This window comes from Bacteroides caecigallinarum (assembly GCF_016901995.1).
GTDB classification, from domain to species: Bacteria; Bacteroidota; Bacteroidia; order Bacteroidales; family Bacteroidaceae; genus Phocaeicola; species Phocaeicola cellulolyticus.
This window is the reverse complement of sequence record NZ_JACJLE010000025.1, coordinates 1-53,782: the sequence shown is the minus strand read 5'-3', so window position 1 is coordinate 53,782 and position 53,782 is coordinate 1. Positions and strand designations below refer to the sequence as shown.

The window sequence follows — 53,782 nt, the reverse complement described above, 5'->3', positions numbered from 1 at the left end:
CAATATACTTTTCTTGATATAGAATTTATTGAGGCAGTAGATGGAAGTTTATTGACTAAAAAGGAATTATTGTTTAATCAGGATAAAGCTTTTCGTATATATGGAAGAACTCTGTCTGATGGTGAGATAGGATGTACGTTAAGTCATCAATTATGTTATCGCAAAATAAAGGATAATAATGACGAATATGCATTAATTCTTGAAGACGATTTGTTCATATCAGATCCAAAAGCTATTAATGTATTAGAGGATATAGAGAAAATATGTAATACATCAAAACCAGAGATTATACTTTTATCTGGCGATTATTGGTGGACAAGAAAGTCAAAAATAGACAATGTTTATTCAATCGCATCTGTATTTGACGCTTCATGTACACATTCTTATATTATTAACAAAAGAGCTGCTATTGCGCTGATTGTCGATGTACCTTATTTTATAGCAGATGATTGGCTCTTATTTAAAAGAAGAATAGTTTTAAAGGCTTTGCATCCGCATTTGATTGATCAAAATAGAGATGATTTTAAAACAGAAGTACATGCATCAAATATTGGGATTGTAAGAAGGAAATTATCTTTTAAACGGAATCTTTATTATTACATTATTGCTATAATTAAGAGATTGTTAAATATAATCCATCATTTCGAGTATAAGAACTTTAAAAATGGAAGACTTTAAAATTAATATAAGTATGATTACAGTGGTAATGGCTGTATATAATTCATCAGGAACATTGGTGAGAGCTATAGAGTCTGTAATAAATCAATCATATGAAGATTGGTTGATGATATGTGTAGATGACGGTTCTACGGATAATTCATTGGAAATACTGAAAAGTTATGCTCAAAACGATCAAAGAATTACAGTCTTGTCACAAAAGAATGGTGGACCTGCTGCAGCCAGAGCTGCAGCTTACCAAATAGTAAAGACTCCATATGTGACATTTTTAGATTCAGACGATTTATTTAGTTCGGATCTTTTGTCCAGTCTGATGGATTGTGCAAATAGAACGGATGCTGATACAATTATACCTAATGTGTTGTGTGAACAGCCAGATGGTTCTTTTATGAACTGGAATATTGCTTACGGTATATCTGAAGGTACAGAAACAACAGGTGAAGAATGCTTCAGTAAAACATTCATACAGCCAACCATTCACGGATATAATATGTGGAAGACAGACCTGATAAAGCGGTTTGCTTTAAATAAAAACGCTACATACAATAATATGAATGCGGATGAATACATACAAAGATTATTATTGTTAAACAGCAGTAAAGTAGCTTTTTCTGGCGGAACGTATTACTACAAATGTAATATGCAGAGTATTACTAAGGGGTTTACTATACGTCAATTGGGTTATCTGGAAACTTGCCTTAAATTTATTGATCTTATTGAAGAATATCATTTGACAGAGCCTGTCTCATCTATAATAAAGGAATACTATTTCAGACATATTATACATTTACAGATTCGACTATATAAAGATGGAAATTCTCTGTCAAAAAAAGATTATGAGACTATGAGGTCAACTATAAAAGAAGCTTATTTTCAAGCAATGGCCTATAAAGGTGATTTTCATTTTAAAGAAAAGAGATATCCTTTATTTTATAAAGCAACATCAACAAGTGGATACTTATTATTCTGTTTAACTTGTTATCTGTTTGCAAAATATAAAAAATGCAATGGCTAAAGTTTCAGTAATTATCCCTATTTACAAAGTTGAAAACTTTATTGTTCGCTGTGCAAAATCACTATTGCAACAGTCTTTGAACGAGGTGGAATACATATTCGTGGATGATGCTACTCCAGACAGGAGTATAGAACTGTTGGAAGAAGTAATAGGGCAGTATCCTGAACGCAAAGGGCAGGTCAGGCTGTTGAAGCATCAGACAAACAAAGGACTTCCGGCTGCACGGAATACAGGGTTGTCCGTCGCTAAGGGAGAATATATCTTCCATTGTGACAGTGATGATTTTGTAGAACCGAAAATGCTTGAACGGTTATATCTCAAAGCTAAGTCTGATGAAGCGGATATAGTCTGGTGTGACTGGTGGCTTTCTTTTGAACGGAATGAACGGTATATGAAGCAGCCTGGATATGCTACACCAATGGAAGCCTTGAAAGGACTATTGGAAGGTACTATGAAGTTCAATGTATGGAATAAGCTTGTCAAAAGAACCCTTTATGCAGATTATAATATACAGTTTCCATCCGGTTATGGTATGGGAGAAGATATGACAATGATCCGCCTTTTTGCGAGAGCCGGAAAGGTTTCTTATTTGGCTGAAGCCTTTTATCATTATGTGCAACTGAACACTGGAGCTTTCTGTAAGACTGAAAATAAACAGCATCTCATTGATTTAAGACATAATGTATCATTGGTGGAGGATGACTTGTGGAGTCTTTATGGAAAAAAAATAGAAACAGAACTGGCTTTTTTTAAGCTGAATGTAAAATTTCCTTTTTTAATAACAGATAATCCAGCCAAGTACAAATTATGGGAAGCATGGTTTCCTGAAGCAAATAAATTCATACTTAAAAACAAAAACATTTCCTTGAGAAGCCGACTGCTGCAATTGGCTGCCTGGAAAAAACAATACTGGCTTGTAAAACTGTACTATATCTGCATACACCGTCTGGTATATGGAGTAATTTACCGATAATAATTTATGTTGGCAATACGAATAGTCGGAATAACATTTGCAGTTATTCTGACCAGCTTTTTTTTCTTTCCTTTTGAGTTTACAATTTTTCCTGGAGTAAATACAAAAATGGCATTAGCCGGTATCGGTCTACTAATTTTAGGATATCGACTTGCCAGTCTTCGAACAGGCTTAATTGATAAACAGTTTTTCTTACTTTCACTATGGGCAGGAATTGTTTCAATTATAGGATGTCTCTCTATAACATTTAATAATACCCCTGATACGGCATATGCAAGCTATATCATATCTATGTGGGTATGGCTAAGTGCTGCATATACAGTAACTACTTACATCAAAATGGTTCATAGTAATATTTCAACTATGTTATTGTTACGTTATTTAATAGTTGTCTGTGTATGTCAGTGTATTTTAGCATTGCTTATTGATTCTTATTCGAATATAAAACAAATTATAGACCAATATATTCAGCAGGGTCAAGACTTTTTGAATAAGACTAATGTGGACCGGCTTTATGGAATAGGTGCCTCATTGGATGTTGCAGGTTCAAGATTTGCAGCAGTACTTGTGATGATTGCTTTTTCTGTTACTGAAATGTGTAATACAGATGAAAGGAGATATGTACCTCTTCTTTTAGTAGCATTTTTCCTGATAGCTGTTATTGGGAATATGATAGCAAGGACGACAACAGTAGGATTAATCCTGGCTCTTGCTTATTTGGTGTATGTATCAGGGTTTCATACTCTTAAAATAGATAAAAACTATAGTGTGTTATGGAATTGGTTTATTGGAATTTTGTTGGCTACTATAGCAATTTCTGTCTTTTGCTATTATTTTGTACCTGGTACTGAAGAAAAATTACGTTTTGCTTTTGAAGGATTCTTTAGTTTGGCAGAAAAAGGTAAATGGGAAGTTGGATCTAATGTACGTTTAAAAGAAATGTATGTTATTCCACAAAATTTGAAAACATGGTTAATAGGTGATGGTTATTTTTCTAATCCTAACGATGTGGATCCGTATTATACTGGAAAAATAATAGATACTTTTTATATGGGTACAGATATTGGTTATTTGCGATTTATTTTCTATTTCGGCTTGGGCGGACTGTTTGCAATGTGTATGGTTATTTATAAAGCAGGCAGTTTCTGTATGAATAATATTTCTCATTATAAGGTTATGTTTGTCTTATTGCTATTGGTGAACTATATTGTTTGGCTTAAAGTCTCTACGGATATATTCCTTGTTTTTGCATTGTTTCTTATGGTTAGCCGTAGCGAAGAGGAAGACAAACAATTACAGCACAAAATATGAAAATCGTTTATTGTATAGCAGGTACCTGTCATTCCGGAGGAATGGAAAGGGTATTGGCAAACAAGGCAAACTATTTGGCCGTAAGAGGATATGAGATTGTCATTGTAACTACCGACCAGCACGGAAGGCAGCCTTTCTTCCCTTTGAACGAGCAGATCCGGTGTATTGACCTGGATATAAATTATGAAGACAATAACGGGAAGTCTTTTATGAATAAACTGATGCATTATCCTGTTAAACAGTTGTTGCACAGGAAAAGGCTTGAATCAGTTCTTATGAGGGAAAAACCTGACGTTACGGTCTGTATGTTCAATAATGATGCATCGTTTATAACCGGTATAAAGGATGGAAGCGCAAAACTGTTGGAGATACATTTCTCTAAATTCAAACGTTTGCAGTACGGACGCAAAGGACTGTGGAGAATAGCCGACAAATGGAGAAGCAAACAAGATGAAAATATTGTCAGAAGATTCGACAGGTTTGTGGTCCTTACTGAGGAGGATAAGAGATATTGGGGTGAACTGAATAATATAGAAGTAATACCTAACGCAATCACATACATACCATCTGAGAAATCAAATCTTGAGAATAAAAAGGTGGTAGCAGTAGGAAGATATAGCTTTCAGAAGGGATTTGACAGGCTGATAGAAGCCTGGAGAATAGTGGTAAAAGATTTTCCGGATTGGAAACTTGATATCGTGGGGGATGGAGAAGAATATGAAAAGCTTAAAAAGCTGATATCAGGATATGGACTGGATAATTCGGTAGCACTGATAAAAACGAAAAATAATATAGGAGATGTGTATAGAAACGCATCTGTATATGCAATGACATCACGCTATGAGGGCTTGCCGATGGTATTGCTGGAAGCCCAGTCATATGGTCTGCCTATTGTGTCTTTTGACTGTAAATGCGGTCCAAAAGATATTATAGATGAGGGGGAAAACGGTTTTATCGTGGATGATGGGAACATCACACTATTTGCAGGAAGGATGGCTGAACTTATGATGGACATGTCGTTAAGAAAAAGAATGGGAGAAAAAGCCGGGATATCAATCCTTAAATATGATGAAACGACTGTCATGGGTAAATGGATTCAAACATTCAAATCAATATCATATAGATGAAAACTATTGTGGTTTCAGCAGTGAACCTGCGTAAGGGAGGCACACTGACTATTTTGAGAAACTGTCTGGAGTATCTTTCGCAGCTGGCTCAAAACGGAGAATATAAGGTTGTGGCACTGGTGCATAACAAGAATCTGGCGATGTATCCCGGAATAACATATATCGAAATGCCCTGGACTGTGAAAAGCTGGTTCTGCCGTATATGGTGTGAGTATATAACAATGTATAAAATTTCGAAGCAACTTTCTCCCGTTTATTTATGGCTGTCCTTGCATGACACAACGCCTAATGTAAAGGCTGAGAGACGTGTTGTTTATTGTCATAATTCATTTCCTTTTTATCCATGGAAATGGCGTGAACTATTCATGAATTACCGTATCGTATGTTTTGCCTGGTTCACAGAATATATTTACAGAATAAATATTCACAAGAATTATAAGATTGTTGTTCAGCAGGATTGGATGAAAAGAGAATTCATCAAACTTTTCAATCTTCATAAAGACAAAATTATTGTAGCACTTCCGGAGAATAGAACGGATACTGTGGAGATGAGAAATAACCGTAAGTCTTCCGAACCCATTTATACATTTATATATCCATCATATGGTGACATAAACAAGAACTTTGAACTGTTGTGTGAGGCGGCAGCTATGCTGGAAAATGAAATAGGAGAAGATAAGTTTAAGGTTTATATGACAATATCCGGTACAGAGAATAAATACACAAGATGGCTGTATAGGAAATGGGGGCATGTAAATTCTTTAGTTTTTACAGGATTCTTGGACCGTGTGAAACTTTATGAATTATATGGTAATGCCGATTGTCTGATATTTCCTTCGAAAGTTGAAACATGGGGATTGCCTATAAGTGAGTTTGCACAGTTTGAAAAGGCAATGCTGTTGGCAGATTTGCCATACGCGCATGAAACGGCAGCCGGAAGTGCAAAAACTTCATTCTTCGATATCCATGATGCAAATATTCTTAAGGGGAAAATGAAGAAACTGATTGATAACGACAATTCTTTTCTTGAACCGATATCAAAGTACGAACCAGAGGCTCCAGTAAGTCATACATGGGAAGAACTATTCAAGATGTTATTAGGATGAAACCGTATCTTTCTTCGATAGACATTTCTACACTTTCAACGAAAGAAAGGATATTGTTGCAGAAACGTCATGCCTTGCATAGGAAATATGAGGAGGCTGTAAATTTATATATAGACACCGACATGACACAAAAGGCTATAGCTGAAAAATGTAAGGTGTCTTTAGCCGGACTTGGAAACTATCTGCGGCGATATTGGAGAGAGCAGGTTCTAATCAGACATCAGATTTCTGTTGATGATGTTGAACCGGACAAAGTCAAAATAATTGCTGCAGGAACGCAAAGTATAAAAGCTCATGCTAAATATAAGGAAGCTATTGCTGCGTGCGACTCATTAACTTATATTGACTTTAATATCTCCCAAATAGCCAGAAAGTTCGGATTGAATGGTACTGCATTGGCCAACTATATGCGTATTTACTATCCGGACACGTTGATCTTGAGAGAAAAGGTAAGACATAAATTAGGTATTAATGATAATGTTCATCATGGCGTACGGCCGGAATGTGCATTACAGTATGCAGAAGCTGTAGAAATGTACCGTGAATCGAACATGACAATACCTGAAATAGCAGAGTTGTGTAAGGTCTCTGAAAGAGGTTTTAGCCAACATATGCGATTTTATCATAAGGATGTGTTAAAGCAAAAAAAAGAGGAACGCCAAAAGGCACAACAGAAAAAAAGCAAAAATGTAGGAGATTTGATGGGGAACGGACGAATTTGCAGACCGACCTCTGAATCTGAAGAAAAATATAAAAAGGCATTATCATTGTACAAGGACACATCATTGACAATGAAAGAGATTGTTTCACAAACAGGTGTGTCGGCAGAAGCTTTCCGTTTTTATGTTCATAAATGGCATAAAGATCTTGTTTATGAAAGACTGGGTATCAGCGGAGAGATAGATGAAAATACTGACTTGCGCAAAGCAAGAAAAAAGATGAAAACCGTGGCTGCCAAATATGAAAAGGCTATAGAGAGTTTAAGACTCAATCCGCGTCCGGTTACGAAAGTTGCAGAGGAATATGGATTCAATGCTGATGTTTTCCGTAATTATCTACATAAGCATGAGCCTGATCTTGCAAAACAGCAGGGAAAGAGAATGACTGAAGATGGAAAGTATATATCATTACGGTCTGAAGAAAAATACGCAAAGGCAATAGAACTGTACAACACAACTACTGAAAGTCTTAAATCTATAGCAAAAAGACTTAACATCAAATATAACAGCTTGGGAGGATTTGTACGACGTAACCGCCCTGATGTAATAATAAATCATAACAATTTACTCAAGGATTCTGAATAAAGTTATTTATTATTCTTCACAAACATATAACTAATGAAAGAAATTGAGGGTAAAATACTTCAACTTGGAAAATTCTATCCGATTGGCGGAGGAGTGGAAAAGGTGATGTACGATCTTATGACTGGTATTTCAGAAAGAGGAATATACTGTGATATGATGTGTGCCTCTGCTGATAGAAATTCAATGACTGTCAAGATAAACGAGTATGCAAATCTGATATGTACACGTACATGGACAAAGAAGGCTGCTACGATGATATCGCCGGAAATGATCTGGAAGCTGAGGAAAATCTGCAGAAATTATGATATAATACATGTACATCATCCCGACCCGATGGCTTGTATGGCGCTGTTTTGTTCAGGGTATGAAGGAAGAGTGATTTTGCACTGGCACAGTGATATACAAAAACAGAAGACTTTACTTAAACTCTACGAGCCTTTGCAGAATTGGCTGATAAGACGTGCTGACTGTATTGTCGGTACTACTCCTGTATATCTTGAAAAGTCTCCTTTCCTGAAAGATGTACAGGAGAAAACGGTCTGTTTGCCTATCGGAGTGGAACCTGTGTACAAAGATTGTGAAAAAGAAGAGATTATAAGAAAAAGGTATGGTGGAAAAAAAATTGTATTCTCTTTGGGAAGGCTTGTGCATTATAAAGGATTCCGCTATCTGATTGAGGCTGCCAAATATTTGGGAAACGATTATGTTGTTCTTATAGGTGGAACTGGGCCATTAAAGAATGAATTGCAGGAACAGATATTCAATGAAAAACTTGCTGGTAAGGTGGAGCTATTGGGAAGAGTGTCTGAAGATGATTTGCCAGGATATTATGCTGCTTGCAGTGTGTTCTGTATGAGTAGCGTGCAGAAAACAGAAGCTTTCGGGATTGTACAGATAGAAGCCATGTCGTGCGGAAAGCCTGTGGTGGCCACAAGAATTCCGGATTCGGGAGTGTCATGGGTCAATGCGGATGAGGAGTCCGGAATTAATGTAATGCCGGAAGATGCTAAAGGATTGGCTGATGCCATAATGAAAATTACATCCAATGATGAGGTTTATACCAAATATTCAGAAAAGTCTCTAAAGAGATTCAAAACTTTGTTTACCAAAGAACTTATGATTGAGAAGTGTTTAAAAATTTATAGATATGAGTGAAAACAGTGTTAAGATTTTAAATTGTTCGAAGACTGTTAATATGGTCGGAAGTATAAGTCGGAAAAGTAAAGATGCTTTGTCTTTTCCCGGACGTATTCTGAAGAGGGTGTTCGATTTTGTAGCGAGCTTGATTGGGATTATCGTATTTTCTCCTTTTTTTGTCATTATCTATTTCTATATAAAAAATGAAGATGGAGGGCCTGCAATTTTCAAACAGGAGCGTATCGGGTATAAGGGAAAGGCCTTTATGCTGTATAAATTCAGGTCGATGACTATGGCTGCAGAAGCTGATGGAAAACCTGTTCTGTGCAGAAAGGAAGATGACAGGTTGACAGGTGTGGGTAAGTTCCTGCGTGAACATCATCTGGATGAATTACCCCAGTTATGGAATGTATTGAAAGGGGATATGAGCTTCGTAGGACCTCGGCCTGAAAGAAAGTATTTTGTGGATCAGATAATGGCAGTGAATCCTGATTACAAACTGCTGTATAGCTTGCGCCCGGGATTGTTCTCGCCGGCAACTCTTTATAACGGATATACTGACACGATGGAAAAAATGTTGAGGAGACTGAATATGGATTTGGCCTATATGGAGAATCATACTTTATGGCTGGATATTAAAATAATATTTCTAACTGTCTATTATATCCTGTCGGGTAAAAAGTTTTGATTTTATTTACGGTAAGTATTGAATATGAAACCAAAAGAGAATCTGATATTAAGAAAAATAGGGAAGCAGTATATGATAGTAGATACAAATGACGGAAGGACAGACTTGTCTGACGTGTATTGTATGAATGAAACTGCTGCCATGATCTGGAAGAGAATGTGTGAAAATGATTATTCTGTACAAGAGCTTGCAGAATGGTTGTGTAGAGAGTATGATGTAGATATGGATTTGGCCTTAAAGGATGTCAAGGCGCAGATAGATGAATGGATAGAATACGGACTGATGATTGATGATGAACGTAAGTGACTCGGATAGGGTGACAGAGACCTTTTTTATTCTTTTAAGGGCAGGACTATGGGGAAAAGAACCCAATCTTAATAGTTTCCCGCTAACGGTTGATGAATGGCAGGTAGTGTTCACCACAGCCAGGCAACAGACTGTTACGGGGCTGGTATATCAGGGAGTATGCCTGCTGCCTGATAAATTTCTTCCTCCGCAAGGTATATTGCTGAAATGGGTGGCTGCGGTTGATGCCATTGAGAGGCTGAATGTGAGGATGAACAAATCTCTGGGTGAGCTTTATGGATTGTTTCTTCGAAACGGACTTGAACCTGTATTACAGAAAGGGCAGGGAATTGCTTCACTTTATGATAATCCCCTAATTAGGGAATGTGGTGACATAGATCTTTATTTCACTTGTAAATCAGATATAAGAAAAGCACTTGAAATAGTTCGTGGGTATGGATGTAATGTTTCGGCAATGTCGGACGGAAGTTATAATTTTCTTTTTCAAAATATAGAAGTTGAAATACATCCGTTTCTTGTTGACATAAGTAATCCTTTCAGAAAAGAATATATATACAGAACGGAAAAACGTTTAGGGTTCGTAAAGATTGATATGAAAGGTTGTGATACGGAAATTTCTGTTCCTTCTCCTTTTGTAAATCTTATATTACTTAATACACATATATTGAAACATGCATTGGGATGGGGCATTGGAGTCAGGCAATTATGCGATATGGCTATGGCCTGTTACAGTCTTCATGACAGATACGGAAAGGAGGATATGAAGAATTGTTGTATCAAGTTGGGTATAAGAAAATGGACGCGTCTACTCAATGCTTTTATGGCAGACTATCTTGGAATGGATGAGAAATATATGCTATTTAATGAGAGGGAAAAGGATGCCGGGCGATTGGAACATATAGTAATGAAAGGTGGAAATTTCGGAATTAACCGTGAAGGGAGGAAGCGTGAGGGCAAATCTGATTTTAAATCGAAAATAGATACAGCTCGTTCATTTATCAGTAATATGAACATTGCGTTGAGATATGCCCCTACAGAAGGCTTCTGGACTTTTTACGGTCTTGTTAAAGGACAATTGTGATAATGAGAGAATATTTGTTTGATATAGCCGGTTTCGTTTTCGAAGTCATTGTTTCAGATAATATTGATATAGAAAAACTGCTTCCTTCATTCGGACCATTCCGATACGATAATTTCGATACTGTGAAACCTTTTTTCAGATTCTGTGTCAACTGTGGAGGTGTTATGGACGCCTTTGATGAAAGGTATGTGTTTGTGGATGAGTCTGTCAATGACATGGGAAGAGTCAGGCTTTATTCCTCTGACGATAAGTATTGTATAAAAATCAGTTTCATGGATGACGATATGGAACATATCGCATTTGCCGATAAGTGTTTCCATAAGATTTATGCATCTGTAAATATGGCTGACAAATATGCCGGTGAAGTGATTAGTTCATTGCTACGCATGATATTTTCACAGGCTATAATTCCTTATGGAGGGATTTCGGTACATGCATCTTCAGTGCTTCTTGACGGGAAATCATATCTTTTTATGGGAAAAAGCGGAACAGGGAAGAGTACGCATTCAGCTTTGTGGATAAAGGCTTTCGAAGGATGTAGTCTTATTAATGACGACAATCCTGTGATATTCATAAAGAACGGTGTGATAATGGCAAGTGGAACTCCTTGGAGTGGCAAAACTCCTTGTTACCGTAATGTTGTTGTTCCGGTTGGCGGTATAGCCAGACTAAGACAAGCTGTGGTAAACAGATTTACAGTATGTAACGGTTTTGAATCGTTTGTGAATATACTTCCAGGATGTTCTGTTATAAAAAAGGATGCAGGTCTGCAAAATGAGATGCATGATACATTGGCAAGTGTTTGCGAATCGGTAAATATTGGTGTAATGGAATGTCTGCCTGATATTGATGCTGCTTTTATTTGTAGGCAAGAATTGGAAAAATCAAATATACGTATAAATGAGTAAAAATGTTTTGTTTTTGAGCTTTATGGCCTTATGGCTGTTCTCTTCGTGTGCTTCGCGCAAGAATTTTGTATATCTGAATGATATGCAGATGGGAGAGAAGTATCTTATTGATACGAAATACGAGGCAGAAGTCCATTGTGATGATCGTCTAAGTATTTTGGTAAGTTGTAAAAATCCTGAATTGGCTATACCTTTCAACATACAGGGAGGTAATTTCAGGGTAAATGCTGATGGAAGTATCAGTCCGGAGGCAGGAGCTGTGAAAGAGAAAGGCTACCGTGTGGATGCATTGGGAGATATTGACTTTCCTATATTGGGTAAGTTGCATGTTGAAGGATTGAAAATAAGTGAGGTGAAAAGACTTATTGAGACACGCATTAAACAGGGAGAGTATATAAAAGATCCTCTGGTGGCTGTAGAGTTCCTGAACTTTAAATATACTGTACTTGGAGCAGTCGGTAGAAACGGAACATTTACTGTAAATGGTGACCGTATCACTCTGCTTGAGGCTATAGCCAATGCGGGAGACCTGACTTCGAAGGCAAGAATTGACAGAGTTAAGGTGATACGTGAAGTGGGAAATGAAAAACAGATGTTTATACATGACCTGAGAAGTACGGACATATTCCAGTCACCGTGTTTCTATCTTCAGCAGAACGATATAGTATATGTGGAACCGAGATACAGAAAGAAGGATGCTGAAGACAGGGGATGGCAAATAACAACTGTGCTGATTTCACTTGCCAGTCTGGTGACTTCTATTTTGTGGGTGCTTAAATAAAATCGTAGGTTAAAATAATATGCAAAATAATAATCAATCAAGAAGTGAGCAAAATATAAATCTGCTTGATCTGCTCATTTATTTGGCTTCAAAGTGGAAATGGTATCTATTGTCAGTTCTGATATTCGGCGGAATGGCCTGGTATAAGTATGCCACTACACCGTATGTCTATTTCGGCTCGGCAACTGTCATAATAAAAGACCCTTCGAATAAGACATCGACTACAGGACTGGACCGTTTTGACAATTTCATAAACAAAGTGAATGTGGCAAACGAGATGCTTCAGTTCAACTCAAAAAGATTGATACGTGAAGTAGTAAGCAGGACACATGCCGATGTTAGTTATAAAATGAAGGACGGCCTTAGAAATGTGGAACTTTATACGAAATCGCCTGTCGCAGTCAGTTTTGCTGATATGTTGCCTGAACAGTATGTGGCATTTACAGTAACATTGCTGAATAAAGATTCGGTGGAGATTACAGATTTTTCGATGGCTGAAAATGGTGAACGTCAGGTTGTGGAACTGAATGATACAATTTCGCTAAATGAAGGAAAAGTTGTGGTAGTTCCTACCAATTATATGACAGAATCATGGATTGGTGTGCCGGTAAAAGTCAGTAAGATGCCTTTGGATGCAGTTGTATCAGTTTACAGAAACAGTATTGCGGTAAAACAGGAAGAAGAGGAATCTTCTATCCTTACTCTTGCACTTAAGGATAATTCCTCGGAACGTGCAGAGGATATACTGAATATGCTGGTAAACGTATATAATGAGGAAACGATAAGGGATAAGAATCAGGTGGCTGTTAATACAGCTAACTTCATTAATGAACGTCTTATAATTATCGGTCAGGAACTTGGTGATGTGGAGTCCGATTTGGAATCGTTCAAACGTGAGAACCAGACACTGGATATTTCTTCATCGGCAAGTATGTATCTTGGAGAGTCGCAGAAATATAATTCTTCAGCATTAGAACTTGAAACTCAGCTACGATTGGCGCAATATATTAAGGAATATCTTACTGATCCGAAAAAGGAAGCCGATCTGATACCGTCAAATACCGGAATCAGCGATATGAACATCGAAAATCAGATAGGTATGTATAATGCAGCCAAGTTGAAACGAGACAGACTGATTTCTGACAGTAGTGACAAGAACCCTGTGGTGGAAGAACTGAATTCATCGCTGCGCGCAATGAAACAGAGTATTATCCGTGCGGTAGATAATATGATAGTAAGTATCAACGTGAAGCGTAATGATGCACAGAACCGTGAGATGAGGGTACAGGAACGCTTGTCTGCTATGCCTACAAAAGAAAGACAGATGCTTTCAATAGAGCGTCAGCAGAAAATAAAGGAGTCTCTTTATCTGTTCCTGCTAAACAAACGTGAGGAAAATGCGTTATCGCAGGCTATGGCCGATAATAATGCCAGGGTTATAGACAGTGCAGAGGCTACAAAATATCCGATATCGCCAAACAGAAACAAGATTCTTGCACTTGGTATATTGTTGGGATTGGCTTTACCAACCGTAGCATTCCTTGTAATAATGTTTATGGATACACGCATTCATAGCCGTAAGGATATACTGGGTGCTGTGAGTGTGCCTTTCCTTGGCGAGATTCCTCTTGACAAAAACTATAAATCATCACGTAAAGGTGTTGCCAATGCATACGGATATGGTGATAATGTAGTGACTGAGGCATTCAGGATTTTGCGAACAAATATGTCTTTTATGGCTAAGAAAGACAAACCGTTGCAGGTTATTACATTTACTTCGTTCAATTCCGGTGCTGGTAAATCCTTTGTAGCAAAGAATCTGGCTGACAGTCTGGCTTATACTAAAAAGAAAGTGATACTGATAGACCTTGATATACGAAAAGGATCGCTCAGCCACAGAATGCATAAGCATGGGGTAGGTATGACAAACTATCTGGCAGACGAAACCATAGCATTGGATGACATTATACACGATTGCGGTAAAGATTATGATTTCATAAATGCCGGAACTTCAGCACCTAATCCTGCCGAACTTCTTATGGACAGCCGTCTGGATAGTATGATGGAGGAGTTGCGTAAGCGTTATGACTACATAGTAGTGGATAATGTCCCGCTAGGTCTAGTTGCGGATGCCACTATTGCCAACCGTATAGCAGATATTACAATTTTCGTAGTCCGTGCCGGACGACTTGACAAACGTCAGTTGCCGGATATAGAGAAGCTGTATCAGGAGAAAGTCCTTAACAACATGGCTTTGATTCTTAATGGTGCAGACCTGGAACATCGTGGTTACGGATATGGAAGTTATGGCTACGGTTATGGATATGGTTATGGAAGTAATAATAAATGAGAGTATAATTTAAAGATTAAAAATATGGAAAAATGAAAGGATAACTTAAAAAATGAGATTACTAACGGAAAAACTAATTGTTAACTAATAATTGAAAGCGAGGTATAATATGAAGAAAAAACTTTATGAGACTCCACGGACACAACATGTGGAGGTGGAACTGGAAGAAGGAGTTATGACAGGTGGCTCTGTGTTCTTGGATAAAGAAGATTCCAAAGGCCTGAAAATAGAAGATCATCGAGTGGATGAAACTTTTGATTTTTCAAAAAACGATTGGGATTAAATATATGGGATGTTTAATAAAAAATGAATGAATATGAAATATATTAATTTTATAACAGGCGGAGTATTATTTGCATTGTTATTAGCAGGTTGTTCTGACGAATTTGAAAAAGAACCGATTGTATTGCCAGTAAGCGGTGACGAGATTGAGTTTGGAGCAGCTCCAGGCGGTTTCACAGATGTAAACCCTGAAAGCAGGACTATCTATGATGTTCCGGCAGGTTCAACTTTTGACAACTATACTTTATTGAATATCAAATGGCAATATGGTAAAGATACTGTGCGCGTGTATTGCCCGGAAGCAGCCGAAGGATTCAGAACTGCCGACTATACAGTACAAGAAGCAACAGATGCCTCTTCCGGTACTTCTACAGGATATCTCGTGAAAAACGGTGAAACCGGTGTGCGTTGGGGAGATACAGGACAACCGCATAATTTTTATGCTTTCTATTCGTTGGGCAAGATTGATGAAGGACTTCAGAACGGTACTACAGTGACTGCTACCATTCCTACAGGACAGGAGGGAGGTAAATTGTTGACTTATAATAATGATGGAAACGAAGATCCTAATGGTACATTTAAGATTATCACTCCGGATATGAGCTTCTGTATGATGGCAGGAAAAGGAACGTGGAATCCAGAGGACGATAATCCAGAGGACGATAAGAATGTTGCTTTGACATTTACTCCAATTGTGACGGTGCTTGATGTGCTTATTAATGGACCGGAAGATGTGAAATCCATGAATATTGTTTCCGTTTCTGTAAGAAGCAAATCCGGTAAGAATATCGTGGGTACATTCTCGTATAATTTGGCTGACAACACTTATAATTTTGATGCAACTGACAATAGTCAGACTGCCGCTTCCATTGCAACTGTTCAGACCATAATTGATAATAATCCTGTTTCACTCAAGAAGAATGAACAATTGAATGTTAAATTCTTCTTATTGCCGAGAGACATTAGCAATGGAGATTTGGTGGTTTCTGTACTGACAGAAGGTGGAGTAGTATATAGTAAAACTATATCAGGAAGCAGTACTACTTCTGGGGGTGATGGCGTATTAGGAGCCGGCCTTATCACCCGTATCAAGACTCCGAAACTAGGCGGACAACAGCCAAACAACTGGATGAGCCAGATTCCTGATAATGTACTTTTCTCGCAGTTGTCTCTGCCAGGTAGCAAGCACGCTTTTTCATATAATACAGCTGAAAGTTTTGATCCTAACACTGGTATTTCTCATTATTACCAGGCATTGCCACCATTGGAAATACGTTCGGGTGAAACTGGAACTTTTAAAACCACTCAGTTTGATGAAGGTGTTCGTGTTTTTGATGTGCATCTGAATCTTACAAGTGATAGTCGATACGCTACTCCAATTGTATATGCCGGTGGTGCTAATCTTGATCCAGAATATACATTATCTGAAGTGTTGACTGCATTGAATGAAAAGATACATCCGAATTCAAAACCGGTGACCGAATGTGCTGTGGTCTTCCTGAATTTCGTGAATGGAAAATCTGTTGGAGGTACAGATGATGTTTCTACTTGGTTGTCTGCCGTGATGAATGCACTGGATCGTTGGAATCAAAGTAATTCTCATATACTGACTACTTTTGACGCCAATACTACTATGTTGGACATGAGAGGTCAAATTGCAATTATTATAAATCTTGAGAACAGTGATAATCTACCATCGGGTACTGCTCCTGTGAATTATATTACCGGACTCTCAACCAGTGTGCAGAATACCGGACTTGTTTCTGCAACCTATAGTAGCGGTGCACCAGTACGTATCCAGAACCTGCAGCAGTGCAATAACCCGAATTTTGAGAGTACTGAAGCTGGAAACTTTGGATACCGCGAAGAAGAAGGCATCGGACTTGTTCCTTATTTCATAACAAAGGCGAATTATGATGACCCATCAGTAAGCTGTAATTTGATAGAAACAAAGAAAACTCTGATGAAGCAGATTAACAGTCTGATTGCTTCTAACGCCGGAAATCTGTATATCAATGATTTGTCTGGTTTCTGTGTGACTGCGAATTATTTAAGCACAGGATATGTTACTTATCGTAGAAACGAGAGAGGAGATTGGAATGTATTATGGAATTATGGTGATGATATAAACCTTTATGATTATGCTAAACTTCCAACAGATGGAGATTTTTATAGCTCTTCAGCACCAAGCAATCCTAGCGGAGGCGATGTATGGTATCAAATTCCTCATGTCAACTATTCAGACCTCGGTAACGGCGGTAACACTTGTCTGTTCGCCCAAATATTCAACGCAAAGGCTGTTGATGAATATTCATCGCTTGTAGGCAGCTTGCGCCAGCCGCTGGGTATCATTTTGATGAATTTTGCGGGTGTTGCCACTGTTAAGGAATATGCGGTACAAGGTATTCGTCTTCCGGGATTGATTATGATGAATAACTTCATGTTCCCTCTAAAAACAGGTACAACAACCACAAGGTCATCTTCTGATACCACATATTCCAAAGAAGGAAACGTATGGGATTAATCCATGAGAAGAATGAATAAGATAAAGAAACTTTTATTTCCGGCAGCCGCAATGCTTTTCTTCTGCGGCTGCACGGAAGAATTTATATCCGATACTGAGGTGGTAGGCAATACCACCATTGTTGGGCGTATGGCTGAAAGACCTCATACCCGTACCTGCATTGGGGCTGACGGAACTTCGGATGTGAGCATATACTGGATGCCTGCCGACAGTATCGGTGTATATGGAGCAACCGCAAAAAATGTGTTGTTTGTCAATCAAAATACTACAGCTTCGGCTGAAGGACATTTTGCAGGTTATCTTACTTCTACAACTCCGCTGTATGCCTATTATCCGTATAACAAGGAGAATGCAGGAGCAGACTATACTTCACTGAAAGGAAATCTGCCTTTGGTTCAGCATTTTGATATGTCAACAGGCAGATTGCATGGTGACTACAAGGTGGGCGTTCCGCAAAGTACTCAGTCTGAAGACGGTGCGTATGTATTTGATTTCGAACATCTGTTCTCATTGTTAGAATTCGACATCAATGCTACGGGTACAGCTCTGGAAGGCGATCGTCTGGAACGTATTACACTGACTTTGCCCGATGGCCGTCAGGCAGGAGGAGACTTCACGTTTGACGCTTCTACGAAGAACGTCGTATGGGGTGCTGCTCCGGCAAATGCCAATGTAATTGATATGGTATGGACTGACAAGCCGGCACTGATGAACGGTAGCCAATATAAGGGTTATATCACATGTGCTCCTGTTATCCGTTCTGGTGATGAAATCAAGGTGACCATTATTTCAGAGAAATACGAAGCTACCTTTACTCGTACTGCAAAAATTGATTTTGCAGCCAATGCCTGCTATACTTTGCCATTGACGCTTGCGAATTACACTGAAATTACCGATGGTTCAGGCTTGACACCACGTCCCGGAATAAGTTCGTTTAAGTTTGAAGTGGCAAACAATACCGGCAAGATATTGGGTACCAGACTCGTGGCATGCGAGCTGACTAACGGTGTGACAACTACAACTTCTCCCGTGACAGAAGAATCTTTGACTATAGGTGAGGATAACACCATAACCGGTTGTATCCCATATCTGTATGACTTTAATCTTGTACCGACTTTTGATGTGGCAGAAGGGGTTAAGGTAACAGTGAACGGAGTGGAACAGAAGAGCGGTGTGACAGCGCAGAACTTCAGCAAACCGGTGATCTATACCGTGACTTCCGGTACAGAGAGCCGTGACTATATTGTTACGGTTACTAATACAGGACTGCCTGTAGTAGTGGTGAACCAGTCGGCGTCAATAGCTGGCGGTACTTGGAAGACATGGGCTGAAACCGGATTGCAGATTCGTAGTAAGGACAGCGACTGGCCCGAAGATGACTATATTTCGGTATATAATGCCGATGGTACAGTGAGTGTGGACAATAAGGCTTGCGGACTCCGCTTGCGTGGAAACTCCAGTCAGAGTTATCCGAAAAAGCCGTTTGCCATCAAGATGGTGAAAAAGGCTGCCATGCTGGATATGCCTGAACATAAACGCTGGGTATTGCTGGCTAACTGGATGGACCGTACGATGCTTCGTAACCGCGTAGTGTTTGAGATGGCTCATCAACTGGAAAAAAAGAATGGTGGACAGCTGGCATGGAATCCGCATGGAAAAAATGTGGAATTGATTTATAACGGTATCCATGTGGGTAATTATCTGCTGGCTGAACAAATCAAGATAGACGGTGACAGACTGAATATCAACGATGCTTACGAAGATGTAATTGAGGATAATCCGGCTGCAGTTCCTGCGGATTGCGGTTACCTTTTGGAGTTTGACGACTATTATGACGAGAACTGCCGATTCTTGAGTTCCAAACTGCATCTGCCTTGCATGCTCAAGGATGATGTGCCCTGGGAAAATGGTTCCGCTTTCCGTTCTTATGTAGAAGATAAGGTAAACGGAGTAGATAAGGCTCTGAAACCAGGCTTGTTAGAAGGTGATGCTGATTATTCTGCAGCTGCTGCAATTCTGGATATTCCATCTCTTATTGACTGGTGGTTTGTGCATGAACTGGCTATGAATGGAGAATACCGTCATCCGAAAAGTGTATATATGTATATTGACGGAAAGGATGGTAAACTTTGTGCCGGTCCGGTATGGGATTTTGATTATCAGACTTTCCCGAATCCTGACGGTATTAATTCAATAAGCCGTGAGTTCGGTGGAAATTATGCATCGTTAAGCTATGACGCATCTTCTATGAGCAAATGGCTTTGCAGCAACTATTCGTTTGATAATAGCTGGAATCCTTCTACACCTAACTATGGCGACAAACCATATATGTGGTATCCGTTGCTGTTGCAGCATGAGGAATTCAAGGCAGCGGTAAAGGCGCAATGGCTTGTATCCTATCCGAAACTGCAGCAGGTTGTGGCATCAATCCGTATGTTTGCGGAAGAAAATCGTGTGTCTGATTCATACAATTATGCCATGTGGCCGCTGCTTGACGGCAGACGTACCGCAGAGTTGTCGCCTTACGTCATAGACTTCAGTGGAGACGAGAATATGACATGGGATGAGACCATAGATGCTATGATTAAGTTTTATCAGAATCGTTTGGAAACGATGAACTCATTGATAACTAATGGTAGTTTATGATTTTATTTTATAAAAATAAATATAAAACAATGATAAAGAAAACAATTTTTACCGCAGCCATGGTCTTGGCCGGCGGATGTGCTTTTGCTCAGACAGAGCAAAGCAATAGCGATTTCACTGAAACAGTGGAATACAGTACAGACAAATACAAAGTAGAGACTAACCGTTTTTGGAGTAACTGGTTTATCAGTGCCGGAGCAGGTGGTCAGGTTTACTTCGGTGACCATGACCGTCAGCGCAAGTTCGGCGAACGTATATCTCCTGCACTTGATATAGCGGTAGGAAAATGGTTTACCCCTGGTATTGGTGTACGCCTTATGTATTCAGGTCTTTCTGCAAAGGGTGCCACTCAGAACGGCGCATATCAGAGTGGCGGTCAGATAAGTGGAAAGCCATGGCACGGATACTGGCTGAACGAACAGAAATTCAAGTTCTTCAACTTCCATATGGACGCTATGTTCAACCTTATGAACATTATAGGCGGTTATAAGGAAAAACGTATTTATAGCCTGAGTCCGTATGCAGGTGTGGGTATAGCAAGGGTTACATCTAAACCTAAGAATGCTGAAATTACTGGTCATCTGGGACTTATGAACTCTTTCAGACTTTGTGAGGCTGTTGATCTTAACCTTGACCTGCGCGCTACATTCATCAACGATATGTTCGACGGTGAAGTAGGCGGACGTGGCGGTGAACCTATGCTTACTGCTGCTCTCGGACTTACATATAAGTTCAAACAGCGCGGATGGGACAGAAGCAAGACTATCGTACGCAGCAACGACGGCGCTCTGAAACGTATGAGTGACCAGATAGATGCTCTGAATGCAGAGAACGCACGTCTGCAGCGTGAACTTGCTGATGCAAAGAACAGACCTACAGAAGTTGTGAAGAAATTCACATCAGGCAATCTGTTGATTTTCCGTATAGGCGAAGCTAAACTGTCGAAGGAAGCTCGTGTAAACCTTCAGTTCTTTGCTGAGGCTATTAAGGCAGGCGATCCAGATGCGGTATATACAATTACAGGTTATGCTGATGCCGGAACTGGTAGCAAGAAGACTAACGAACGATTGAGTAAGAAACGTGCTGAGGCTGTTCGTGACTGTCTGGTTAACGAATTCGGTGTTTCAGAATCGCAGCTTGAAATTGACTACAAGGGTGGTGTGGACAATATGTTCTATGATGATCCTCGCTTGAGTCGTGCTGTAATTACTCGTAGCAAGTAAATACAACTTTTTTATCTGATAAATCCAGTCCCTCTGTGCAAGTGATTGTGCAGGGGGATTTTTATGTGCGTATATTTCACTTTGTACTTCTCTCTGTTTGCACTATCTTTAGATAAGATAGGCTTCACCTTGGAATTAAAAGTTGAAAACTTTGTTTTCACTTTGTACTTCTCTCGGTTTGCACTATCTTTGTGACATTCGCATGCACTGCATTTTTAATTATTAATTTTTAATTATTAATTGATTTACATGAAATACCCCATAGGAATACAGAGCTTTGACCGTATTATAAATGACGGATTTGTTTATGTAGATAAGACTGATTTGGTTTACAGTCTGGTGACGGAAGGCTCAATTTACTTCCTTAGCCGCCCTCGCCGTTTCGGCAAGAGTCTTCTTGTGTCAACACTTAAAAACTATTTTCTCGGTAGAAAGGAACTTTTCAGGGGGTTGAAAATTGATGCGCTGGAAAAGGACTGGAATGTGTATCCTGTGTTTCATATGGATTTCAATGGAGGTGAATATACACGTAAAGGTGCATTGAGAAGTGCTATTCTAAGTTATATTACTGCCTGGGAAAGATTGTATGGAATAGAAGGTGGTGACGAAGAACTTAACCTTGGCTTCAGATTCAAGAAGATAATCGAGACTGCTTATAATAAAAGCGGAATGCGTGCGGTGGTACTTATTGACGAATATGACAAGCCTATACTTGATGTTCTGGACTATGACAAGGATTTGGAGGAAGAACACCGCAATATCCTGAAAGGATTCTATTCCACATTCAAAGGGGCTGATGAGTATCTACAGTTTGTATTTCTTACAGGTGTAACAAAATTTTCGCAAGTCAGTGTGTTCAGCGGTTTCAACCAGCCTAAGGATATAAGCATGCACGCTAAGTATGAGACGCTTTGCGGTATATCGCAGGAGGAATTGGAAAGTTATTTCAAGAAGCCTGTAGGGCAGATGGCGGAAGTTTACGGATGTTCTTTAGATGAAATGATGAATAAGTTGAAGGCGCAGTATGACGGTTATCATTTCAGCGACAGAATGACGGATGTGTATAATCCTTTCAGCTTGCTTAATGCGTTTGATTCCGGGAGAATTTATGATTATTGGTTCAAGAGCGGTACTCCGACATATCTGGTTCGCCTGTTGTCGCATTCAAACGAAAATATGAACGAGATAACAGGCAAGTTCTATTCTCCTGAGGAATTTATTGATTACAAGGCGTGTGTGGAACAACCACTGCCTATGATATATCAGAGCGGCTATCTAACTATAAAGGAATTTGATTTGAGGCGTAATAAGTTTTTGTTGGATTACCCTAACTGTGAGGTGAAAAAGGGATTCCTGTCAGTAATAGCTTCAAGTTATTTCAATACAAGAGAGAGTGTGAATTCATGGATTGACAATGCGGTAGATCAGTTGAATGAAGGCAGGATAGACGACTTTCTTACAGGTATGACTTCTTTCCTTGCAAGTATCCCATACACAATGCGCCGTAAAGAGAACGAGCGTGAGAAGGAAAGATATTTCCACTATACTTTCTATTTGATACTGCGACTTATCAGTGTCTATACTGTCTATACGGAGAAGGTACAGAGTTACGGTCGTGTGGACTGCATAGTGGAAACATCGGATTATGTTTTTATCTTTGAATTCAAACTTGACGGTACTGCAGAGGAGGCGGTTCGACAGATAGAAGAAAAAGGTTATGCTTGTGAATATGAATCTGACAGCCGCAAACTATATAAGGTAGGAGCCGTATTCTCGTCTGAAACGGGAACGATAGAGGAATGGATGGTTGGATGACTGTGAGTTTTGTAGTTTTTGTCTATATTTGCAGCCTGAAAATTATATCGAATTATCTATAATATCATAAGATGACTAATTATCTGGATGAACTGAATGAAAGCCAGCGTGCCGCTGTGCTTTATAACGACGGACCTTCGCTGGTAATAGCCGGGGCTGGCTCCGGAAAGACGAGGGTGCTTACATATAAGATAGCTTATCTGCTGGACAATGGTTATGAGCCGTGGTCTATACTGGCACTGACTTTTACCAATAAGGCGGCGCGCGAGATGAAGGAACGTATATCACGTGCTGTAGGTATGGAAAAGGCAAAATATTTATGGATGGGCACTTTTCATTCCATTTTTGCACGGATATTGCGGACTGAGGGTGCGGCGTTGGGATATACATCGAATTTTACTATATATGATTCATCCGATTCAAAGAGTCTTATAAAATCTATCCTTAAGGAACTTAACCTGGATGAAAAGGTGTATAAGCCGGGAGTGGTGCAGGCGAGGATAAGTAATGCAAAAAATCATTTGGTTTCGCCGGAGGCTTATGCGGCAAGCGGAGAGTTCTACAGAGCTGATTCCGAGGCGAAAATTCCTGCAATGAGGGATATATATGTAAGGTATTGCGAAAGATGCCGACAGAGTGATGCCATGGATTTTGACGACCTTCTGGTAAATACTTATCTTTTATTCAAGAATCATACCGACATTTGTGATAAATATGCCGAAAGGTTCCGGTATGTATTGGTGGATGAGTATCAGGATACTAACTTTGCACAGCACAGCATAGTCTTGCAATTGACAAGCAAGCATCAGCGTGTATGTGTGGTGGGTGACGATGCACAGAGTATATATTCTTTCCGTGGCGCGAATATAGACAATATATTGAAGTTCACAAGGCTGTATAATGATGCCCGCCTCTTCAAGCTTGAACAGAACTACCGTTCTACACAATTGATTGTGAAAGCGGCCAATAGCCTTATAGAGAAGAACCGTGAACAGATAAGGAAAGAGGTTTTCTCGGAAAATCAGGTGGGGGAACCTATAACCGTGACGAGCGCATACAGCGATGTAGAGGAAGGAGAGATTGTAGCGAACAAGATTACTTCCATGCACGTGAAGGATGGTTGTCCTTACAGTGATTTTGCTATTTTGTATCGCACAAATGCACAGAGCCGTATATTTGAGGAGGCACTGAGAAAGCGTGCTGTGGCGTACAGGATATACGGTGGTTTGTCGTTCTATCAACGTAAGGAGATTAAGGATGTGATAGCATATTTCCGTCTGGCAGTAAACCCGCATGACGGGGAGGCTCTGAAAAGAGTCATAAACTATCCTGCCAGAGGGATAGGAGATACTACTCTGAATAAGATTATTGCTACAGCGGCACAGGAAGGGGTGAGTCTTTGGACTGTCATTTCGTCTCCTCTTGATTACGGACTGAATATAAATAAAGGTACTCATGCCAAACTGCAGGGCTTCAAGGATATCATAGCGGATTTTGTAAGTAAGGTTGACACATATAATGCCTATGATCTTGGAAAGGAGATTGTTGGAGCGTCAGGTATTATGGCTGATATAATACAGGACACTTCGCCCGAAGGTTTGAGCAGACGTGAGAATATAGACGAACTGGTGAACGGTATGTACGATTTTTGTGACATACGCCGTCAGGAAGGTAATGAAAGGATGTTTCTGACTGATTATCTTTCGGAAGTTTCATTGCTTACCGACCAGGATGGAGAAAAGGACGACAGTGTCCCGAAAGTAACTTTGATGACTATCCATTCGGCCAAGGGACTTGAATTCAGAAATGTCTTTATCGTAGGAATGGAGGAAAACCTGTTCCCGGGACCTATGTCTTCAGATTCTCCCAGGGCTTTGGAAGAAGAAAGAAGATTGTTCTATGTGGCCATAACCCGTGCCGAGGAGAACTGTTTCATTTCGTATGCAAAGAACAGGTATAAATATGGTAAGCCGGAGTTCTGTAATCCGAGCCGCTTCCTCAAGGACATAAACCCTGCTTTTCTGAAGATGCCTGCTGATAGTGGGTTTACATCCGTGCGTAATGAAGGATATACAAAACGTAACTATGAACGTGGCTATGAAAGGAATGAAACTTACAGGAGTAGCGGACCTTCGATGTTCGATGGTGGTGAGATGCCTCAGGAACCGGTGAGATTTGTCAAACCTGTGCCTCCGAGAAATCTTAAAAGGATTGTTCCGGTGTCACAAAATCCGGCGGTGAGCCGTAGTGCTGAGCCGGGTAAAGCTGATACGCACGGTGTGGAAGTTGGTCGTCTGATAGAACACGAACGTTTCGGCAGGGGAGAGGTCGTGCGGCTGGAAGGCAGCGGCGACAATTGCAAGGCGACTGTAAGATTTGAAAATGCCGGCGACAAGCAACTGTTATTGAAATTTGCACGTTTTAAAATTATTGGATAATTAAGATTATGGATTTGACTAAGGTGCCTTCTCCATGTTATGTAATGGAAGAAGAACTGCTCAGGAAAAATCTGAGCCTGATAAAAAGTGTGGCCGACAAGGCTGGGGTGGAGATTATTTTAGCTTTCAAGGCTTTTGCCATGTGGAAGTCTTTTCCGATATTCCGTGAGTACATAAACTATACTACGGCAAGTTCGGAGTATGAGGCACGCCTGGCATTCGAAGAGTTTGGAAGTAAGGCTCATTCTTATTCGCCGGCATATACTGAGGAAAACTTCCCTGCATTTCTGAAATACAGCAGTCATATAACATTTAACTCGCTTTCTCAATTCAACCGCTTTTATCCTATGGCTAAAGCCTCGGCTGAAGACGTTTCATTGGGAATACGTGTAAATCCTGAATATTCTGAGGTGGAAGTGGAATTATATAATCCGTGTGCTCCGGGTACACGTTTTGGTGTGACTGCGGATATGCTTCCGGAAACGTTGCCGGAGGGAATTGAAGGATTTCATTGTCACTGTCATTGCGAGTCCAGTTCGTATGAGCTTGAAAGGACATTAAAGCATATCGAGAAGAAGTTTTCACGTTGGTTCCCTCAGCTGAAATGGCTTAATTTGGGAGGAGGACATCTGATGACTCGCAAGGATTATGATGTAAATCATCTGATAGGCTTGCTTCAGGGGCTGAGACAGCGCTATCCTAATCTCCATATAATACTTGAACCGGGATCTGCGTTTACGTGGCAGACAGGACCTCTTGTGGCTTCGGTTGTTGATGTGGTTGAAAGTAAGGGAATACGCACAGCAATACTTGATGTAAGTTTCACATGTCATATGCCGGACTGTCTGGAAATGCCATATCAGCCGGCTGTTCGCGGAGCTGAGTCGCTCCCTGCTGATGCGGTGAAAATATCTTCGCCGGAAGACCATGTTTACAGATTGGGAGGCAACAGTTGTCTGAGCGGGGACTATATGGGCAGCTGGAAATTTGATCATGAATTGCGCGTAGGAGAAAGAATAGTGTTTGAAGATATGATACATTACACAATGGTTAAGACAAATATGTTCAACGGTATTCATCATCCTTCGATAGCTATACTTCATTCTGACGGGGAATTGGAAGTTTATAAAACTTTCCGTTACGAAGATTATAGAGACAGAATGTGCTGATTTAGGCGGTTTGCGGTGAAACTCATAATTTCATTGCAAACCGTTCTTTTTTTACATGTATTGATACTCAATAACTTGTAACTTTTCGAGAAAAAAATAATAAAAAAAGTGTTCAATTGTTTTGGTGGTTTCAAAAAAAGCTATACCTTTGCACTCGCAATCGGGAAAACAACTAACGATTGATTAAACAATGCGGAAATAGCTCAGTTGGTAGAGCATAACCTTGCCAAGGTTAGGGTCGCGAGTTCGAGTCTCGTTTTCCGCTCAAAAAAAAGAAAAATTGACATTTTGAACAAGATGCGGAAATAGCTCAGTTGGTAGAGCATAACCTTGCCAAGGTTAGGGTCGCGAGTTCGAGTCTCGTTTTCCGCTCAAAAACAAATCTAATGAGGTTTGCGTTTTGCCCAGGTGGCGGAATGGTAGACGCGCACGTTTCAGGTGCGTGTGTCGAGAGGCATGCAGGTTCGAGTCCTGTTCTGGGCACAAATCTTAAAGGATTGACGGAGGAATGGCGGAATTGGTAGACGCGCTACTTTGAGGGGGTAGTGACAGTTATGTCGTGTGAGTTCGAGTCTCATTTCCTTCACGAATAATAATTGCGGAAATAGCTCAGTTGGTAGAGCATAACCTTGCCAAGGTTAGGGTCGCGAGTTCGAGTCTCGTTTTCCGCTCAAAGAGAGAAATCGGTTTGCGCTGGTTTCTCTTTTTTTTATGTCCGTCCTAAAAAAAATTGTGGTGTTAAAGAAAAAAGTAAGCTAAATCTATTCTTTTTGTCAGGCATTCAGTATATTTGCCACGCAAAATAATAAAGACTGACTTACATGAAAACTTATGACATTTATTTTTCAGATGACGACTCTTATGATAATAAAGGGTTCTCATTAAAAACTATGGAGAAGGCTATACATATGGCCGAAGATATGCTGGAAAAGGGAAATGCTTTTACTGAACAGTATGCGGGAGGAACTATTTCTGTAGTTGATTCTGACGGCGAAACAGTATGGAGCAAGCCTATTCCGGAATAACAGAAGCTGATTTTATTGGTAAACTTTTAAAAATATATACTTTATGTTCTCAGGTATCGTAGAAGAATTTGCTGAAGTGGTAAATGTGGTAAAAGATCAGGAGAATCTTCACCTTACGCTTAAGTGTTCGTTTGTGGACGAACTGAAAATTGACCAGAGTGTGGCTCATAACGGAGTGTGTCTTACTGTAGTCAGTATTCAGGATGGTACATACACTGTTACAGCTATGAAAGAAACAATAGAGCGTTCAAATATCGGATTGCTGAAAGTCGGCGATAAAGTCAATGTAGAAAGAAGCATGATGATGAACGGACGTCTGGATGGCCATATCGTACAGGGACACGTCGATCAGACCGCTACTTGTGTGGCTGTGGATGATGCTGAAGGTAGCTGGTATTTCACTTTCAAATACAAGTTTGACAAGGAAATGGCAAAAAGGGGTTACTTCACTGTTGACAAAGGTTCGGTGACTGTAAATGGTGTGAGTCTTACTGTATGCAATCCTACTGAGGATTCATTCCAGGTCGCTATTATTCCTTATACATTCGAACACACTAATTTCCATACAATAAAGGTGGGAAGTGTTGTCAATCTGGAATTTGATATTATAGGAAAGTATCTTAGCAGAATGATGCAGTTGACTTCAAAATAAAATAAAAGTCCGTAATACACAAAAACGGCTTCCTGTTACAATTATTGTCAGGAAGCCGTTTTTGTGTATTATATATCTTTCAGTAATATCTGGTTTTTGTGTGATGTATATTCTTGCCTTGCTTTTATCATGGCATCCCATGATGAAGAATACTGGCTTTTGTCGATATTGAAATCTTCGAAACCTTTTGAGTCGAGTTTGTTCAGCATTACTCCAAGTGTGAGCTTGCCTGTTGACATCCCTGGCAGATAGCACACTTCTTCGCTTTTGCCTTTTTCTTTTACACCTTCGTATATGAGTTGTAAATCCTGCAGTTCGTATAATATGTCTTTTGTGAGACGGATCGGTATCTTGTTTTCCTTACTTATTTCTTCTGCGGAGTACGGGTCTTCGCCATTTTCAAACCTTTTGCAGATTTTCGACAGTATGATTGTGCAGAAAAAGTCGTGGTATCTGCGGCTTATGTTTTTTGATTCCTTTCCGTACTTGAACGACTCAAGGTTCTGGCTTACGTAATTCATCTCTGCGCCGAAAAGGCATATGCTCCATGATATCTGTGTCCAAAGCAGGAACATAGGTATTGCCGCAAAGCTTCCGTATATGGCATTGTAGTTTGATACCCAGATCTGGCTGTTTATATATATGTATTGGAAAATCTGGAATGCGCTTCCGGCAAGTATTCCCGGTATTATGGCATGGCTGAATTTAACTTTTGTGTTCGGGATGAATACGAACAAACCTATAAACATGGCCCAGATAATTGCATATGGAAGCAATTGTATGAAGAATTTCATAATTGGTGCCAGAAGAACGAAAGTTTCCATCTCCTTCAGGAATGTTGTCATGAATATGGATAATCCGCTGGAGAAGACTATCAGTAGTGGCAGCAGTAAAATCATGGAAAAATAGTCTGTGATTTTTCTGAAAACAGAACGCGGCCGTTTTACCTGCCATATTGTGTTGAAGCTTCGCTCTATGTTGTCGGTAAGTATAAGTATTGTCCAAAGCAACATTACGATACCCACTCCGATAAATACTCCGCTTTTTGCATGCTGTAGATATGAATTTATCCATGTGATGACGAGTTCCGCCTGATGGTTGCTCATGTTGTTTCGGAACAGACCTTCTATTATCGAGTCAAAACCGAAACCTCTGGCTATGGCGAAAAGTATCGCGAATATAGGAATGATTGATAGCAGTGTGCTGTAGGTTAGGGCAGAGGCTCTGACTACTATTCTGTTATTGTTGAACTGTTCTGTAGAAAGGATTATAATTCTGATTATTCTTATAATGTTTCTCAGGATTGGGGGATATTTTTCTTCATCGGCTATCCATAGATCTTTCTGGAAAAACTTTTTCCATTTATTGATAGGAAGTTTTGGCATAGTATGTATGTAATGGTGATTGTCATAATGAAAAAGAAGGCAGCAAACCTGTAAGCCGGGTTCTGTTCCCTGACAAGCAGGGTGTCTGTCATTTATCTACATCTGCCGTCACCGACAGACTCTAGCGGTCCACCCTCCGACGTGGGGCGAGCAACCCTCGTTAATGCCGGTTTACATGACCTTACAACTCCTAAGATGCACAGCCCGAATATCACTATCCGGCTGGTGGGCTCTTACCTCACCTTCTCACCCTTACCCCGGTAGGGGCGGTTATTTTCTTCTGCATTACTCTACCCTCGCGGACAGCTTTCTGTTAGGAAGTAGGATGCTCTGTGTTGCCCGGACTTTCCTCTTGTATAAAATACCAGCGACAGACCGGTCTGCTGCTTTCTTACTGCAAAGGTAGGGAAATAAACTGAAAAAACGGCAGGTTTGGCAGAAATACTTTGATATTTGTGTTGTCAGTCTCTCGTAACGAATGTAAATTTGTCAGTTCTGCCCGTTAACACGGGTTAATCAGCATAATATCAATGTTAAAAGAGAGAAAAAACTGATACTTAGGAGTACAACCGTATGGAATTTGTTATACTTTAGCGGATGAAGTGTTAAACAAGTAGTGAAATTAACAATTTAATATAGATAAGATTATGAAAACAGTAACTAAATTTGCGATAGGAGCAGCTTCAATGGTTGCAGTAAGTGCAGGAGTTGCAGGTGTTACGGCATACGTCGTATCTCAGAATAATCAACCGAAAGAAAACCAGACTTTTTATGAATCATTCAATACAATGCCTTTGACTCGTGCTGTAGCATTGGATTCAAACAACATGCAGCCGGTAGATTTGACAAAGGCGGCAGAAAGTTCATTGAATTCAGTAGTACACATTGTTGCTACACAAAGAAGCAAGGTACAGACAGTACAGCAGATGCCTGACATATTCGATTATTTCTTCGGAGACGGTCGCGGACGTCAGCGTCAGATTGAAACTCCGGAACAGAAAGGTTTTGGTTCAGGTGTTATTATTTCCAAGGATGGTTATATAGTAACTAACAACCACGTAATTGACGGAGCTGATGAAATCAGCGTCAAGCTTCAGGATAGCAGAGAGCTTAAAGGTAGAGTGATAGGTACAGACCCGACTACTGACCTTGCTCTGGTTAAGATTGAAGGGGATGATTTCCCTGCAATACCTGTAGGTGACTCAGATAAACTGAAAGTAGGTGAATGGGTATTGGCTGTTGGTAATCCGTTCAATTTGGGTTCTACTGTTACCGCCGGTGTGGTAAGTGCCAAATCAAGAGGTCTTGGTGCAAATCAGGTAGAATCGTTCATTCAGACTGATGCCGCAATCAATCAGGGTAACAGTGGTGGCGCATTGGTTAATGCCCGTGGTGAACTTGTTGGTATCAATGCTATGTTGTTCTCTCCTACAGGTGCATATTCAGGATACGGATTTGCAATTCCTACAAGTATTATGACTAAGGTTGTAACAGACTTGAAGCAATATGGAACTGTACAGCGTGCATTGCTTGGAATCGGTGGTAGAAATATGGGTGACGAGACATATCCGGATGAAATCAGAAAAGAACAAAAGGAACTTGGTACAAACGAAGGTGTTCAGGTAGTTGAAGTATCAGAAGGCGGTTCTGCAGAAGGAATCCTTGAAATCAATGACGTTATACTTGAACTGAACGGTAAGAAAGTCAAGACAATGGCAGATCTTCAGGGAATGCTTGCACAGTATCGTCCGGGAGACAAAGTCAAAGTGACAGTATTGCGCGACAAGAAAGAGAAAGAATTCACTATCACGTTGAAGAATGCTCAGGGTAATACCAAGGTTGTCAAGAAAGCGGATATGGAAATCCTGGGAGCAGCGTTCCGTGCTGTGCCTGACGAATTGAAACGCCAGTTGAACTTAGGCTACGGTGTTCAGGTGACAGGTGTTACAGACGGCAGAATGGCTGACAGTGGTATTCGTAAGGGATTCATTATCCTGAAAGCCAACGGAAAACAGCTTAAGACAGTTCAGGATCTTGAAGATGTAATGAAGGCTGCATCACAGTCACCGGATCAGGTATTGTTCATGACTGGTGTATATCCGTCAGGAAAACGTGCAAACTATGCTGTAGATTTGTCACAGGCTGAATAATCATAATACAGGATAATAAAAGGATATTATTATAATAGGTATTGATTTAAGGTAAAAGATTATGAGAGGCGTTTTATGTGAAAAATAGCATATACGTCTCTCTTTATCGTTTGTTGTTATAAAAAGTTATAATAATCAAGAGAATAATTGTCGTATTATTGATTATTTTATAACTTTGCATCCAAATCGATTTTAAGGAATGAGACAATTAAAGATTACCAAAAGTATCACTAACCGAGAGAGCGCTTCTCTGGATAAGTATTTGCAGGAAATTGGTCGTGAGGACTTGATTACAGTCGAAGAAGAAGTAGAGCTTGCTCAGCGTATTCGTAAGGGGGACAGAATTGCGTTGGAGAAACTTACTAGAGCCAATTTGCGATTTGTTGTTTCTGTTGCAAAACAGTATCAGAATCAAGGATTAAGTTTGCCTGACTTGATTAATGAAGGAAATCTTGGACTTATCAAGGCAGCTGAAAAATTTGATGAAACACGTGGTTTTAAATTTATCAGTTATGCCGTATGGTGGATTCGCCAGTCTATTCTTCAAGCTTTGGCAGAACAGTCAAGAATCGTAAGATTGCCATTGAACCAGGTGGGTTCGTTGAATAAGATCAGTAAGGCTTTCTCTAAGTTCGAACAAGAAAACGAACGTCGCCCGTCACCGGAAGAGCTTGCTGACGAACTTGAAATCCCTGTAGATAAGATATCCGATACTCTGAAAGTGTCAGGACGTCACATCTCAGTAGATGCACCTTTTGTTGAGGGTGAAGACAATAGTCTGCTCGACGTGTTGGTGAACGATGATTCGCCTATGGCGGACCGTTCTTTGGTTAATGAGTCACTTTCGAAGGAAATCGACAGAGCACTATCTACGCTGACCGACAGAGAGAAGGATATAATCCAGATGTTTTTCGGTATTAACACGCAGGAAATGACGTTGGAAGAAATCGGCGACAAATTTGGGCTTACACGTGAGCGCGTTCGTCAGATTAAGGAAAAAGCTATCAGAAGATTAAGGAATAATTCGCGTAGCAAGTTGCTCAAATCTTATTTGGGATAAGATAGAGATTGATTTCCGAAAAGAATAACAGAATCAGACTTGAACATGGTTTGGTTCTGTTTTTTGTTTCTGTATGTTAAATAATTGCTTCGTTTTTCTTATATTGGCTATAAATGATTACTTTTGTCCCATTATAAACAATTGAATATGCGATATATAAAATTATTATGTTTTTTGTTTGCTGTGTCTATTGTAGTAGGTGCAACAGCAAAGAAATCAAAAGATAAGAATAAATACGGGGTGTATATGGCAGGTGTCTCTGCTTCGTTTACTGATTCGCTGGTTTATTTTACGGATATCCAGTTTTTGGACAGTGCCCAGGTGGACGGAAAAGGTTTCCTTGTAGGTCGTTCACAGTATAGTGTACAGCTAAAAGATTATCTTGAAACGAAAGAAGGCGGCAAGAACCGTACATGCTTTATGTTCTTTAATTTGAAGAAGAACAAGCTGCAGAAAGAATTGCAGAAACTGAAAGAGAAATATAACAAGGGTAAGAACATGGTTTTGAAGGATGTTAACCCTGAATTTAAATTTGAGAAGGCTGAACTTTATTAGTCTTCGTGATTGACGTATCGCTTTGCTTTTTTTGTCAGGCATGGCGATACGTCTTTTTTGTTTTTATACGTTTTATCTTGATATGAAAAAACTGTTGTTACTGTTATTGTCCGTATTTGTTTTTGTATCATGTTCGGACGAAATACCAGAAGAGAAAGTACCGGTAAAGTCGGGGAGGACTGTATTGGCATATTTAATATCTAACAATAAATCTGGAAGCTTGGATAAATACTTGAAACAGAATCTTGTGGATATGTATTCAGGCCTTTCGCAAACTACAGATTCATGTACATTGTTGGTTTATTATCGTCCTTATGATGGTGATGCAGATGGTTTGGAAGGACCAAGCCTGCTGCAGTATAATTCCGACGGAAAGGGCAATATAAATAATAGAAGAAGTTTACAGGGTGGAGATCTTAATCCTTCAAGAGTTATTGCAGAAGCGTATTGCAGTCCGTACATTGAGAAAAATCATAATGCAACTGACATGAAAACCATGGAACGTGTGTTGGACCAGATGGTAAAACTGTCACCTTCTACAAATTATGGTATAATATTCGGTTCACACGGAACAAGCTGGATGCCGGGTAATGAAATTGCGGCACGTTCTTTTGGAGATGATGCGGGATACAATATCAATATACCTGAGATGGCTGAGACATTGGAAACTGTATTCAGTGACAGACAGCTGGATTTTGTTCTTTTTGATGCATGTATGATGGCCACGGCGGAAGTATGTTATGAATTTAAGGATGTAACAGATTATTTGATAGGTGCAGTTGTGGAGACTCATGTATATGGACATCCATACGATATTGTATTGCCGAAATTATATCAGAAAGATGTTCCTTATGGTGATATTTGCAAGGATTATATAGATTATAGCAGACAGTTGGGTGCTTGGGGAACTTGTGCGGCAGTAGATTGCAGCAAGATGGATGAATTGGCAGACTGGGTAGGCGCTAATCTGGATGTTTATTCAGACAAGTTGTTGCCTTTGGATATGGATGATGTCCAACAGTATGGAGTAGGTTCATTCAAGTATTTTTCATTGGATGTGGTCGATTTCTTTAAGACTCTCAATGACGGTGAAACCCCTGAAGGTCTGGACAACTTGATGAACAATCTAATAATAGCTAAAGAAGGTTTATTTGGAGATAATTATAGGGTTGTTGGTTCTTTGAAATTAGATGAAGAGCGTTTCTGCGGCATAGGTATGTATATTCCTTATAGAGTTAACAATTCAAAATGGAACTCATACTATGAAACCCTTTCATGGTATAAAGCTGTAGGATGGGATCGTTTTAAGACATTATTGACCACCAATCAATGATTAATTTTAACTGGACGATGGATAAAACTAAAACTATAGCCGCACTTTTCGATTTTGACGGTGTGGTGATGGATACAGAATCGCAATATACAATATATTGGAATGAAGTAGGACGTATATATCATCCGGAAATGGAGAATTTCGGATTAATGATCAAAGGTCAGACTTTGGCGCAGATATACGACCGTTATTTTAAAGGTATGGATGCTGCCCAGGCAGAGATTACTGCCGGACTGAACAAGTTCGAAAGTGAAATGAAATACGAGTATGTACCTGGTGTGGCAGATTTTATGAAGGAACTTCGCAATAATGGTGTCAAGATAGCCATTGTGACAAGCTCAAACGAAAAGAAGATGGCGAATGTCTATTCAGCTCATCCGGAACTGAAGAGTCTGGTTGACAGGATCCTTACGGCAGAGATGTTTACCCGCTCTAAACCGGCACCTGACTGTTTCCTGCTTGGTGCGGAGGTTTTTGAAACAGTTCCTGCCAACTGTGTGGTTTTCGAAGATTCGTTCCATGGCTTGCAGGCAGGTACATCGGCACAAATGGCAGTTGTGGGATTGAGTACTACCAATCCTGCGGAAGCTATAAAGGACAAATGTAATCTGGTTATTCCTGACTTCACTGGTTTTACTTATAAGGACATGATTTCACTGCTTGAAAAGTGACATCAGCAAGTAAAATCACACTTAATTTGGTTAAATGATATAAAACATCTAATTTTGCCGAGTTTTTAAACTGACTTAAATTAAAAAGAAAGTATGGCAGGATATTTATCAGGTGATGTGCGTAAGGTTACCACACACCGTTTGACAGAAATGAAACAGAGAGGCGAGAAGATTTCTATGCTTACCTCATACGACTACACAATGGCACAGATTGTTGACGGAGCCGGAGTTGATGTTATCCTTGTGGGAGACTCTGCATCAAACGTAATGGCAGGAAACGTCACAACACTTCCTATCACAATAGAACAGATGATTTATCATGGCAAGTCTGTTATGAGAGGCGTAAAACGTGCCTTGGTGGTAGTGGATATGCCTTTCGGAACATATCAGGCAGATGCATACGACGGTGTGCGTAATGCCATCCGCATCATGAAGGAAACTCACGCGGATGCCTTGAAGCTGGAAGGTGGTGAAGAAATCATAGACACTGTAAAGAAGATTATCGGTGCCGGAATGCCAGTGATGGGACATCTGGGACTTATGCCTCAGTCTATCAATAAATACGGAACATATACAGTGCGTGCAAAGGAAGATGCAGAAGCTGAAAAGCTTATCCGCGACGCTCATCTTCTTGAAGAAGCAGGATGCTTCGCACTTGTACTTGAAAAAATTCCGGCTGAACTTGCTACAAGAGTAGCTTCGGAACTTACAATTCCTGTAATCGGAATCGGTGCTGGAGGTGGAGTTGACGGACAGGTATTGGTAGTTACCGATATGCTTGGAATGACAAAAGGTTTCAGCCCTAAGTTCCTTCGCCGTTATGCCGACCTTCATACTGTCATGACAGATGCTATAGGTCAGTACGTAAGTGATGTGAAATCAAGTGATTTCCCTAATGAATCAGAACAATACTAATTCTAAAATATAAGAAAAGGACTAATAAATGAAGAACGTAAAGCCTTGTTTCAAAGGCTGGTATATCTTCATTTATTGGTCCTGTGTTTTTTCTATAAGATATAATGTATGTTTAGTACTTCTTACAATACTTCGGAACAGGTTTTCTGGAATAAGAACTTCATACTTCTTATTCTTTCCAATGTATTATTGTACATAAGCGTTTACATGCTCTTTCCGGTGTTGCAGACTTGGATTGTAGGCAAATGGGGATATTCTCCTACAGGTGCATCTTTGGTGTCATCTTTGTTCGGCATAGCATTGTTTTTACCAGGAGCAGTCAACAACTACCTTGTAGATACATTTAAGCGTAAAAGTGTATGTACAAGGAGCATAATGCTGTTTGCGCTTCTCGGATTGCTTTATCCGTACGCCAATCAGATATGGATGGTATATGCCTTGCGAGCCCTTCAGGGAGCATTGTTCGCCATCGCGCTTATGGTGACAGGAAGCACTCTGGTAATTGATGTCACACCTAGCTCGTTCAGAAGCAAGGCCAATTGGGTATTTGCCTTTTCGGGAGGAGTCGGTATGTTGCTGGGGTTGTCTGGAGGACTGTATCTGTCTTCCATTTTCTCGTTGAACAATATGATGTACATTTCGGCAGCCTTTGCAGGAGTGGCATTGTTTCTTGTTTCGATGATAGAAATCTGTTTCCGTGCCCCACTTGAACCACCATTGTTTTCTTTCGACAGGTTTATCCTCTTCCGCAATATCCCTCCGGGAATAAATATGATGACTGTGCCTTTTGTTTTGGGAACGGTAGTTGCCGGTAAACCCGATTATTTTTTCTATCTTTGTATTGTTCTTGGGTTTGCAATCTTCTGGTTCATCCCCAAGCAGATAAAGAGGAAAGCCGATGATATAGTGCGGATTGTGACAGGATATATATTCATGACATTGTCAGTTTATCTGGTTTCGTCATATCAGCATCATATAGTCCTCTGTGCTGCCGGAGTAATGATGGGACTTGGTGTGGCTTCCGCCATGTGCCAGTACCTGAAGATAATGATAAAGTTGCCGAAACATTGCGAACGCGGTACGGGATATCATACATATCAGCTGATGTGGGAAATAGGTATAATGATGGGAGTAGCATTAGGATTTTTTGTATGCAGATATTATCAATCAGATCCTTTGACACTGGCAGGCGGAATATGTATGGCAGGTCTGTTAGGCTATCTTCTGTTTACACGCAGATATTATCAGAAAAGAACACTAAGCAATTCAACAATTAAATAAATAAAGAATATGGCAGACGACAAAAAAATTATCTTTTCGATGGTCGGAGTGAGCAAGTCATTCCAGAACAACAAGCAGGTATTGAAAGACATCTACCTATCCTTTTTCTATGGAGCCAAGATCGGTATCATAGGTTTGAACGGTTCCGGTAAGTCAACTTTGATGAAAATTATTGCCGGTATCGAGAAAAGCTACCAGGGCGAAGTGGTATTCTCTCAGGGATATTCAGTGGGATATCTTGCTCAGGAACCGCAGCTGGACGATACAAAGACTGTGAAAGAAGTAGTAATGGAAGGTGTTCAGCAGGTCGTAGATACACTGACAGAGTATGAAGAAATCAACAATAAATTCGGTCTGCCGGAATATTACGAAGATCCTGAGAAGATGGACGCACTCTTCGCGCGCCAGGCAGAACTGCAGGATATTATTGATGCTACCGACGCATGGAACCTCGACAGCAAGCTGGAACGTGCTATGGACGCACTGCGCTGTCCGCCTGAAGACCAGTTGGTGAAGAATCTCTCCGGAGGTGAACGCCGCCGTGTGGCATTGTGCCGTCTCCTTCTTCAGAAACCTGATATCCTCCTTCTTGACGAGCCTACCAACCACCTTGATGCTGAAAGTATCGACTGGCTGGAACAGCACTTGCAGCAGTATGAAGGTACAGTAATTGCCGTTACTCACGACCGTTACTTCCTCGACCACGTTGCAGGATGGATTCTGGAACTCGACCGTGGCGAAGGTATTCCATGGAAGGGTAACTATTCAAGCTGGCTTGAACAGAAGACAAAACGTATGGAGATGGAAGAAAAGACTGCCAGCAAGCGTCGCAAGACTCTCGAACGCGAGCTTGAATGGGTGCGCATGGCTCCTAAGGCACGTCAGGCCAAAGGTAAAGCACGTCTTAACTCATACGACAAACTCCTCAACGAAGACGTTAAGGCTAAGGAAGAAAAACTTGAAATCTTCATTCCTAACGGACCACGTCTCGGTAACAAGGTTATTGAAGCCAAGCACGTGGCTAAGGCATACGGCGACAAACTTCTGTTCGACGACCTCAACTTCATGCTTCCGCCTAACGGTATAGTAGGTGTCATTGGTCCTAACGGTGCCGGTAAGACAACCCTCTTCCGTCTGATTATGGGACTTGAAACTCCTGACAAGGGCGAATTCGAAGTAGGTGAGACTGTAAAAGTGGCATACGTCGATCAGCAGCACAAGGATATCGACCCTAACAAGACTGTATATCAGGTGATAAGCGGTGGAAACGAACTTATCCGTATGGGTAACCGTGATGTCAATGCCCGTGCATACCTGAGTCGCTTCAATTTCTCAGGTGCTGACCAGGAAAAACTTTGCGGAATGCTTTCAGGTGGTGAGAGAAACCGTCTTCACCTTGCTATGGCACTGAAGGAAGAAGGCAACGTATTGCTTCTCGACGAGCCTACCAACGATATCGACGTAAATACTCTCCGTGCCCTTGAAGAAGGTCTTGAGGATTTTGCAGGATGTGCCGTAGTAATTAGCCACGACCGTTGGTTCCTCGACCGTATTTGTACTCATATCCTTGCTTTCGAAGGTAATAGCGAAGTGTTCTACTTCGAGGGTTCATATACTGAATACGAAGAAAACAAGATGAAGCGCATGGGCAATGTGGAACCTAAGAGGGTACGTTACCGCAAGCTGATGGAAGATTGATAGATACTCATAATAATATGGATAAAGCCGTTGGAGAGGGTTCTTCAGCGGCTTTTCTATTATATGTCTTCAAGTCACAAACCTGAAAATAACATTACTAAATCTATAAATAATCTATATTTATAGAAAATGTCAAATTAAAAATGTTTTGTTTCAAGTTCAGAATAATTTTCTTGCTGGGCGTTTAATTCTTTCCATATCATCCGTAATAAATGTTAATTATTTTGTTTGTTGGAAAAATAGTTATTTCTTTGCAAAAGTTTCCAGTGGAAAATATTTTAAGTGGTGAATAAAATAATAAAACAATAATACATTATGAAGTATCTTATAGTAGGAGGTGTGGCTGGAGGTGCCACTGCAGCGGCAAGAATTCGCAGAAACACGGAGAAGGCTGAGATTATCATGTTCGAGAAAGGGCAGTACATTTCGTATGCCAACTGTGGATTGCCATATTATATCGGCGGAGTGATAGGCGACAGGAATAAACTTTTCGTTCAGACTCCGGAGGCTTTCGGCAAGAGATTCAATATCGACGTTAGAACAAATTCGGAAGTTGTATCGGTTGACGTGAAGAACAAGACAGTTGCTGTGCGTACCAAGGATGGCAGGGAATATACCGAGCAGTATGACAAACTTCTGTTGTCGCCGGGAGCATCGCCTGTGGTTCCGCCATTGCAGGGAATAGACAGCAAAGGCATATTCACGCTGAGAAACGTAAACGATACTGACAAAATCAAGGAATATATCAGCAAGAACATTGTAAAGCGTGCCGTTATTGTGGGTGGCGGTTTTATCGGTCTTGAGATGGCTGAAAGCCTCAAGCATGCAGGAATGGAAGTGGCTGTAGTGGAAATGGCAAATCAGGTGATGGGACCTATCGACTATTCCATGGCGGCACTCGTGCACGAACATTTGCAGCAGCAGGGCGTGAAGCTGTATCTTGAACAGGCTGTTGAGTCTTTTAAGGATAACGGCACTTCCATCGATGTAAACTTCAAGTCCGGAATTTCGCTTACTGCCGAGCTGGTGATACTTTCTATCGGTGTACGTGCCGAGACAAGACTTGCGGTAGAGGCAGGATTGAAACTGGGCGAGATGAAGGGTATCTACGTAAACGAATTTCTTCAGACATCGGATGCCGATGTTTATGCGGTGGGCGATGCAATAGAGTTCCCTCATCCAGTAACAGGCAAGCCATGGCTCAACTTCCTTGCAGGACCGGCAAACCGTCAGGCAAGAATTGTGGCTGATAATATGGTGTTCGGCAATAAGGTGAAATATGAAGGTTCGATAGGAACTGCCATTGCCAAGGTGTTCGACCTTACTGTAGCTTCTACAGGTCTTCCTGCAAAGCGTCTGAAACAGATGGAAATACCGTATCTTTCGGCTACTATACATTCAGGCTCACACGCCGGTTATTATCCCGGAGCGTTGCAGATGGATATAAAGATTACTTTCTCACCGGAGGATGGTCGTCTGTATGGAGCGCAGATTGTGGGTTATGATGGTGTGGATAAGCGTATAGACGAGTATGCTTTAGTTGTGAAAAACGCAGGTACAGTGTATGACCTTACAAGACTGGAACATGCGTACGCTCCACCGTTCTCGTCAGCAAAAGACCCTGTGGCTGTTTCAGGTTATGTGGCAGGAAACATCCTTTCAGGCAAGATGACTCCGCTTTACTGGCGTGAGCTTCGCGATGCGGATCTTTCTAAAGTCACTCTTATAGATGTGAGAACTCCTGACGAATATTCTTTGGGCAATATACACGGCTCGATAAATATCCCTCTTGACGATATGCGCGACAGAATGGGCGAGATACCGACTGACAAACCTGTGTTCCTGTATTGCGGAGTAGGGTTGAGAGGTTATCTTGCATCGAACATTCTGAAGGAAAACGGGTTCAAGGATGTGCGCAATCTGATAGGCGGTGTAAAGACATATAAGGCAGCCGTGACAAAAGTCTGCACTCCAGGTGATGATGCCATGAAGTGTGCTGCCGAAGCAAAAGAGGCATGTTCGTGTGTTGTGGAACAGAGCGAAGCAAAGACTATAAAAGTTGATGCCTGCGGTATGCAGTGCCCTGGTCCGATATTGAAACTGAAAAAGACAATGGAAGGACTTAAACCTGGAGAAAGACTTGAGATATCGGCTACAGATGCTGGTTTCCCTCGAGATGCAGAATCATGGTGCCGCACTACGGGTAATAAGTTCATATCTTCTTCACCTTCTGCAGGTATATATAAGGTAGTAATCGAGAAGGCTACGGCATGTGCCGCAGAGGCAGTAAAGCAGCAATCTTCGGCAGACGGAAAGTCATTCATCCTTTTCAGCGATGACCTCGACAAGGCTCTTGCCACATTCGTACTGGCAAACGGAGCTGCTGCCACAGGAAAGAAGGTTACCATCTTCTTCACATTCTGGGGACTGAATGCCATCAAGAAGGAACGCAAACCGAGTGTTCAGAAAGATATCTTCGGCAAGATGTTCGGCATGATGCTGCCTTCAAGCTCGAAGAAACTCAAACTCTCGAAGATGAATATGGGCGGTATCGGCTCGAAGATGATGAGATACATCATGAAGAACAAGGGTATCGAATCGCTGGAATCCCTCAGACAACAGGCTATTGACAATGGTGTAGAATTCATAGCCTGTCAGATGTCGATGGACGTGATGGGAGTGAAGAAAGAAGAGTTGCTCGACAATGTAACGATAGGCGGAGTAGCTACATACATGGACAGAGCACAGGAGTCAAACGTAAATCTGTTTATCTGACGCATGGAGAAAATATCATGTATATGCAAGATGCGTGAACTTTATAAGGCTATCACCGAACTGGAGGATAGCCTTATGGAGATTTACGGTATATCACTCAACGAGGCTATGGTGATGTGCAGCATTGGCAGCAGGAAAGTTGCCGCAGGAGAGATTTCACAAATCACGGGATTTAAGTCGTCGCACCTTTCAAAAGTCCTTCGCTCGATAGAGGACAAGGGATTTCTGATAAGGGATTTCGGCGACAAGGACAAACGCCAGATTTATTTCTCTCTCACAACGGAGGCCATGCACTGTATGGAGAAACTGAAATGCGAAGGTCTGCCCGTACCGGAACTTTTGAGTGAGTTCTTCGCGTGCGGTAATGGAGAAAAAATGTAAGTATTATTTTAATTTTATAGATATATGAAGAAAATAGCATTACCTACAAGAAATGGCAATATTGACGACCATTTCGGACATTGTGCGTTCTACACGATTATAACTGTCAATGATAATAATGAAGTTGCAAAAACAGAAATCATGCCTTCACCTGAAGGATGCGGCTGTAAATCGAACATTGCATACCAGCTTCAGGAAGACGGCATAACACTTATGCTGGCTGGTAATATGGGTATGGGTGCCCTAAACAAATTATCGTCTTGCGGAATCGAGGTGGTGAGAGGTTGCAGCGGTCCTGTAATGGATGTAGTTGAGGCTTATCTCAAAGGTGAGTTGAAAGACTCTGGCGAGGCATGCAGCCATCATGGTGAGGACGGACATGAGTGTCATAATCATTGATTTTTAATATTGCGGGATGTGCAAAATGAGCAACCGGAGCTGGGGCTTGGGTTGCTCATTTTTCATATGTATGGGGTAAAAAATTATTGTTGGTTTGCATGGAAAGAGTTCTTTTACTATTTTTGAGACTACATTGTATTTTAGTCATTTATAACGAGGAAATAAAAAATGAATGGAAGAGAAGACAGTAAACAGAATGATTTGTTCTTTTTATGCAGCTTAATAGAATATATCGGAAGGCAAACAAAAAATAAACGTAGTGTCATTGTCAATGCTTTAGGTCGGAAAGGACTTGAGCATTATTATGAATTGGCAGAGGTATATCATTGCGAGAATATTGATAAGGTAACAGACGAAATCATTAATAAGTATGGTATAGTTCCAGGACACTATGATAATGTATCAAAGGCTGAAGACGGTATTCCTACGCATTGGGATATTGGCAAGGTGGTACAACGTATTATCCTTAAATTTGCTGATAATTCGGATGGGGACATAATTAGTGCCCTTATAAAAGTCTATAATTCATGGATTATTACAAAAATTGATGACTATAATAGTTCTATGTATTATGAGAATACAAGTTATCAGTATGAATCGTTATTGGCGGGGAAGGCCTTATAAATAAATTTAAATATCAATACTATGAATAATTTAAAGTTGAAAGAACTAATACACGAGTACAAAGAAAAATTTAATGATACGATACCATATGAGATATACAAATGGAAGGCTGTAAAGTGCTTCCAGGATAATTGGGATATTGATGCTAAGGATTTTTCTTCAATGTTAAAATCGTCTTTATTAAGAACAAGGAATTTATTGGCATTCATGAATAATTTTCCAGGTAAAATGATAAGAAGCTATGCGGAATCTTATCCTGAAGAAGTACGTTTGTTGTTTAAAATGTTGTATGATGAAAGTCAAGACTTGGTTATACGAATAGAGTCATTTATAGAAGGAATTAAGTATATTCATTCAAAATGGGATATTGATGGAAATAAAAATCATTTTCAGAGTTATACTGTGATAAGTATATATTTATGGCTTCGTTTCCCTGATAAATATTATATATACAAGCCGGCTGTTGCGAAAAAAATATTCAAAGAAATTAATGGGAAAGAATTGTTTGCCAAGAAAGCGGAAGCTGTTATTATGGTATATAAGTTGTATGATGAAATATCCGAAATATTGATGTACGATTCTGATTTGCGTCATATGCTTAAAAACGTAATGACAAGTGATTGTTATCCTGATCACTATATGAAAACTGCTACAGTCGATTTTGTATATTCCATTAGTAAGCCTATAAAGTTCTCAATAGCTGGCAAAAGTGAGAATAAGAAGATTTTTAATGTTGATAATTATAAAGTGATGGAATCTGTTCCCGTACCCATAAAAAACAAAAACTATTGGTGGCTTAATGCCAACCCTAAGGTCTGGAGTATGTCTGAATGGGTAGTTGGAGAGATTCAGGACTATACTTTATTTAATGATAACGGCAACAAGCGACGTATTTATCAGAATTTTATTGATGCCAAGGAAGGTGATATTGTAGTATGTTATGAATCAAATCCTACAAAACAGATTTTAGGACTTGCCGAAGTGGCAAAAGCCAATGATGGAGAAAAGATAATGTTCAGGAAAACAGAGACATTATCTTCACCTATAGACTTTTCTACTATTAAGGAAATAGCGGAACTGAGAAATATGGAATTCCTTGTTAATCCTAATGGTAGTTTCTTTAAATTGACTTGTGCTGAATATGAGATTATCATTGATCTTATCAGAGAAAGCAATAAGTTGCCGGATGTTGTGCCTTTGGAGAAATACAGTAAATCGGATTTCCTTAATGAAGTATTCATGGATGAAAAGGATTACGATAGACTATCTCACCAGTTGAAAGTAAAGAAGAATGTAATTCTACAAGGGGCGCCAGGTGTGGGAAAGACGTTCAGCGCTAAAAGATTGGCCTATTCTGTTATGGGAGTTAAAGATGACAGTCGTATATGCTTCATACAGTTTCACCAAAATTATTCGTATGAAGATTTTATAATGGGATACAGACCTGTAGAAGATAAGTTTATTCTTCGAAAAGGAATCTTCTATGATTTCTGCACCCTTGCAAAGAATAATAGGGATAAGGACTACTTCTTTATAATTGATGAAATAAATAGAGGTAATCTGTCAAAGATTTTCGGTGAACTGCTTATGCTTATTGAAAAAGATTATCGTGGCGAAAAGAATAAGATGACACTGGCTTATACAGGCGAAAAGTTCTATGTTCCGGAAAATCTATATATAATAGGAATGATGAACACAGCCGACAGAAGTCTAGCTATGATAGATTATGCTCTTCGCCGAAGATTCAGTTTCTTTAATATCAAACCAGGATTTGAAACAGAAGGTTTTAAGAAGAAATGTTCATCGGTAACAAATCCAAAACTTGAAAAACTAGTCAGGAAAATAATAGAACTTAATAAAAAGATAATAGAGGATGATTCTTTAGGAAGCGGATTTGAAATAGGTCACAGCTATTTATGTTTTAAAAATCCTGTGGATGTTACTGATGATTTTTTAAGGGGAGTGGTAGAGTATGATATCATCCCAATGCTTGAAGAATATTGGTTCGATAATAAGAATAAAGTTAATGAATGGTCTGAAAAATTAAAATCAGCATTGAATGACTAGAGACAAAGGCATATTGATTCGCAATATTTATTATATGTTGACTTATGCTTTTCAGGAATTACGTAAGAACAACTATGATGATATTGCAAAGGAGGATTTCGAGCAGATATTGGAATTATTTGCTGAAATTCTGTATAAAGGTGTTTCGTTGCAGCTGAAACAAGGACTATATAAAGAATATGTAAATTGTCATGAAATATTACCTGTGTTGAAAGGACGTTTGGATATTGAAGATACTATCAACTGTATGATACAACATAAAAGTCTGTTGGGATGTGATTATGATGAGTTGTCAGAGGATAATATCTTCAATCAGATAATAAAAAGTACAATACTTTTATTGATTGGGAATAACAGTTTACGTCATAAATATAAAAAAGGTTTACGTTCTATTTTGCCATTCTTTGGAAATGTTCATGAGTTAAATCTGATGACAGTAAAATGGAAATTACTGAAATTTCAGCGTAATAATCAGAATTACAGGATGCTGATGAATATATGCTATTTTATTGTTGATGGAGTTTTGATGACAACTCAGAAAGGCGAGTTTAAGATGGCTACATTTACTGATGAACACATGAACAAGCTTTTTGAACGTTTTGTGTTGGAGTATTACCGTAAGCATCACAAATATTTGAAGGCAAATTCGGATATGGTTGAATGGGATATTTATGATACAGAAAGCGCTGTTGTTGATTTTTTGCCTTCAATGAAAACAGATATATCATTACATAATGGAGATAAGACACTTATAATTGACACCAAGTATTATGGTAGTATGACTCAAACCCAGTTTGGTAAATCTACTATTCATTCTGGAAATATGTATCAGATTTTTACTTATGTTAAGAATAAGGATTGTGATAATTCAGGTAATGTTTCAGGCGTTTTGCTGTACGCAAAAACGGAAGAGGAAACAGTTCCTGAACTTGATGTTGTTATAGGTAAAAACCGATTTCTTGTTAAAACCCTTGATTTGAACCAACGATTTGATGAAATATCCAAACAGTTGGATTTAATTGTATCTTTATATTTTACTTGAAATTAAGTAAAAATATACTTAAGACATTTTAATAAGTATTTGAATAAGTGATTTATTTAAATACTTATTATTTTTTTCCATCTTCTCTGTTACAAAACCAATATCTTTACGTTTACCTTTTTGAAAACGAATAGTACGGACCCGATAAAAAGCATGAGTAAAGAAACACTGACATCAACATTTACAGAACTGAGGAAAAATTTTCTCAGGCTTGCAATGCGTTTCCTTCCCAATAAGGAGGATGCCGACGATGCACTTCAGGAGGCTTTCTTCCGGTTGTGGCGACATGCTGACCAGATCGGTTCGCGCGAAGAAGCCGAGGCGCTTACGGTAGTGACGGTTAAGAATCTGTGTATTGATACACTGCGCAAGAGGAACAATATTCCTACTGTAGAGTTGGATGAGAACAGGGATGAATCCGTTTGTGACCAAGCGGATGAGAGTATTGAGAGAGAAGAGCGTTTCCGCATGCTGGAACGTATCATTGAGCTAAGGCTGACACCTCTGCAACAACAGATTTTACGGATGAAAGAGTATGAAGGAAAAAAGTATGATGAAATAGCCGAAATACTCGGAATGCAGGAACCGGCTGTGCGGATGCAACTGTCGAGAGCTAGAAAAGAAATCAGGGATTGTTATTTAAAACAGATGGAACGATGAAAGAAAACGAACGAACTTATCAGCAGTGGAAAGAGTTGGCGGAACGCTACTTTGAAGCCCAGACAACAGATGTTGAAGAAGAAGCATTGGCACGTTTTCTCGCCACACCGGCTTCGCAAGGGAAGGAGTTCGACGAGCTTCGTGCCGTAATGGGATTTATCGCTACAGGACGTGCCATACATAACAGACAGCGTACACGAGGCGTACGGTTGAGATATTATGCGGCAGCCGCAGCTATTACGGGTGTGTTGGCCTTGACTGCTGTATGGCAGGTGGCAGAAAGGACTAACGTCTGTGTGGCCTATATCAACGGTGAGCGTTACACTGATAAGGAAATAGTTTTTTCGGAGGCTATGAAATCCATCGATAAAGTGCGACATGATTTGCCACAGGAAACGGTTCAGGAACAATTGTCGGACATCTTTCAGACAATTGGAGCATCAGTTGAAAACTAAAAAATAATGAGATATGATAAGACGATTGATTATACTGGGAATTACCATGCTGGCTGTGCTGCCTATTTCGGCACAGAAGGGCATGCATGTGGAAACCTTGTTCGACGGTCGCTTCAAGTATGACAAGAGGGCGGTAGAGGTTCTTATCAAAGGTAAGGAACTGAAGAAATATCATCTGACGCTTTTCCGTAGTCTGACAGTAACAGATGCTCCGGCATTGTCGGATGAGATAGAGGCACTTGTTGTAAAGGATGCGGAAATGGCTGTTGACAAGGAAGTTGGGAAAATTGGTACGCAGCTGTATTATGGTTTCTATTGTTTCCCGCCACAGGATGAAAGTTACCGATATCTGTTCTACAGAAATACCTCTGTGGTTCCTGACGGTGCAAAGAAACCGGAAGTTACGGTGGTATATATGGAAGGACAGGTTACCCTGGAGGAACTGAAGCAGATGTTTAAATAGGAAGAAACAAATAAAACATTATAAAGATATGAAGAAAATGATTTTGCTTGTAGCAACATTGCTGATTGCGGCAGGCGGGTATGCTGAAAGTAAAGACTCATTGAAGGTTGAGAATGTAATGGGTATTGATAACCCTGATAGGGTAACAATAACAGAGTCAAACAACCGCATGAAGGTAGAAATTGACGGAAAGAAAGACAATCCGGATTTCCGTTATGTCCGTGAGGTGGAAATATCCCCTTCGGATGTTTCGGTTACAAAAGAACGTAACAGTGACTGGGATTTCAATATCCCGTTCAGAAAGCATACAGAAGAACAGAAACGTAAACGGAATGCATTTGTGGTCAAGGACTTCAAAATAGGACTTTCCACAGTTCAGGGAGCTCCCGACAATATGGATGTAACCATGGGTTCTTCATGGGAAATTACTACTCCTTCATTTGGTTGGGAATATTATCCTTGGAAAACAAGGACTTCTCTTTCTATCGGAGTGGCTTGCAGTTGGCGCAATTACCGTATGACGGGCAAGCAGCGCTTTATAAAAGATCCTGGAAATGATATGTCTATCGGCGCTTATCCTGAAGGTGCAGATATTCAGTTTTCACGTATCAAGGTATTCAGTTGGTCTTTCCCTGTTATGTTTACTCATCAAACGAAAAATAATTTCAGCTTTAGTTTCGGACCGATTATCAATTTCAATACGCATGCCAGTATGAAGACACGCTACAAGCTGAATGGAGAAAAGTTTAAACTGACGGATGATAATATTCATCAGACTCCAGTGACAGTTGATATTCAGGCTTCATTCGGTTTCAATACTTTAGGGTTCTATGTAAAGTATAGCCCATGTAAGGTGCTTGACACTACGTATGGTCCGGAGTTCTCGGCATTGTCTGTAGGAGTTGTCATATTCTGATATAAACGTAAAGAGCAACAAAGGTCTCAGGGCTTCGGTTGCTCTTTTTCGCTTTTTATAAAGGAATAAAATTTACTGTTTGCTTATATCACTATAAAGTACGGAAGTGTATTTCATGAGAGCTTTCTCGCATAAGGTATCTCCAATGTTATAATAACTCTCGGAAATTGTATTGAAACGTTCCATAATCTTGTCTGCCTTTTCACGGTCTTTATCGTAAATCAGGGCAATGGCATATTGGATTCTTAATGCAGAAGGTCGGAATGTGGCATTCTGGTTCAAGTAAATCATAATATTTTTGTCATTGATAGCCTCTTCGATTTTGCTTTTATCACCATTGTCTATCAGATTGAGGAACAGACGTTCCATAGCTATTTCGTTTTTGTATATCTGAATTATTTCATTCCATCTTTCTTCGGCTAAGGCTATCAGATTATGTGCTTTATCGAAGTCCAGTCTGTCAAGTGCCACAGCCAGATCCATGGTAAGGGCGCAGACATGAAACGGAGACGACATGTCAAGCCGTTTATTGTCAGAATAATACTCTTCCATAGCTTCGTGAGGTCTTTTACCGCTTTGTGTTTTTGCCAGAAAACGGAGTGAATCCAGAAACACCTGTGTGGAGAACTTGTCTTCTCTGAGTCGCAATATATTGTAACCGTCGTTAGGGATACCTGAGAAAGTGGAAGGAATACCGTTTACCAGAAAAAAGCATATCCCTACACCAGAAAACAGCATCAGGAATATATTCAGATATGGGTTTAGCGATTCGTGGCATGTCCACAACAATATCCCGCTAATGACGGAAAACATCAGATTGAATATTACGCCTCCAAGATTGTAAAGCATAATCCCGAAATCCGAGTCTCCATTTTCGGGTGGGAGCAGAAGGCATTGCCCTCCGGCACCCGCAAGTTTCATGGTAGAGAGTCTGTAGTGCCCGTCACGCTTGGTCAGTATAAAACCGAATGCCATAAAGGAAATGAATTTCCATCCGCGCATCAGAGCTACAGTAAGATGTCCTGTTTCATGTATTATTATCTGCATGAAGATACATACAATCATTATCAGGAATGAAAGCAACAGATTTGTTATAAGAGAAACAAAACCTTGTTCCTTGCCGAAAAAAATTATTAATGAATATCCGATGCATCCTCCAAAAATCAATGACAATACTATAAACAGTATTACGGCAATGTTTTTCTTTAAAAAACCAATCATGCTAGTCCTGGAATTATTATTTGAAAATCATTGTAGCAAATTCAGACAGATATATTCTCCAGTTGCGCCAGATGTGTCCGCCGTCGCTTTCTCTATACACATATTTGTAGTTGTGTTTGTCAAGCAACTTTCTGTACTCCACGTTGGCATTATACAGGAAGTCTGTCTTTCCAATTGCAATCCAGTAAAGTTTAGGGGCTTTGCTGAACTGTTTAGCCAGTTTTTCTTCCATGTTTTTATAGATATCTGAATCTTTTTCCTTATCGGGAAGTATTGCTGCAGAGAAAAGACCTACATAATCGAATTTATCCGGATATTCTTTGGAAATATGAAGAGAATGATATCCACCCATTGAAAGGCCGGCTATGGCACGTCTGGATTTTTTATTCTCAACCCTGTAATTATTTTCGATGAATTTCATTATTTCAGGGAAGGTAGTCTCCATGGTGCCTTCCATTGTTCTTGGAAGATTCATTGTCGGTTTGTACATTCCTAAAGACGATTCTCCAGGAGCAGCTTCCTGATCTACATTTCCGTTTGGCATAACTACTATCATAGGTTCTGCCTTTCCCTGAGCTATAAGGTTATCCATTATCTGTGTAGTCCTTCCAAGGGTGGTCCAGGCATCTTCATCGCCACCCATACCGTGAAGCAGATAAAGCACAGGATAGCGCTTGTTGCTGTTTTCATAGCCTGCAGGGGTATAGACTGTCAGTCGGCGGTCATAGCCTAAGGCGTCGCTGTGATACCAGCGCTTTGTTACAGTTCCGTGAGGGACTTTGTTTACACTGTATAAGTCGCCCGGCTCTCCCTTGACTATGAATATATTGAAAACTGATGCTACATCACGGCTCACATAGACATTGTTCGGGTCTGTCACTTTCAGACCATCAACTATGAACGAATAATTGTAAAGCTCTGAAGCAAGAGGTTGTGGAGTGGTATATTCCCAAACACCGTTCTTGCCTTCTTTCAGCTCGGCATATCCCGGTACATCTACCTTACCGAACTGAGTATCCATTTTTACAGTAGGCAGGAAGTCGCCTGTAACCTTTACCTGAACAGCTTTGGGTGCATGAAAACGGAAAGTTACGGTATTGTTCGGGTGTATTTCAGGCGAAGTGATGTTCTGTCCACCCCATAATGATTCCTGAGCGGAACAAGTCAGACTTATAAATAAAGCCGATAATAAAAGATTTAATTTTTTCATGGTGTAATATTATTTCTTGTTTGAGTTATGTTATTTATGTTGATATGAATAATTTATTCAGGTTTGACTTTAAGGGATTCTTTACATATTCCGTTTAATCCACATTCCGAACATTTAGGCGAACGTGCAATGCAGACATATCTTCCGTGCAGTATCAGCCAGTGATGAGCTTTAGGAACAATATCCTTTGGAATATATTTCATCAGATAATTCTCAGTGGCAAGCGGAGTGGTGCATGATTTCGGTACAAGACCGATTCTGTGGCTCACGCGGAACACATGTGTATCTACTGCCATTGCTGCTTTATTGAATACCACGCTTTGTATTACATTGGCTGTCTTGCGGCCCACACCAGGTAGCTTTACGAGTTTTTCCAGTGTATCCGGCACTGTGCTGTTATATTCGCTTACGAGCATCTTTGCCATTCCGACGAGGTGCTTGGCCTTATTGTTGGGGTAGCTCACACTGCGGATATATTCGAATATCACTTCGGGAGTGCTTGCGGCAAGGGCTTCTGGAGTAGGGAAGTCGTGAAACAACGGTGGAGTTATCATGTTCACACGCTTGTCCGTACATTGCGCGCTAAGTATCACTGCAATGAGCAGTTCAAAAGGGTTTGAGTAATGTAGCTCGGTCTCTGCCACCGGCATTGCCTTCTCAAAATATTCTATAACCTTATTGTATAATTCCTGTTTACGCATAGTCTGTTACCATTTTTTGTGTCTGAAAAAGAAGAAAAGTGAGATACCCATAGTCAGCATCAGTGCCCATGCGAAAAGGTATCCGTATTCCCAGTGCAATTCGGGCATCCATTCGAAGTTCATTCCCCATATTCCGGCAAGGAATGTCAGAGGGATGAAGATAGTGGAAACGATGGTGAGCTGTTTCATTATGTCGTTCAGACGTTGGTCGTTTCTTGATATGTATAGGTCAACGATGGCTGTTATAAGGTCACGACAGCTTTCCATTGTCTGAAGTACGAATTGCAGATGGTCGTTCACATCGTTGAAGAACGGACGTTGCTGTTCGTTCAGCAGTTCGTTGTCTGCATGAAACAGCTTGTTGATGTGTTCCTTCATCGGGAAGATGCATTTCTTTATTATACGGTAGTTTTTCCTGTATTTCTGTATGTTTTCTATTCCCGGCGCATCCGGATTGTGAGGAACGATTAAAGCTTCTTCCATATCTTCCAGTTCATCTTCCATTGCTGTCAGCACGGACATGAAATTTGCCATAGAGCTGTTCAGTATTACACTTAGCAGATAGTCCGACTGGCGGTGACGGATCTTCAATGTGTTTTTGTTCAGCGCCGAAATAATCTCATTGAAGAAATCTGTTTCTTTTTCAACGAATGTGAGAACATATGATTTGCCTTGAATGATACATAGTTGCATCGATTCATAATCTCTATCCTTGTTCATCGTCAGGAGCTTGATGATTATTACATTGTAATCATCGTGTTCTTCCACTTTTGTGAGGTGTTCCGGATTAAGGATATCCTGAGTAGTCAGAAAATCGATGCAGAACATCTGGCATATATTTTTTATTTTATCAGTATCCTGCATACCGGTAATCTGTATCCAGTTTATTTCGTCCTCGTTCATTAATTCCTGAAGATGCTCTAGTTCTATATCCTTATGATACGTGATGGAGTCTTTCTTATAAGAACACAGATTTATTTTGGTAGGACATATGTTCTCGCCTGTATATCTCAGTTGTTCTGTAAGTAGGTTATTTTTGGTCATACAGTTAATTTTATAGCCATTAATATAGTTTAAAACCAAAGGTAATTATAATATGTGAAAATATATACTTTTCAGTTACAAATTATAGGAATAATAATGATAGTTATCTTTGATATCGTTTATAAATGAAGATAAATTTATGAATTCTGCCAAACGAAACGGATTTGAAAGTATTTGCAACAGTATTGAAAATAATAAATGATTGGTACATACTACTTTTGTGACATTAAAACTTAA

At 40.0% G+C, this 53,782-nt stretch carries 46 protein-coding genes, 5 tRNA genes and 1 other RNA gene; 46 read left to right on the top strand and 6 right to left on the bottom strand.

Going from position 1 to position 53,782, the window contains the following annotated elements; genetic code table 11:
* From H6A61_RS08160 to H6A61_RS08025, 28 genes are all read left to right on the top strand, one after another.
* On the top strand, nt 1-678 hold a 678-nt coding region (locus tag H6A61_RS08160; RefSeq protein WP_204392737.1), incomplete at its 5' end, for a glycosyltransferase family 25 protein.
* On the top strand, nt 665-1,693 hold the full coding sequence (locus tag H6A61_RS08155) for a glycosyltransferase family 2 protein (RefSeq protein ID WP_204392734.1): 1,029 nt from the start codon (nt 665-667) through the stop codon (nt 1,691-1,693). The genes H6A61_RS08160 and H6A61_RS08155, both read left to right, overlap by 14 nt.
* Nucleotides 1,686-2,666, top strand: coding sequence for a glycosyltransferase family 2 protein (locus H6A61_RS08150; protein WP_204392732.1), 981 nt, complete (start codon nt 1,686-1,688; stop codon nt 2,664-2,666). Before H6A61_RS08155 ends, H6A61_RS08150 begins: the two co-directional genes overlap by 8 nt.
* Nucleotides 2,667-2,672: 6 nt before the next feature.
* The gene (locus tag H6A61_RS08145; RefSeq protein WP_204392730.1) at nt 2,673-3,977 is read left to right on the top strand and encodes a hypothetical protein; all 1,305 of its coding nucleotides are present in this window, start codon (nt 2,673-2,675) and stop codon (nt 3,975-3,977) included.
* Nucleotides 3,974-5,104, top strand: a complete 1,131-nt coding sequence (locus H6A61_RS08140) for a glycosyltransferase family 4 protein (protein ID WP_204392729.1) — start codon at nt 3,974-3,976, stop codon at nt 5,102-5,104. The genes H6A61_RS08145 and H6A61_RS08140 overlap by 4 nt, the downstream gene beginning before the upstream one ends.
* On the top strand, nt 5,101-6,210 hold the full coding sequence (locus H6A61_RS08135; RefSeq protein WP_204392727.1) for a glycosyltransferase family 4 protein: 1,110 nt from the start codon (nt 5,101-5,103) through the stop codon (nt 6,208-6,210). The genes H6A61_RS08140 and H6A61_RS08135 overlap by 4 nt, the downstream gene beginning before the upstream one ends.
* Nucleotides 6,207-7,514 (top strand): hypothetical protein, encoded by a 1,308-nt coding sequence (locus H6A61_RS08130; protein ID WP_239469152.1) that lies wholly within the window; start codon nt 6,207-6,209, stop codon nt 7,512-7,514. The genes H6A61_RS08135 and H6A61_RS08130 overlap by 4 nt, the downstream gene beginning before the upstream one ends.
* Nucleotides 7,515-7,547: 33 nt before the next feature.
* On the top strand, nt 7,548-8,669 hold the full coding sequence (locus tag H6A61_RS08125; RefSeq protein WP_204392725.1) for a glycosyltransferase: 1,122 nt from the start codon (nt 7,548-7,550) through the stop codon (nt 8,667-8,669).
* Nucleotides 8,662-9,339: a sugar transferase gene (locus H6A61_RS08120; RefSeq protein ID WP_204392723.1), complete on the top strand. Its 678-nt coding sequence runs from the start codon at nt 8,662-8,664 to the stop codon at nt 9,337-9,339. Before H6A61_RS08125 ends, H6A61_RS08120 begins: the two co-directional genes overlap by 8 nt.
* A gap of 24 nt (nt 9,340-9,363) precedes the next feature.
* Nucleotides 9,364-9,645 (top strand): PqqD family protein, encoded by a 282-nt coding sequence (locus H6A61_RS08115; protein WP_204392721.1) that lies wholly within the window; start codon nt 9,364-9,366, stop codon nt 9,643-9,645.
* Nucleotides 9,629-10,726 (top strand): nucleotidyltransferase family protein, encoded by a 1,098-nt coding sequence (locus H6A61_RS08110; RefSeq protein ID WP_204392719.1) that lies wholly within the window; start codon nt 9,629-9,631, stop codon nt 10,724-10,726. Before H6A61_RS08115 ends, H6A61_RS08110 begins: the two co-directional genes overlap by 17 nt.
* Before the next feature lie 2 nt (nt 10,727-10,728).
* Nucleotides 10,729-11,634, top strand: coding sequence for a phosphoenolpyruvate carboxykinase (locus H6A61_RS08105; protein WP_204392717.1), 906 nt, complete (start codon nt 10,729-10,731; stop codon nt 11,632-11,634).
* Entirely contained in the window at nt 11,627-12,415 is a 789-nt protein-coding gene (locus H6A61_RS08100) for a polysaccharide biosynthesis/export family protein (RefSeq protein WP_204392715.1), read from the top strand. Before H6A61_RS08105 ends, H6A61_RS08100 begins: the two co-directional genes overlap by 8 nt.
* Before the next feature lie 19 nt (nt 12,416-12,434).
* Nucleotides 12,435-14,765 (top strand): GumC family protein, encoded by a 2,331-nt coding sequence (locus H6A61_RS08095; RefSeq protein WP_204392713.1) that lies wholly within the window; start codon nt 12,435-12,437, stop codon nt 14,763-14,765.
* 109 nt (nt 14,766-14,874) lie between these two features.
* A complete protein-coding gene (locus tag H6A61_RS08090; RefSeq protein WP_204392711.1) occupies nt 14,875-15,048 on the top strand; it encodes a hypothetical protein in 174 nt (57 codons plus the stop codon).
* A 33-nt stretch (nt 15,049-15,081) separates the two neighbouring features.
* Complete coding sequence (locus H6A61_RS08085; RefSeq protein WP_204392709.1) at nt 15,082-17,571, top strand: hypothetical protein; 2,490 nt, start codon at nt 15,082-15,084, stop codon at nt 17,569-17,571.
* A 12-nt stretch (nt 17,572-17,583) separates the two neighbouring features.
* Nucleotides 17,584-20,217 (top strand): CotH kinase family protein, encoded by a 2,634-nt coding sequence (locus H6A61_RS08080; protein ID WP_204392707.1) that lies wholly within the window; start codon nt 17,584-17,586, stop codon nt 20,215-20,217.
* 29 nt (nt 20,218-20,246) lie between these two features.
* The gene (locus H6A61_RS08075; RefSeq protein ID WP_204392705.1) at nt 20,247-21,440 is read left to right on the top strand and encodes an OmpA family protein; all 1,194 of its coding nucleotides are present in this window, start codon (nt 20,247-20,249) and stop codon (nt 21,438-21,440) included.
* Nucleotides 21,441-21,689: 249 nt separating this feature from the next.
* Nucleotides 21,690-23,255 carry an ATP-binding protein gene (locus tag H6A61_RS08070; protein WP_154044554.1) on the top strand — a complete coding sequence of 522 codons (1,566 nt, stop codon included), beginning with the start codon at nt 21,690-21,692 and terminating at the stop codon, nt 23,253-23,255.
* Nucleotides 23,256-23,326: 71 nt separating this feature from the next.
* Nucleotides 23,327-25,693, top strand: coding sequence for an ATP-dependent helicase (locus H6A61_RS08065; RefSeq protein ID WP_204392703.1), 2,367 nt, complete (start codon nt 23,327-23,329; stop codon nt 25,691-25,693).
* Nucleotides 25,694-25,701: 8 nt separating this feature from the next.
* Nucleotides 25,702-26,862: a carboxynorspermidine decarboxylase gene (nspC, locus tag H6A61_RS08060; protein WP_239469151.1), complete on the top strand. Its 1,161-nt coding sequence runs from the start codon at nt 25,702-25,704 to the stop codon at nt 26,860-26,862.
* A gap of 192 nt (nt 26,863-27,054) precedes the next feature.
* Nucleotides 27,055-27,127, top strand: a tRNA-Gly gene (locus H6A61_RS08055).
* A gap of 34 nt (nt 27,128-27,161) precedes the next feature.
* Nucleotides 27,162-27,234: transfer RNA gene (locus tag H6A61_RS08050), tRNA-Gly, on the top strand.
* Nucleotides 27,235-27,264: 30 nt separating this feature from the next.
* Nucleotides 27,265-27,345 (top strand) — tRNA-Leu (locus H6A61_RS08045).
* Between the two features lie 19 nt (nt 27,346-27,364).
* Nucleotides 27,365-27,448, top strand: a tRNA-Leu gene (locus H6A61_RS08040).
* A gap of 12 nt (nt 27,449-27,460) precedes the next feature.
* A tRNA-Gly gene (locus H6A61_RS08035) sits at nt 27,461-27,533 on the top strand.
* 150 nt (nt 27,534-27,683) lie between these two features.
* Nucleotides 27,684-27,887, top strand: a complete 204-nt coding sequence (locus tag H6A61_RS08030; protein ID WP_154044557.1) for a hypothetical protein — start codon at nt 27,684-27,686, stop codon at nt 27,885-27,887.
* Nucleotides 27,888-27,930: 43 nt separating this feature from the next.
* Nucleotides 27,931-28,539, top strand: coding sequence for a riboflavin synthase (locus H6A61_RS08025; protein ID WP_154044558.1), 609 nt, complete (start codon nt 27,931-27,933; stop codon nt 28,537-28,539).
* 68 nt (nt 28,540-28,607) lie between these two features.
* Here the strand turns inward: H6A61_RS08025 and H6A61_RS08020 are convergent, their stop codons facing one another.
* Together H6A61_RS08020 and rnpB are read right to left on the bottom strand one after the other, a co-directional pair.
* Nucleotides 28,608-29,924, bottom strand: coding sequence for a YihY/virulence factor BrkB family protein (locus H6A61_RS08020; protein WP_204392701.1), 1,317 nt, complete (start codon nt 29,922-29,924; stop codon nt 28,608-28,610).
* 35 nt (nt 29,925-29,959) lie between these two features.
* An RNA gene (gene rnpB, locus H6A61_RS08015) (RNase P RNA component class A) lies at nt 29,960-30,311 on the bottom strand.
* A 260-nt stretch (nt 30,312-30,571) separates the two neighbouring features.
* Here rnpB and H6A61_RS08010 point away from each other — a divergent pair.
* The 18 genes from H6A61_RS08010 to H6A61_RS07925 all read left to right on the top strand — a co-directional run bounded on the left by H6A61_RS08010 (nt 30,572) and on the right by H6A61_RS07925 (nt 49,369).
* Entirely contained in the window at nt 30,572-32,074 is a 1,503-nt protein-coding gene (locus H6A61_RS08010; protein WP_204392699.1) for a Do family serine endopeptidase, read from the top strand.
* Nucleotides 32,075-32,273: 199 nt separating this feature from the next.
* Entirely contained in the window at nt 32,274-33,134 is an 861-nt protein-coding gene (locus H6A61_RS08005) for a sigma-70 family RNA polymerase sigma factor (protein WP_154044561.1), read from the top strand.
* Between the two features lie 147 nt (nt 33,135-33,281).
* Entirely contained in the window at nt 33,282-33,689 is a 408-nt protein-coding gene (locus H6A61_RS08000) for a hypothetical protein (RefSeq protein WP_204392696.1), read from the top strand.
* Between the two features lie 82 nt (nt 33,690-33,771).
* Nucleotides 33,772-35,022 (top strand): clostripain-related cysteine peptidase, encoded by a 1,251-nt coding sequence (locus H6A61_RS07995; RefSeq protein ID WP_204392694.1) that lies wholly within the window; start codon nt 33,772-33,774, stop codon nt 35,020-35,022.
* 17 nt (nt 35,023-35,039) lie between these two features.
* Nucleotides 35,040-35,693, top strand: coding sequence for an HAD family hydrolase (locus H6A61_RS07990; RefSeq protein ID WP_154044564.1), 654 nt, complete (start codon nt 35,040-35,042; stop codon nt 35,691-35,693).
* Between the two features lie 93 nt (nt 35,694-35,786).
* Nucleotides 35,787-36,608, top strand: a complete 822-nt coding sequence (panB, locus tag H6A61_RS07985) for a 3-methyl-2-oxobutanoate hydroxymethyltransferase (RefSeq protein ID WP_204392692.1) — start codon at nt 35,787-35,789, stop codon at nt 36,606-36,608.
* A 108-nt stretch (nt 36,609-36,716) separates the two neighbouring features.
* Nucleotides 36,717-37,889, top strand: coding sequence for an MFS transporter (locus tag H6A61_RS07980; protein ID WP_204392690.1), 1,173 nt, complete (start codon nt 36,717-36,719; stop codon nt 37,887-37,889).
* Between the two features lie 9 nt (nt 37,890-37,898).
* A complete protein-coding gene (gene ettA / locus H6A61_RS07975) occupies nt 37,899-39,587 on the top strand; it encodes an energy-dependent translational throttle protein EttA (protein ID WP_204392688.1) in 1,689 nt (562 codons plus the stop codon).
* Nucleotides 39,588-39,902: 315 nt separating this feature from the next.
* Nucleotides 39,903-42,362 carry a DsrE/DsrF/DrsH-like family protein gene (locus H6A61_RS07970; RefSeq protein ID WP_204392686.1) on the top strand — a complete coding sequence of 820 codons (2,460 nt, stop codon included), beginning with the start codon at nt 39,903-39,905 and terminating at the stop codon, nt 42,360-42,362.
* 3 nt (nt 42,363-42,365) lie between these two features.
* Complete coding sequence (locus tag H6A61_RS07965) at nt 42,366-42,743, top strand: MarR family winged helix-turn-helix transcriptional regulator (RefSeq protein WP_204392684.1); 378 nt, start codon at nt 42,366-42,368, stop codon at nt 42,741-42,743.
* Between the two features lie 24 nt (nt 42,744-42,767).
* Complete coding sequence (locus H6A61_RS07960) at nt 42,768-43,142, top strand: NifB/NifX family molybdenum-iron cluster-binding protein (protein WP_204392682.1); 375 nt, start codon at nt 42,768-42,770, stop codon at nt 43,140-43,142.
* A 168-nt stretch (nt 43,143-43,310) separates the two neighbouring features.
* Nucleotides 43,311-43,766, top strand: a complete 456-nt coding sequence (locus H6A61_RS07955) for a hypothetical protein (RefSeq protein ID WP_204392680.1) — start codon at nt 43,311-43,313, stop codon at nt 43,764-43,766.
* A gap of 21 nt (nt 43,767-43,787) precedes the next feature.
* Nucleotides 43,788-45,833, top strand: a complete 2,046-nt coding sequence (locus H6A61_RS07950; RefSeq protein WP_204392678.1) for an AAA family ATPase — start codon at nt 43,788-43,790, stop codon at nt 45,831-45,833.
* Nucleotides 45,826-46,875 carry a 5-methylcytosine-specific restriction endonuclease system specificity protein McrC gene (mcrC, locus tag H6A61_RS07945; protein ID WP_204392676.1) on the top strand — a complete coding sequence of 350 codons (1,050 nt, stop codon included), beginning with the start codon at nt 45,826-45,828 and terminating at the stop codon, nt 46,873-46,875. Before H6A61_RS07950 ends, mcrC begins: the two co-directional genes overlap by 8 nt.
* A gap of 153 nt (nt 46,876-47,028) precedes the next feature.
* Complete coding sequence (locus tag H6A61_RS07940; RefSeq protein WP_204392674.1) at nt 47,029-47,535, top strand: RNA polymerase sigma factor; 507 nt, start codon at nt 47,029-47,031, stop codon at nt 47,533-47,535.
* On the top strand, nt 47,532-47,990 hold the full coding sequence (locus H6A61_RS07935) for a hypothetical protein (protein WP_204392672.1): 459 nt from the start codon (nt 47,532-47,534) through the stop codon (nt 47,988-47,990). Before H6A61_RS07940 ends, H6A61_RS07935 begins: the two co-directional genes overlap by 4 nt.
* A 13-nt stretch (nt 47,991-48,003) precedes the next feature.
* A complete protein-coding gene (locus H6A61_RS07930; RefSeq protein WP_239469150.1) occupies nt 48,004-48,453 on the top strand; it encodes a DUF6108 family protein in 450 nt (149 codons plus the stop codon).
* Nucleotides 48,454-48,481: 28 nt separating this feature from the next.
* Nucleotides 48,482-49,369 carry a hypothetical protein gene (locus H6A61_RS07925; RefSeq protein WP_204392670.1) on the top strand — a complete coding sequence of 296 codons (888 nt, stop codon included), beginning with the start codon at nt 48,482-48,484 and terminating at the stop codon, nt 49,367-49,369.
* A 72-nt stretch (nt 49,370-49,441) separates the two neighbouring features.
* Here the strand turns inward: H6A61_RS07925 and H6A61_RS07920 are convergent, their stop codons facing one another.
* Genes H6A61_RS07920 through corA form a run of 4 tightly spaced genes read right to left on the bottom strand, consistent with a single transcriptional unit; the run spans nt 49,442 to nt 53,545 of the window.
* A complete protein-coding gene (locus H6A61_RS07920; protein ID WP_204392667.1) occupies nt 49,442-50,590 on the bottom strand; it encodes a site-2 protease family protein in 1,149 nt (382 codons plus the stop codon).
* 16 nt (nt 50,591-50,606) lie between these two features.
* The gene (locus H6A61_RS07915) at nt 50,607-51,800 is read right to left on the bottom strand and encodes an esterase (RefSeq protein WP_204392665.1); all 1,194 of its coding nucleotides are present in this window, start codon (nt 51,798-51,800) and stop codon (nt 50,607-50,609) included.
* Between the two features lie 53 nt (nt 51,801-51,853).
* Nucleotides 51,854-52,501 carry an endonuclease III gene (gene nth / locus H6A61_RS07910; protein ID WP_154044580.1) on the bottom strand — a complete coding sequence of 216 codons (648 nt, stop codon included), beginning with the start codon at nt 52,499-52,501 and terminating at the stop codon, nt 51,854-51,856.
* Nucleotides 52,502-52,507: 6 nt separating this feature from the next.
* Entirely contained in the window at nt 52,508-53,545 is a 1,038-nt protein-coding gene (corA, locus tag H6A61_RS07905; RefSeq protein ID WP_204392663.1) for a magnesium/cobalt transporter CorA, read from the bottom strand.
* Nucleotides 53,546-53,782 lie beyond the last annotated feature (237 nt).

Excerpts from the sequence above, each read along its gene's own strand:
- H6A61_RS07970 (WP_204392686.1), top strand. The coding sequence starts at position 39,903 with ATGAAGTATCTTATAGTAGGAGGTGTGGCTGGAGGTGCCACTGCAGCG.
- H6A61_RS08030 (WP_154044557.1), top strand. The coding sequence starts at position 27,684 with ATGAAAACTTATGACATTTATTTTTCAGATGACGACTCTTATGATAAT.
- H6A61_RS07940 (WP_204392674.1), top strand. The coding sequence starts at position 47,029 with ATGAGTAAAGAAACACTGACATCAACATTTACAGAACTGAGGAAAAAT.
- H6A61_RS08020 (WP_204392701.1), bottom strand. The coding sequence starts at position 29,924 with ATGCCAAAACTTCCTATCAATAAATGGAAAAAGTTTTTCCAGAAAGAT.
- panB (WP_204392692.1), top strand. The coding sequence starts at position 35,787 with ATGGCAGGATATTTATCAGGTGATGTGCGTAAGGTTACCACACACCGT.
- H6A61_RS08000 (WP_204392696.1), top strand. The coding sequence starts at position 33,282 with ATGCGATATATAAAATTATTATGTTTTTTGTTTGCTGTGTCTATTGTA.
- H6A61_RS08065 (WP_204392703.1), top strand. The coding sequence starts at position 23,327 with ATGACTAATTATCTGGATGAACTGAATGAAAGCCAGCGTGCCGCTGTG.
- H6A61_RS08130 (WP_239469152.1), top strand. The coding sequence starts at position 6,207 with ATGAAACCGTATCTTTCTTCGATAGACATTTCTACACTTTCAACGAAA.
- H6A61_RS08085 (WP_204392709.1), top strand. The coding sequence starts at position 15,082 with ATGAAATATATTAATTTTATAACAGGCGGAGTATTATTTGCATTGTTA.
- H6A61_RS07925 (WP_204392670.1), top strand. The coding sequence starts at position 48,482 with ATGAAGAAAATGATTTTGCTTGTAGCAACATTGCTGATTGCGGCAGGC.
- H6A61_RS08025 (WP_154044558.1), top strand. The coding sequence starts at position 27,931 with ATGTTCTCAGGTATCGTAGAAGAATTTGCTGAAGTGGTAAATGTGGTA.
- H6A61_RS08070 (WP_154044554.1), top strand. The coding sequence starts at position 21,690 with ATGAAATACCCCATAGGAATACAGAGCTTTGACCGTATTATAAATGAC.
- nth (WP_154044580.1), bottom strand. The coding sequence starts at position 52,501 with ATGCGTAAACAGGAATTATACAATAAGGTTATAGAATATTTTGAGAAG.
- mcrC (WP_204392676.1), top strand. The coding sequence starts at position 45,826 with ATGACTAGAGACAAAGGCATATTGATTCGCAATATTTATTATATGTTG.
- H6A61_RS07935 (WP_204392672.1), top strand. The coding sequence starts at position 47,532 with ATGAAAGAAAACGAACGAACTTATCAGCAGTGGAAAGAGTTGGCGGAA.
- H6A61_RS08155 (WP_204392734.1), top strand. The coding sequence starts at position 665 with ATGGAAGACTTTAAAATTAATATAAGTATGATTACAGTGGTAATGGCT.
- H6A61_RS07995 (WP_204392694.1), top strand. The coding sequence starts at position 33,772 with ATGAAAAAACTGTTGTTACTGTTATTGTCCGTATTTGTTTTTGTATCA.
- H6A61_RS08100 (WP_204392715.1), top strand. The coding sequence starts at position 11,627 with ATGAGTAAAAATGTTTTGTTTTTGAGCTTTATGGCCTTATGGCTGTTC.
- H6A61_RS08150 (WP_204392732.1), top strand. The coding sequence starts at position 1,686 with ATGGCTAAAGTTTCAGTAATTATCCCTATTTACAAAGTTGAAAACTTT.
- H6A61_RS07915 (WP_204392665.1), bottom strand. The coding sequence starts at position 51,800 with ATGAAAAAATTAAATCTTTTATTATCGGCTTTATTTATAAGTCTGACT.
- ettA (WP_204392688.1), top strand. The coding sequence starts at position 37,899 with ATGGCAGACGACAAAAAAATTATCTTTTCGATGGTCGGAGTGAGCAAG.
- H6A61_RS08075 (WP_204392705.1), top strand. The coding sequence starts at position 20,247 with ATGATAAAGAAAACAATTTTTACCGCAGCCATGGTCTTGGCCGGCGGA.
- H6A61_RS08105 (WP_204392717.1), top strand. The coding sequence starts at position 10,729 with ATGAGAGAATATTTGTTTGATATAGCCGGTTTCGTTTTCGAAGTCATT.
- H6A61_RS08135 (WP_204392727.1), top strand. The coding sequence starts at position 5,101 with ATGAAAACTATTGTGGTTTCAGCAGTGAACCTGCGTAAGGGAGGCACA.
- H6A61_RS08095 (WP_204392713.1), top strand. The coding sequence starts at position 12,435 with ATGCAAAATAATAATCAATCAAGAAGTGAGCAAAATATAAATCTGCTT.
- H6A61_RS08080 (WP_204392707.1), top strand. The coding sequence starts at position 17,584 with ATGAATAAGATAAAGAAACTTTTATTTCCGGCAGCCGCAATGCTTTTC.
- H6A61_RS08090 (WP_204392711.1), top strand. The coding sequence starts at position 14,875 with ATGAAGAAAAAACTTTATGAGACTCCACGGACACAACATGTGGAGGTG.
- H6A61_RS07930 (WP_239469150.1), top strand. The coding sequence starts at position 48,004 with ATGATAAGACGATTGATTATACTGGGAATTACCATGCTGGCTGTGCTG.
- H6A61_RS07955 (WP_204392680.1), top strand. The coding sequence starts at position 43,311 with ATGAATGGAAGAGAAGACAGTAAACAGAATGATTTGTTCTTTTTATGC.
- H6A61_RS07950 (WP_204392678.1), top strand. The coding sequence starts at position 43,788 with ATGAATAATTTAAAGTTGAAAGAACTAATACACGAGTACAAAGAAAAA.
- corA (WP_204392663.1), bottom strand. The coding sequence starts at position 53,545 with ATGACCAAAAATAACCTACTTACAGAACAACTGAGATATACAGGCGAG.
- H6A61_RS08005 (WP_154044561.1), top strand. The coding sequence starts at position 32,274 with ATGAGACAATTAAAGATTACCAAAAGTATCACTAACCGAGAGAGCGCT.
- H6A61_RS08120 (WP_204392723.1), top strand. The coding sequence starts at position 8,662 with ATGAGTGAAAACAGTGTTAAGATTTTAAATTGTTCGAAGACTGTTAAT.
- H6A61_RS08125 (WP_204392725.1), top strand. The coding sequence starts at position 7,548 with ATGAAAGAAATTGAGGGTAAAATACTTCAACTTGGAAAATTCTATCCG.
- H6A61_RS07990 (WP_154044564.1), top strand. The coding sequence starts at position 35,040 with ATGGATAAAACTAAAACTATAGCCGCACTTTTCGATTTTGACGGTGTG.
- H6A61_RS07920 (WP_204392667.1), bottom strand. The coding sequence starts at position 50,590 with ATGATTGGTTTTTTAAAGAAAAACATTGCCGTAATACTGTTTATAGTA.
- H6A61_RS08010 (WP_204392699.1), top strand. The coding sequence starts at position 30,572 with ATGAAAACAGTAACTAAATTTGCGATAGGAGCAGCTTCAATGGTTGCA.
- H6A61_RS08145 (WP_204392730.1), top strand. The coding sequence starts at position 2,673 with ATGTTGGCAATACGAATAGTCGGAATAACATTTGCAGTTATTCTGACC.
- H6A61_RS07980 (WP_204392690.1), top strand. The coding sequence starts at position 36,717 with ATGTTTAGTACTTCTTACAATACTTCGGAACAGGTTTTCTGGAATAAG.
- H6A61_RS08115 (WP_204392721.1), top strand. The coding sequence starts at position 9,364 with ATGAAACCAAAAGAGAATCTGATATTAAGAAAAATAGGGAAGCAGTAT.
- H6A61_RS08110 (WP_204392719.1), top strand. The coding sequence starts at position 9,629 with ATGATGAACGTAAGTGACTCGGATAGGGTGACAGAGACCTTTTTTATT.
- H6A61_RS07960 (WP_204392682.1), top strand. The coding sequence starts at position 42,768 with ATGAAGAAAATAGCATTACCTACAAGAAATGGCAATATTGACGACCAT.
- H6A61_RS08140 (WP_204392729.1), top strand. The coding sequence starts at position 3,974 with ATGAAAATCGTTTATTGTATAGCAGGTACCTGTCATTCCGGAGGAATG.
- H6A61_RS07965 (WP_204392684.1), top strand. The coding sequence starts at position 42,366 with ATGGAGAAAATATCATGTATATGCAAGATGCGTGAACTTTATAAGGCT.
- nspC (WP_239469151.1), top strand. The coding sequence starts at position 25,702 with ATGGATTTGACTAAGGTGCCTTCTCCATGTTATGTAATGGAAGAAGAA.